The organism is Cereibacter ovatus (assembly GCF_900207575.1).
Taxonomy (GTDB): Bacteria; Pseudomonadota; Alphaproteobacteria; order Rhodobacterales; family Rhodobacteraceae; genus Cereibacter_A; species Cereibacter_A ovatus.
This window is the reverse complement of record NZ_OAOQ01000004.1, coordinates 53,614-109,918: the sequence shown is the minus strand read 5'-3', so window position 1 is coordinate 109,918 and position 56,305 is coordinate 53,614. Positions and strand designations below refer to the sequence as shown.

Here is a 56,305-nt window from a genome sequence, read left to right as displayed (position 1 = left end):
GAAGATCGGCCTGTTCATTGGCATCGGCGTGATGACCGGCATCGTCGGCATCGTCTATGCCCACGAACTGATCCACCAGAAGAACCGGCTGGAACGCTGGCTGGGCGACATCCTGCTGGCCATGGTGCTTTACAGCCACTTCCGGACCGAGCATCTGAAGGTTCACCACGTCCATGTGGGAACCGCTGCCGATCCGGTCACCGCCCGCTACGGCGAGGATTTCCACACCTATTTCCAGCGCGTGCTGGTGGAATGCCCCAAAAACGCATGGGAGACCGAGGTCGACCTGCTGAAGCGGACGGGCCGTCCGGCCCATTCGCTGAAAAACCCGTTCTGGATCTATGGCGGTTTGCAACTGTTCATGTGCGGGCTTGCGCTGGCACTGGGCGGCGCGCAGGGCCTGTTGCTGTTCCTGATCCAGGCGATCGTCGCGATCTGGCAGCTTGAGCTGACAAACTATGTCGAGCATTACGGCCTGACCCGCCGCAAGCTGGACGATGGCAGCCACGAGCCGGTGGCCCCGCATCACAGCTGGAACTCGGCGCACAAGGCGTCGAACTGGCTGCTGATCAACCTTCAGCGCCATTCGGATCACCACTACAAGCCCGACCGGCGCTATCCGCTGCTTCAGACCTATGACGCCGAAAAGGCGCCGCAGCTTCCCTATGGCTATCCGCTGATGGGGGCGATGGCGCTGGTGCCGAAGTTCTGGAAAAGCCGGATGAACCCGCGCGTGCGCGACTGGCGGAAGAAATACTATCCCGACATCACCGACTGGGCGCCCTACAATTTCGGCGCAACCCCGGTGGAAGCCGCCGCCGCCGCCGTTCCGGCCGAGACACCCCCGGCCGAGGCGCCGGTTCCGGTCAAGGAACCCGACGCCTGACATGACCGGCCTTGCCGGAGAGATCCGGCAGGGCCCCCGATGGTCCCCACACGACGCGCGGGGGCCAAGGCGAAATCACGCCGATCCAGATGGTGACGGCCCCCGATGCCCCCCCACACATGGCGCGCGCGGGGGGCACGGCGCGTTGCAAGAAGGGTCTACGAGGGCGCGCGCGCCGGGCGGCAAGGCCCCAGATGCGGGCCGCCAGTGCGGGCCGCCAGCCGCGGGTGTGGGCCCGGAAGCGAAAAAACCTCGCCGTGCGGGCACGGCGAGGGAAGTGGTGCCGTGGCAAAGCGACCAACGGCACAGGCGGAACGGGATGTTTCGTGAAGGTCAGTTCGGGCGGGGGTCTTCCATCTCTGCCCGGATCTGCTGGCGCAGGATGTCGATCGGGATCATCTTGCCCTCGCGTTTGTAGCACCAGTAGGTCCAGCCATTGCAGGACGGCGCGCCTTCCAGCGCGGCGCCGACCTGATGGATCGACCCTTTCACCTCGTGCCCGATCAGCGTGCCATCGGCGCGCACCTTGGCCTTGTGGCGCTGGTTCATCGAGTAGAGTTCCTCGCCCGGGCGCAGCATGCCGCGTTCGACCAGTTGCCCGAACGGCACCCGCGGCTCGGCCCGCTTGGACCCCGACACTTCCAGCGCCGAGGCATCGAACCGGCGCACCCGCGCCAGACGCTCGGCCGCCACCTTGCGATAGCTTTCCTCGCGCTCGATGCCGATGAAGTCGCGGCCCAGCATCTTGGCCACCGCCCCGGTGGTGCCGGTGCCGAAGAACGGGTCCAACACCACATCGCCCGGATTGGTCGTGGCCACCATCACCCGATGCAGAAGCGCCTCGGGCTTTTGCGTCGGGTGGGCCTTGTCGCCATGTTCGTCCTTCAGCCGCTCGTGCCCGGTGCAGATCGGGATCACCCAGTCCGACCGCATCTGCACGCCTTCGTTCAGCGCCTTCAGCGCCTCATAGTTGAAGGTGTATTTGCTGGCTTCCTGCTTCGAGGCCCAGATCAGCGTTTCATGCGCGTTGGTCAGCCGCTTGCCCTTGAAGTTCGGCATCGGGTTCGACTTGCGCCAGACCACATCGTTCAGGATCCAGAAGCCCTGATCCTGAAGCGCGGCGCCGACGCGGAAGATGTTGTGATAGCTGCCGATCACCCAGATCGCGCCGTTCGGCTTCAAAAGCCGGCGCGCGGCGGCCAGCCATTCGCGGGTGAACTGGTCATAGCTGGCAAAGCTGGAAAACTGGTCCCAGTGGTCGTCCACCGCATCGACGCGGGAATTGTCCGGGCGATGCAGGTCGCCGCGCAGTTGCAGGTTGTAGGGCGGGTCGGCGAAGATCAGGTCGACCGACGACGCGGGAAGGGACCGCATCACCTCGATGCAGTCGCCCGCAAGGATCTGGTTCAGCGGAAGCGTCGCCGCCTCCGTCGTCTTTGTTTTCGTCGCCATTCTCTGCCTCTGTGCCCGGCATTCATTCGCCGTTTTATGTGCGCAAAGGATGAGTCATCACCGAATCGGCGTCAAATTCTTTTTTGAATCAAGGGGTTACGGTTGCCTCTTGATACAAGATATTGTGGATGGGCTTGAACGAACGCCTATGGTGAGGGGTCGGGCCAAGATCTAGAAGCGCCCGAAGGTGATCCGGCGTGCCGTAACCTGCATTGCGCGCCCAGCCGTATCCGGGATGCTGTTGCGCCAAATCCACCATGATGCGGTCGCGCGCCACCTTGGCCACGATCGAGGCCGCGGCGATCGACAGGCAGCGCGCATCGCCCTTGACGATGGCCTGCGCCGGATGCGGCAGCCCCTTGGGAAGCCGGTTGCCGTCGATCAGCGCCAGATCGGGCGGGACGGGCAGCCCCGCCAGCGCGCGGGACATCGCCAGATGGCTGGCCTGAAGGATGTTCAGCCGGTCGATTTCCTCGACCGAGGCATGGGCGATCGACACCTCGGCCAGTGCCATGATCTCGGCCGCCAGCGCCTCGCGTCGGTGGGCGGTCAGCTTCTTGCTGTCGTTCAGACCGGCGGGAATGCGGGTGGGGTCCAGCCGCACGGCGGCGGCGGTCACAGGGCCGGCCAGCGGGCCGCGGCCGACCTCGTCCACGCCGGCGATGCGGATGAAGCCCTGCGCAAGGGCGGCGGATTCGAAGCTGAAGTCGGGGGGGGAAAGGGGGGCCATGGGCCAAAGTGATACCGCCCGGCGCCGAGGCGCGAAAGCCCCGTGCCGCGGTGGCGGAGGCTGATTTTGCCTTCCGCCACCGGGGGGCGGGCGCAGGGGGATGCGCCCGGAACGCGGTCAGTAGCGGAAGCCGTGGCGCCTCAGGCAGCGCGCGTCGTAGGCCACGCGGCCGTCGCGCGCCCGCACAAGGCATTCGCGCGGCAGTTCGCGCTGGGCCCGCGCGGGGCGGCGGTCGTGCCGGTAGCGGTCGTCGCGCCAGTTGCCCGGGTTGTGGATGCGCCCGTCGCGGTCGCGCCAGACATGCTGCGGCGGCGGATCCCAGCGGCCGTTGGCCTGCGGGCTGCGATAGACCTGCGGGCGGTAGGTGTCTTGCGTATTCCAGACCCGCCGGGACTGGTCGGGTTCGCGGTTGCGGTCGATCTGGTCTGCGATGATGGCCAGCGCCGCGATGCCCGCGACGGCCTTGGCGACATCGTTGGAATCGGCCTGCGCCGGGGTGGCGCCTATGGCAAGCCCCAGCGCCACGGCGACTGCGGCAAGGCCTGCGCTGATGCGTCTGAAAGCGGTCATGTCTGCTTCCTTGTTGCTCGCCCTGCATCGTGCCGGACGGCTTGTCCCGACCATGGCCACGCCACGGCTGGCGGCGCAATATCAGCCGGTTGATAGGCGATAACCACCGGCAAGCTTCCGCCGTGTCATTGATTATCCGGCCCGGTCTGCCCATGATCGAACGGATGAAAACCGGAGCAGTTCCATGATCTCATCCGCCCTGCCGGTTGTGCTGGCCTTGGCGATGGCGATTTCGGGCGGGCTGGCCGCACCGGCCGGGGCCGCCTGTTTCGCCGATTACAAGGCCAAGCAGGACCACCCCCTGCGGCTTCACTATGGCGTGGCCGAGGTGTCCGACAATCCCTGCAACACCCGCGCCGCCGCACGCGAACTGGCGCCCCGGCTGGCTGCGGGCGGTTGGACGCTGCTGAATGTTCTGTCGACCTTCGGGCCCGAGGGGCTGGATGAAAGGAAAGCCAGTGCCGGCCGATACTTCCTCCGCTACTGACTCGTTGCGCGCCGGAAACCGGGTGGTGGCGGGCGGGATCGCTGCCATCGTGCTGATCCTGCTGGGCGCGGCGGTGTTCCTGTTTCTGAACCTGCCCGATGCCGACGCCTTCAACGAACGGGTCGAACGCCTGTTCGTCGAGGTCGACCAGTTGCGATCCGGCCCCGAGATCCGCCTGCTTGAGATCCTTGCCCAGTCCGGCACCACCTTTTCCGAGGTGTTGGCCAGCTACCGGATGGTGATCTTCGTGCTGCTGGTGTTCTCGACCTCGCTTCTGGTGGCGGCACTGGTGCTGCTGGTGACGATCATCGCGCTGAACCGGCGGATGTCGGCGATCCAGCGGTCGGGGATTCAGGTCTCGTCGTTGATGATCAGCCGCGAAAGCCGGTCGGTCTATATCAACGACATGGAATTCACCCTGACCGAAGCCGCGATCGAGACGCTGTCGGTTCTGGCCGAGGCGCGGATGGATGACGACGTGCTGAGCGGCGCACAGCTTGAGGCGGTGATCTCGGGCAAGAACGTGGCCGACTGCGACGAGGCCGCCGGCGCCACCCGCGTCAAGCGGTTGCGCGATGCGCTGGGCAACCAGATGGTCAGCGAACTGCTGGTCAAGACCATCGCCCGGCGCGGCTACATGCTGGCGGTGGGCAAGGACACGATCCGCATGGTCTGATCGGGCGAGGCGCCCGCCCCTTTCTGTCGCGCGGATTGCCGTCATACCGGCCCCCGCGGTGCGGTTGTCATGCGCCTGCCGCAAAAGGCTTGCATCAGGGGGGGGGTGGCCCTATACGCCCCCGTCTTTCCTTCTCGTGCCCGGGGGGTTCGCATGATCCAGACGCCGTTCTACCTGATCGATTCGGCTTCGCTTGGGCGGAACATGGCGATCATCGACCGCCTGCGTGCGGCTTCGGGCGCCAAGGCGCTGCTGGCCTTGAAATGCTTTGCCACATGGCCCGCCTTCGATTTCATGCGCGATCACATGGACGGCACCACCTCGTCCTCGCTGTATGAGCTGCGGCTGGGGCGTGAGAAGTTCGGCAAGGAAACCCACGCCTATTCCGTCGCCTGGCCCGATCACGAGATCGACGAGGCGGTAAGCTATGCCGACAAGATTATCTTCAACTCGATCGGTCAGTTGCAGCGGTTCAAGGACCGCACCGGCGGCATCGCCCGCGGGCTGCGGCTGAATCCGGGCATCTCGACCTCGGGGTTCGATCTGGCCGATCCCGCGCGCCCCTTCAGCCGGCTGGGCGAGTGGAGCGCCGAGAAGATCGAGTCCGTCCTGCCCGACATTTCGGGCGTGATGATCCACTACAACTGTGAAAACGCCGATTTCGACCTGTTCAACCGGCAACTGGCCGAGATCGAGGGCCGGTTCGGCGCGATTCTGCGCCGGCTGGACTGGGTCAGCCTTGGTGGCGGCATCCATTTCACCGGCGACGGCTATCCGGTGGAAAAGCTGGCGGCGCGGCTGAAGGATTTCGCGCAGCGGATGGGCGTGCAGGTCTATCTGGAACCGGGCGAGGCCGCGATCACCCGCAGCGCCACGCTTGAGGTGACGGTGCTGGACCTGCTGGACAACGGCAAGAAGCTGGCCATCGTCGATTCGTCGGTCGAGGCGCATATGCTGGACCTGCTGATCTACCGCCAGTCCGCGAAGATCGAACCCGATACGGGCGATCATTCCTACATGATCTGCGGCAAGTCCTGCCTTGCCGGCGACATCTTCGGCGAGTTCCGATTCAAGGAACCGTTGAAGGTCGGGGATCGTCTGTCTGTCGTGGATGCCGCGGGCTACACGATGGTGAAGAAGAACTGGTTCAACGGGGTCAAGATGCCCGGCATCGTCCTGCGTGACCCCGATGGATCGCTGCGCGTCGCGCGCGAATTCGGCTATGCCGATTATGCCTCCAGCCTCGGCTGAACGAGGCGCTTCCCTCTGTCCTTGCCCGGATTTGGCCTTGAAGGAGACGGTTCGAAGTGAAGAAGAACGTGTTGATCATCGGTGCCGGTGGCGTCGCGCAGGTGGTGGCGCACAAATGCGCGCAGAACAACGATGTGCTGGGCGACCTGCATATCGCCTCGCGCACCGTCTCGAAATGTCAGGCGATCATCGCGTCGGTTCACGAGAAGGGCGCGATGAAGGTGCCGGGCGTGTTCGCGGCCCATGCCGTCGATGCGATGGACAGCGCCGCCGTGGCCGCGCTGATCCGGCAGACCAGGACGGGAATCGTGATCAATGTCGGCTCTGCCTTCGTGAACATGCCGGTGCTGGAAGCCTGCATCGAAACCGGCGTGGCCTATATGGACACCGCGATTCACGAAGATCCGAAGAAGATCTGCGAGACCCCGCCGTGGTATGGCAACTATGAATGGCAGCGCCGCGACCGCTGCGCGGCGGCCGGGGTCACGGCGATTCTGGGCGTGGGATTCGATCCCGGCGTGGTGAACGCCTATGCGCGTCTGGCCGCCGACGCCTATGTGGAAAATATCGAATCGATCGATATCGTCGACATCAACGCGGGCAGCCACGGGCGCTGGTTCTCGACCAATTTCGATCCCGAGATCAACTTCCGCGAGTTCACCGGCACTGTCTGGTCCTGGCAGAACGGCGCCTGGCAGGCGAACCGGATGTTCGAGGTCGGGCAAGAGTTCGACCTGCCGGTGGTGGGCCGTCAGAAAGCCTATATGACCGGCCATGACGAGGTTCATTCGCTGTCTGCGACCTATCCGCAGGCGGATGTCCGGTTCTGGATGGGCTTTTCCGATCACTATATCAATGTCTTCACGGTGCTGAAGAACCTTGGCCTGCTGAGTGAAAAGCCGGTGACGACCGCCGAGGGGCAAGAGGTGGTGCCGCTGAAGGTGGTGAAGGCGGTTCTGCCCGATCCGTCATCGCTGGCGCCGGACTATACCGGCAAGACCTGCATCGGCGATATCGTCAAGGGCACCACGAACGGCGAACCGGTCGAGGTCTTCATCTACAACGTCGCCGACCATGCCGAAGCCTATGCCGAGGTGGGATCCCAGGGGATCAGCTACACCGCGGGCGTGCCGCCGGTGGCGGCGGCGATTCTGGTGGCGAACGGCACCTGGGATGTGAAGAAGATGGTGAACGTCGAGGAGCTGGACCCGAGGCCGTTCCTGGGTCTGCTGAACCGGATGGGCCTGCCCAGCCGGATCAGGGATGCCGACGGTGATCGCGCATTGGAGTTCTGATCGGGGGAATTCTGATCGGGCCATGTCTGTTTGATGGACCTGCCCCCCGGCCCTGCGCGTGGCCGGGGGGTTTCTTTTCCCGCGGCGCCTGTGGCAGGCCCCGGGGCGCTGCCCCGGACCCCGGGATATTTCGGCCAGAATGAAAGCGCGGTCAGGCGGGGCTGCGTCGGCGGATCGGGTCGGTGAGAAGGCGGAGGCCGTTCAGCACCACGAGGACCGTTCCACCCTCGTGTCCGATCACGGCGAGAGGCAGCGGAAGGTCGAAGAACAGGCCTGCGGTGACCAGCGTCACCATCGCCCCCATCGCGAAGATCAGGTTCTGGCGGATGATCCGTGCGGTTCTGCGGGCGAGGCGGTGGGCGGCGGCGAGGCGGGTGATGTCTTCGGACAGCAGTGCCACATCGGCGGCTTGCAGGGCCACCTCGGAGCCGGCGGCGCCCATGGCGATGCCGACGTCGGCGCGGGCGAGGGCGGCGGCGTCGTTCACGCCGTCGCCCACGAAGGCCACGCGCGATCTTGCGGCCAGATCGGCCACGATACGCACCTTGTCCTGCGGCAGAAGTTCGGCGTGGATCTCGTCGGGGTGGATGCCGAGGTCTGTGCCGATCCGTTCGGCCACGGCGCGGCGGTCGCCGGTCAGCATCTCGATCCGGGCGATCCCGGCGCGGCGCAGGGCTTCGATTCCCGGGCCGGCGCTGTCGCGCGGGCGGTCGGCCACGGTGATTGCGCCGATCAGCCGGGCGCCGCGGCCCAGAAGCACCATCGTCTGTGCGCCCTGATGCAGGGCTGCGATCTGGTCGGGGTGGTCCACCGGGCCGCTACGGGCACCCATTCGCGCGGCAAGGCGGGCGTTGCCGGCCCAGATCATGCCCTGATCGTCGACGCCGACCATGCCTTCGCCCGGCACGGCGCGGGCCTCGCGCACGGGGGCCGGTGTCAGGCCGCGTGCCTCGGCTGCGCGGCGGATGGCGTCGGCGATGGGGTGCTCGGAGTGCGCCTCAAGGCCGGCGAGGCGGGCGAGGAAGTCGTCCGGTTCGCCTTCGCAGACGATCTCGACCATTTCCTGCCGGCCCGTGGTCAGGGTTCCGGTCTTGTCGAAGGCAAAGCTGCGGACTTTGGCCAGCGTTTCCAGCGCTGCGCCGCCCTTGAACAGCACGCCGCCGCGCGCCGAGGCGGACAGCGCCGACAGGATTGCCGCCGGGACCGAGATCACGATGGCGCAGGGGCTGGCGGCGACCAGCAGGGTGGCGGCGCGGTAAAGGGCGTCATCCCATGCCCGCCCCATCCAGAGGAACGCCAGAAGGGCCAGCACCGACCCGGCGAGAACCGCCACCGTATAGCGTTGCCCGAACCATGCGCTGAACCGTTCCGAGGGTGCGCGGGCGGCCTGCGCTTCGGTCACAAGCTGGATCATCCGCGCCACGGTGCTTTCGGCGAGCGGACGGCGGACTTCGACTTCCAGCACGCCATGGAGGTTCACCGTCGCCTCGAATACCTGCGCGCCGCGGGCTTTTTCCACCGGAACGGATTCGCCGGTGATGGTGGATTCGTCGATCTGGCCTTCGCCCTCGACCACAACGCCGTCCACCGGAACCCGTGCGCCGGGGCGCAGCACCACCACGTCGCCGGGGCGAAGATCGGCGACTGCGACCTCCTCGGTGCCGGTGGCGGTGCGGCGCAACGTTCGGTCGGGGCGCAGTTCCATCAGCGCCTCGATCGCGCGGCGGGCGCGGCCCATCGCGCGCTGTTCCAGCGTGGTCGAGAGGCTGAACAGCGTCAGCAGCACCGCCCCTTCAAGCGCCGCACCGACCGCTGCCGCCGCCAGCGCCGCAATGACCATCAACAGGTCGATGTCGAGTTCCCGTTCCTGCCACAGCGTTGTCAGCGCGCGGATCGCGGCGGGCACGCCGCCGGTGCCGAACACCACCAGTAGCGCCGCGGCCCCGACCGGGGCCCATGGGGTTGACGGCAGGGCGAAATGCACCACGCCCGCCACCACCATCGCCATCAGCGTCAGCCCTGTCAGAAGCTCGCGCAGCCGTTCTTCGCTCATCCGTCCGTCCGTCTGTCTGTGATTTTCCTAGGACATGCCGCATCGACCGCAGCCTGTCGCGCGCGAACGACTCGCATCCGGCGGGGCGCGTCAAGTTGCCCCGGCGGATGCCTTGTTGCGCGGCATTCAGGCGCGGGCGATGCCCGCAGATGCGGCCGAAAGGGCGCGGGCCTTCGGGGCCTGCCGGGTGGCCAAGGTCTGCGCGATCCGCGGCCCGGGCCTTGGCCCGCGTTGCCGCATGGCGTTGTTTTCCCTTCGGCATGTGTTACCACTTGGCCACGCGCCGCAGCCGGCGCCGATCCGCAGGAGGCACCATGACAGTATTCAAACCGGCAGGTCTTCTGGTCTGCGCCGCCCTTTTTGCCGGTGTGGCCAAGGCCGAGACCGAGGTGAAACTTGGCTATGCGCTGGCCGATACCTCGCATTACGGTGCGGGCGCGCGGGCCTGGCAGGAAGCGGTCGAGGCGGCCACCGGCGGCGCCTATGCCTTCCGCAGCTTCCCCTCGTCCGGGCTGGGCGGCGAGCGTGAGGTGATCGAGGGCCTGCAACTCGGCACGGTCGAGGCGACCATCGTCTCGTCGGGGACGCTGGCCAATTTCGTGCCTGAAACCGGCGTGTTCGACATCCCCTTCCTGTTCCGGGATTTCGACCATGCGCGCAGCGTGCTGGATGGCCCGATCGGGCAGGAAATCCTGGCGAAGTTCGAGGATGCGGGTCTGGTGGCGCTGGCCTGGGGCGAGCAGGGCTTCCGCCACATCACCAACAACCGCACGGCCATCGCGGCGCCGGCCGATCTGAAGGGGCTGAAAATCCGCACGATGGAAAATCCTGTCCATATCACCGCCTTCCAGACGCTGGGCGCCGCCCCCACGCCGATGGCCTGGCCCGAGGTGATCGGCGCGCTGGAACAGGGGACCATCGACGGGCAGGAAAACCCGCTTTCGGTCATTACTTCGGCCCATCTGTCGGAAGTGCAGACCCATCTGACGCTGTCGGGGCATGTCTATTCGCCGGCCGTGCTTCTGGTGTCCAAACCGTTCTGGGACGGCCTGTCGCCCGAGGATCAGGACGCTTTCCGCAAGGGGGCGGTCGCGGGGGCCAAGGCGATGCGGGCCTTTGTCGATGATGTAGAACAAAGCGGCGTCGACACGCTGAAAGCCGAAGGGATGCAGATCGGCACCCTGACACCCGAGCAGCGCGCGGCCTTCCGCGAGGCGCTGGCGCCCGCCTATGAGGGCTATGCCCGGCAATATGGCGAGGATCTGATCCGCCGGATCTCGGACAGCCAGTAGGCGCCGGCCCAGCCCTTGCCGCGGCCCGGCCCCGGGCTGCGGTCCTGCCTTTCCGGCCGGCCCATTCCGGGCGGCCACCGATCCCCGGACATGCCATGTTCCTGATCCTGTCCCGGCTTGACCGGGTTCTTGTCGCCGCGAACGGGCTTGTGGTTGTCGCGTTGCTGGGGGCGATGGCCTGCATCGTGTTCGCCAATGTCACGCTGCGGTTCCTGACCTCGGAGTCGTTGGTCTGGGCCGAGGAAGTGGCCCGGTATCTGATGATCTGGATGACCTTTCTTGGGGCGGGGCTTGCGCTGCGGCGGGGGTTGCATGTCGCCGTGGGCGGCGTTCAGCAGGCGTTGCCGGCCCGGGCCGGGCTGGTCCTGCGGGGGGTGGTGGTGGCGCTGATGCTGGCCTTCTTCGGTCTGATGGTCTGGACCGGCATGGACTACATGGATCGGATGGGCCGGCAGGTGACGCCCGCCACCCGGATCTCGTTCAAGTGGATCTATGCGGCGATGCCGGTGGGATTTGCGCTTCTGGTTCTGCACATGGCCTTTGCGCTGCCCGTCTGGCTGCGCACCGGCCGGTTCGAGTCGGTGTCGGCGCCGCCCGACGCCCCGCTGGCGGGGTGATCTTATGGCCCTGACGCTGTTCGCCGCCTTCTTTCTTCTTCTTGTGATCGGAATGCCGGTGGCCTTCGCGCTGGCCATCGCCGCGCTGGGTGCGGTGCTGATCGAGGGGCGCTATCCTGCGCTTGTCGTCGTGAAAGAGATGTTCGCCGGCCTCGACAGCTTTCCGCTGATGGCGGTGCCGTTCTTCATCCTTGCCGCCGAGCTGATGACCGGCGGGGCGATGACGCAGATCCTTTTGCGATTTGCCTCGCAGTTCGTGGGGCATCTGCGTGGCGGGCTTGGCTATGCCACCATCTTTTCTCAGACCCTGTTCGCGGGGATTTCAGGTTCGGCGCTGGCGGATGCGGCGGGGCCGGGGGCGGTGATGATCCGCATGATGGATCAGGGCGGCTATCACCGTGGGTATGCCGGGGCGTTGACGGCCTCGGCGGCGGTGATGGGGCCGATCATCCCGCCCTCGATCATCATGATCATTTACGCGATGCAGAACCAGTCGGTGACGGTGGGGGCGCTGTTCATGGCCGGCATCCTGCCGGGCGTGCTGATTGCCGCCGCGTTGACCGCCGTGAACTGGCACGTCAGCCGCCGACGCGGCTATCGCAGCGCCGCCCCGCGGCCCGCCGTCCGCGAGATGGTGGGCGTGACGCTGCGGGCGCTGCCGGCGCTGTTCCTGATCGTGGTGATCGTGGGCGGCATCCGCTTCGGCGTCTTTACCCCCACCGAGGCTTCGGTGATCGCGGTGTTCTATGCGCTGGCCTGCGGGATGCTGATCTATCGCTCGCTTCGGCTGCGGGATCTGCCGCGCCTGATGCTGAACGCGGCGCTGACCTCGACGGCGATCCTGCTGATTCTGGCGGGCGCGCGGGCCTTCGCCTGGGTGCTGATCGTCGAGGGCATCCCGCAGGCCATGGCCGGCGCCATCGGCGCGATGGAGCCCAGCCCCCTTCTGTTCCTGCTGGCGGTGAACCTGCTGCTGCTGCTGTTCGGGCTGTTTCTTGATCCGCTGCCGGGGGTGATGATCCTGACGCCGATCCTTGCGCCGATTGCGCACAGCCTTGGCATTGATCCGATCCATTTCGCCATCGTCACCATCGTCAACCTGACGCTGGGGATGATCACGCCGCCGGTGGGAAGCCTGTTGTTCGTCGTCTCGTCGGTTGCACGGCTGAAGGTGGGCGATCTGGTGCGAGAGATGCCGCCGTTCTACCTGGCCCATCTGGCGGTGCTGCTGCTGCTGACGCTGGTCCCCGGCCTTTCGACATGGCTGCCCCGGCTGGGCGGATTCTGATTATCGTTGTGGCGCCATGATCGCGCCTTAAATCGGACCCACTTTGTCCGTTTGAAGTCACCGGGGTAGTCCGCGCTGCGCGAGGATGACATGGCGACGATCATTGGGTGGATACTTCTCGACGACAGTCTGGTCGGGACCTCTGGCAATGATGTCATCTATGGCTATTCCGGCAATGACACGCTGATCGGCAACGCCGGCAACGACGTGCTTTATGGCGATGATGGCAACGACCTTCTGGCCGGTGGCAGTGGCGACGACTATGTCAGCGGCGGAACCGGCGATGACACGCTGCGCATTGGCGATGCCTTTGGCAATGACACGCTGATCGGCGGCGAAGGCGGCATGGTCGCGGGCGACCTGCTTTATGCCAACATGACGGTCGGCGCGACACTGACCTTCACCGCACCCGAGGCTGGCACCATCTCCAGTGGCGGCTACACCGCCATCTTCTCCGAGATCGAGCGTGTCCTGCTTGGGTCCGGCAATGACACGGTGACGGGGTCTTCTGGCGCCGACAGCATCGCCACCGGCGCCGGCGATGACAGCGTGATCGGTGGTGCGGGCAACGACACGATCGATCTGGGCGCGGGCAACGATACGTTCGGTTCCTGGACGAATGACGACGGCAACGACCGCGTGCTGGGCGGTGACGGCAACGATCTGATCGTGGGCGGGGGCGGCAACGATACGCTTTACGGCGATGCGGGCAACGACACGCTGGCAGGCGGGACGGGGAACGACCTGCTTTACGGCGGCACCGGCAACGATGTGTTCTACATCACCGACGGCCACGGCATCGACACGGTCTACGGCGAAGCCGATTACGACTTGCTTTACTTCACCAATTCCGCCGTCGCGACCGGGGTGACCGTCACCTATACCGGCACCGGCGCCGGCAGCTATGCCTTTGCGGGCACCACCGACAGCGGCACCTTCTCGTCGATCGAGGCAGTCTCGGGCACGGCCTATTCCGACACGCTGAGCGGCGCCCTGTCCGGCGCGGCGGTCAACCTTGCGGGCAATGCCGGCAACGATTCCCTGATCGGCAGCGCCGGCAATGACACGCTCGACGGTGGCGCCGGCGACGATACGTTGCGCGGCGGCGCGGGGGCGGATTCGCTTCTGGGCAGCACCGGCATGGACTATGCCGATTACAGCACCTCGGGCGCGGCGGTGCGGGTGGATCTGTCGACCGGCACCGGCACCGGCGGGGATGCGCAGGGCGATACGCTGAACGGGATCGATGGCATCATCGGCTCGGCCTACGACGACACGCTGATCGGGTTCGACGGGCAGGGCACCGTCAGCGGCGACATCTACACCAACGTCTTTTACGGCGGTGCCGGCAACGACCTGATGGACGGCCGCGGCGGCGACGACAGCCTGTATGGCGGCGACGACAGCGATACGATCTCTGGCGGCTCTGGCAGCGATCTGCTGTCGGGCGATGCGGGGGCCGACCTGCTTTACGGTGACGCTGGCAACGACACCCTGTCAGGCGGGCTGGGCGATGACACGCTGGATGGCGGTGACGGCGACGACCAGCTGGATGGCGGCGCGGGCAACGACCGGCTGTTCGGCGGCGCGGGCTCTGACACGCTGGCCGGCGGCACCGGCAGCGACACGCTCTTTGCCGGCATCGGGGATGTTGTCGTCGGCGGCGAGGATGCGGACGGAACCGACCGCGATGTGCTTGTGCTGCTGAAACAGCCGGGCTGGACCTACAAGATCGCTTATGACGAGGGCAACGCCGAGGCAGGCTGGGTCACCGTCACCACCGACACCGGCCAGACCGGAACGATCCGCTTTGACGAGATCGAGGCAATCCGCAAGGTTCTGGCCGTGCCCTGTTTCACCCCCGGCAGCCGGCTTCTGACCTTGCGCGGCGAAGTCGCGGTCGAGGATCTGGCCGTGGGCGACATGGTGCTGACCCGTGACAGCGGCTATCGCCCGGTGCGCTGGGTCGGGCGGCGGCGGCTGACCCCCGAGGCTCTTTTCCTGCATCCGGAACTGCGGCCGATCCTGATCCGCCGCGGCGCGCTGGGGCCGGACCGGCCGTCGCGCGACATGATGGTGTCGCGCCAGCATCGGATGCTGGTGTCGGACGGTCGGGCCGAGCTGCTGTTTGACGAATCCGAAGTTCTGGTGCGGGCGCTGCATCTGCTTGGCCTGCCCGGCATCGAAGAAGCGCAGGTGCCCGAGGTGACCTATCTGCACATCCTGTTCGACCGGCACGAGATCGTGATGGCCGATGGCGCCTGGACGGAAAGTTTCCAGCCCGGCGACCGCACGCTGGACGGGCTGGATCAGGATCAGTGCGCCGAACTGCTGGCGATCTTTCCCGAACTGGCCACCGAAGCAGGCGCCGACAGTTACGAACCCGCCCGCGCGACCCTGCGCGCCCACGAGGCACGGGCGCTGCTGGCGGCCTGATCGCTTATATTTTCAAGGGGGTGTCCGGGCGCAGGTCCAGCGACTTGGTCTGCCGAACAGGTGGGCGTGGCCCCGTCACAGAACCGCCTTGGCCCCGAACCGGGCCGTCGTCGGTCCGATCCGGGCCAAAGGCGACGCGCGCCCCGGCCCGGACCTTTGGGATCAGCCGCGCGGTTTCTTCGGCGGCGTGAAGCGGCGCGAGGGATCGCTGGCGTCGGCCTTGGGGGCCTTGCGCGGCGCGTCCTTCTTGAATCCGTCCTTCTTGAAGCCTCCGGCGCGGGGCGGGCGCTCGCCCCCTTCGGTCTTGGCCTTGAACGGGCGCTCGCCAGCCGGGCGGGCCGGACGGGCATCGGTCGAACGCGGCTTGAACCCTTCGCCCTGCGGACGGCTGTCGTCGCCGGTCCGGGCAGGCCGGTCCGATTTCGCGCCATGCGACTTGAACCCGGCCGAGCGCGGCGCCGCGTCGGATTTGCCGCCGTGCGACTTGAACCCAGCCGAGCGCGGGGCCGAGCGTTCGGCGCGGTCATCCGGGCTCCACCGCGGTTTGCGGCTGTCGTCGCGTGCCGGTTTGCGGTCGGCGGATGCCTCATCCGAGGCGTCGCGGCGCGGGCGCGGGGCGTCGTGCATTTCACGCTTCGCGAATGGCGCGCTGTCTTCACGGCGCGGACGGGGGGCCTTGGTCGGGCGGTCGTCCGGGGTCCAGCCCGATGCGCGCGGGGTCTCGGCGTCATCGACAAAGCGTGCGGGCTTGGGCTGATAGGCCGGCTTTTCGCGGCGCGGGGCCTCGTCGCGCGGGGCGCGCGGAGAGGTCGGCCGGCCTTCGGGGCGCGGCGCATAGGGTTTGCGGGCCGGGCGTTCGGGCCGTTCCAGCGACGGTTCGCCGTCAAGGCGCATCATGCCGACGCCGGCTTCGATTTCCAGCGCGTCGCCAAAGCGGCCGGCAGCGGCCTTGGCGATCTGGACAAAGGTGTTGTCCTGCTGGACGCGGATGGCGCCGATCTCGTTCTTGGTGATGCCGCCGGCTTCGCAGATCTTCGGCAACAGCCAGCGCGCCTCGGCCCGGCCGGTGTGGCCGACGCCGATGGAATACCAGACCGCCTCGCCGAATTCGCCGCGTTCGCGCGGGGCGCGGGTGCTGGCGTCGGGCGGGGTCAGATCCTGAAGCACCTCGGGGGCCGAGCGCCCCTCGCGCCACAGCCGGACAAAGGCCGCCGCCATCTGCTGCGGACCAAAGCGGTCCAGCAGCGCGTTGGCCAGCGGCATCTCGTCGGCCAGATCCAGCGCCAGAACCGGATGCTCCAGAAGCCGGGCGTCGTCACGTTCCTGCACCTCGTCGGCGGACGGGGGCTTGGCCCATTCCGCCACCAGCTTCGCGCCGGTCAGAAGCCGTTGGGCCTTGCGCACCTCGGACGGCGCCACGACCAGAACCGAAACCCCTTTCGAGCCCGCCCGCCCGGTCCGTCCCGACCGATGCAGCAGCGTTTCCGAATTCGACGGCAGGTCGGCATGGATCACCAGTTCCAGCCCCGGCAGGTCGATGCCGCGTGCGGCCACATCGGTTGCGATGCAGACGCGGGCGCGACCGTCGCGCAGGGCTTGCAGGGCGTGGGTGCGTTCCTGCTGGCTCAACTCGCCCGACAGCGCCACGACCTGAAAGCCGCGGTTGCCCATCCGCGCCAGCAGATGGTTCACCGCCAGCCGGGTCTTGCAGAACACGATCGCCGAGCGCGCCTCGTAGAAGCGCAGCACGTTGAAGATCGCGTGTTCGCGGTCACGGGCGGAAACCGTCAGCGCGCGGTATTCGATGTCGGCGTGCTGCTTTCTTTCGCCCGCGGTCTGGATGCGCACGGCGTCGCGCTGGAAATCCTTGGCCAGCGCCTCGATTTCCCGTGGAACGGTGGCCGAGAACATCAGCGTGCGGCGTTCTTCCGGCGCGCTGGACAGGATGAATTCCAGATCCTCGCGGAAGCCGAGGTCAAGCATCTCGTCGGCCTCGTCCAGCACCACGGCGCGCAGGCCGGTCAGATCCAGCGAGCCGCGCTCGATGTGGTCGCGCAGGCGGCCGGGGGTGCCGACGACGATATGGGCGCCGCGTTCCAGCGCGCGGCGTTCGCTGCGATAGTCCATGCCGCCGACACAGGTGGCGATCTGGGCGCCGGCCTCAGCGTAAAGCCAGGACAGTTCGCGTGCGACCTGCAACGCCAGTTCGCGGGTGGGGGCGATGGCCAGCGCGATCGGCGTGTCGGCAAACAGCAGCTTGTCGTTGCCCTGAAGGATCTGGTCGGCCACGGCGATGCCGAAGGCCACGGTCTTGCCCGATCCGGTCTGGGCCGAAACCAGCGCGTCGCGGCCGGCGATGCCTTCGGCCAGAACGGCCTCTTGCACGGGGGTGAGGGAATCGTAGCCTTTGGCGGCCAGGGCCGCGGCCAGCGGCGCGGCGATAGTCGTATGGGTCATGTATCTGCCAGAAAGGGGACGCGCGAGGCGCCCGGGTTGACGGCCAACCTGTCCCCTTCGCGGCCGGGTTGCCTGACCCGCCGCCCGAGCATTCGGGCCGTTGCAATGCCCCATACAGGATTCGCGGCCCCCTGTATAGCCGGCATGGGATGCGTCACGGGCGGGGGCTTCCTCTGGTTTGCCTCTTGGCCTTTCGCGGACCCGCGCGCATATAGAAACACCACGTCAGTCGGAGGATAAACCATGTTCGGATTCGGGGACAGGACCGCAACGGGCGCCGCTCCGCAGGGCGATCTTGTGAAGGACACGTCCGAGGCGACCTTCATGCAGGATGTGATCGACGCCAGCCGCGACGTGCCGGTGATCGTCGATTTCTGGGCGCCGTGGTGCGGCCCCTGCAAGACGCTTGGCCCCGCGCTGGAGGCCGCGGTGCTGGCCGCCAAGGGCAAGGTCCGTATGGTCAAGGTCAATGTGGACGAAAACCAGATGATCGCGGGGCAGTTGCGCATCCAGTCGATCCCGACGGTCTTCGCCTTCTTTCAGGGCCAGCCGGTCGATGCCTTTCAGGGTGCGTTGCCGCCGTCGGAAGTGAAGAAATTTGTCGACAAGATCGCCTCGCTGGGTGGCGACGGCGGTCTGGCCGAGGCGCTGGAAGCAGCCGAGCAGATGCTGGCCGAGGGCGCGGTGGTCGATGCGCTGGAAACCTTCGCCGCGATTCTGGGCGAAGAGCCGGAAAATGCCGCCGCCTATGCCGGGCTGGTGCGCTGCCATCTGGCGGCGGGTGACGTGGCACAGGCCGAGGCTTTCGCCAATGCCGCCCCGCCCGCCATTGCCAAGGCCAAAGAGCTTGAGGCCGCCAAGGCGCAGATCGAACTGGCCCGGCAGGCCGCCAAGGCCGGCCCGGTGGCCGAGTTGCAGCGCGCCGTCGAGGCCGATCCGGCCAATCCGCAGGCCCGCTTTGATCTTGCGCTGGCGCTGCATGCGGCGGGCCGCATCGACGAGGCGGTGGACGCATTGCTGGAGCTGTTCCGTCGTGACCGCGAATGGAACGACGGCGCGGCGCGGGCGCAGCTGTTCACGATCTTTGATGCGCTGAAGCCCACGGATCCGATCGTGCTGAAGGGCCGGCGCCGGTTGTCGTCAATGATATTTGCCTGACGCCGGGCGCGAACTAGGTAAGCGGGCATGATCAAGCAGGCCGACCTTCCAGACATCATTCCCGTCTTTCCGCTTCCCGGCGCGCTGCTGTTGCCGCGCGCCCGGCTGCCCCTGCACATCTTCGAGCCGCGCTACCTGCAAATGCTTGAGGATGTGCTGAAAACCCCGCAGCGGCTGATCGGCATGGTCCAGCCGCGCGAGGTGCCGGGCGGGGGCGAAAAACGGCTTCACGCCATCGGCTGCGCCGGGCGGCTGACCGGCTTTTCCGAGACCGAGGACGGGCGCTACATGGTTACGCTGTCGGGGATCTCGCGGTTCCGGGTGGTGTCCGAAGTGCAGGGCTTTTCGCCCTACCGGCGCTGCACGGTGGACTGGGCGCCGTTCGCGCGCGATCTGGGGCCGGTCGAAACCGACGGCGGCTTTCGCCGCGAGGCGTTCCTGGATCTGCTGGGCCGCTATTTCGCGGCGATGGAATTGTCGACCGACTGGGGCAGCCTGCGCGAAGCCGAGGAGGAGTTGCTGATCAACTCGCTGTCGATGCTCTGCCCCTTCGACCCCGAGGACAAGCAGGCGCTGCTTGAGGCGCCGTCGTTGGAAACCCGGCGCGAGACGCTGGTGACATTGATCGAATTCGCCCTGCGGGGCGGTAATGGTGATGAGGTGATGCAATGACCGAGGCCCCCCTGTTCGACCGCCGGATGCTGGAGGCGCTGGTCTGTCCGGTGACGCAATCCGCGCTGGGCTATGACGCCGAGCGGCAGGAACTGGTGTCGAGGGCGGCGAAGCTGGCCTTCCCGATCCGCGACGGGATTCCGATCATGCTGGTGTCCGAGGCGCGCGCCCTGTGAGGGCGCGGGCACGCGGTGATCGGTGACTGGCGGGGGATTTGCTCCGGCTGGCAGTTGGATCGGCGGGGGGCTGCCCCCCGCCGTCAGTTTGAGAAGACGGGGGGTTGAGAAGACGGGGGGCGCTGCCCCCCGCGCCCCCCGGGATATTTGCGCCAGAATGAAAGGGTAGGCCGTCAGATCGGCTTGCCTTGCAAGAGTTTTGGCAGGTCGCCGGTCAGTCCGGCCGCCTGGCGGATGAAGGTGCGGCGCAGGGCGGGGATCGCATTGACGAGGCCCATGCCGAGGTCGCGGCCCGTGCGCAGGATCGGGTTGTCATTCGAGAACAGCCGGTTCACCGTATCCATGCCAAGCGCGAGGGCGGTGGAGTCGAAGCGGCGCCATTGCTGGTAGCGGTCGAGGACGAGGGGGGAGCCGATGTCTTCGCCGCGGCGGGCGGCGAGGGTGAGGGTTTCGGCCAGGGCCGCGACGTCGCGCAGGCCGAGGTTCAGGCCCTGGCCCGCGATCGGGTGGACGCCGTGGGCGGCGTCCCCGACCAGGGCGAGGCGGGGGGCCACGAAGCTGTGGGCAAGCGAGAGGGACAGCGGATAGGTGAAGCGTCTGCCCGCCAGCGCGATGGTTCCGAGGAAGTCGCCGAAACGGGGGCGCAGGGCGGCGAGGTAGTCCGCGTCGGGCAGGGCCTGGATGGCGGCGGCATTGGCGTCGGTTTCGCTCCAGACGATGGAGGAGCGGTTGCCGGGCAGCGGCAGGATTGCGAGCGGTCCGGAGGGCAGAAAATATTGCCAGGCGGTGCCGTGGTGTGGGTGGTCGTGCTCGATCGCAGTGACGAGGGCGGTCTGGCCATAGCCCCAGCCGGTGCGGCGGATGCCGGCGCGGGCCGCGCAGCCGCTTTGGCGGCCGTCGCAGCCGACCAGCAGGCGGCCGGTCAGGTGGGTGCCGGTCGAGAGGGTGATGCTGACGCCGGTGGCGGTGATCTGTTGCGCGTCGACCGTCGCGCCAGAGATCAGGCGGATGTTGGGATGCGCCTGCATGGCCGCCAGGAAGGCTGCATAGAGGAAACGGTCTTCCAGCATGTAGCCCATCGGGCCTTCCTCGATTTCGGCATGGTCGAAGGCGAGGAAGAAGGGTGCGGGGCCGTTGGCGGTGGTTCCGTCGGCGGTGACGATCTTCAGGATCGGCTGGCTGTGGGGGGCCACGCCCTGCCACAGCCCAAGCGCGGTCAGCAGCCGTTGTGAAGCCAGCGCCAAGGCATAGGCGCGGCCATCAAAGCCGGTCTCGGCACGGGCGGGGGCGGGGCGCGCGTCCACCACCGCCACGGAAAAGCCGGACTGGGCCAGCGCAAGGGCAAGGGCGGGGCCGTTCAGGCCACCGCCTGCGATCAGGAGGTCGGCATCATGGGTCATGGGGGCCAATATGGCCGGGGTTGCGGGATTGTCCAGTGACGTCGGTGCGGCTACCGTTCCGCGGCGGAAACGGGGGCGGGCGATGGACTGGCGGTGGATGACGGCGGCGGATCTGGGGCGCGGGATCGCGGCCGGGCGGATCCATCCGGTGGAACTGGCCGAGGCGTTTCTGGACGCGGCCGAGGCGCATCCCGACAGCGCGCGCATCCATGCACGGCTGACGCCGCAGCGGGCGCGCGACGAGGCGATGGCCGCGGCGCAGCGCGCCAAGGCGGGGGTGCGGCGCGGCTCGCTGGATGGGGTTCCGGTGTCGTGGAAGGATCTGTTCGACACGGCGGGGGTCGCGACCGAAGCGGGTTCGGCTTTGCTTGCGGGGCGGGTGCCGGCGCGCGATGCCGAGGTGCTGGCCACCGCCACGGCGGGCGGGCTGGTCTGTCTGGGCAAGACCCATATGTCGGAACTGGCGTTTTCGGGGCTGGGGCTGAACCCGGTGACCGCAACGCCGCCTTGCGTGAACGATCCGGCGGCGGTGCCGGGGGGGTCGTCTTCGGGGGCGGCGGCGTCGCTGGCTTTCGGGTTGGCTGCGGGGGCGATCGGGTCGGATACCGGCGGCTCGGTCCGGATTCCGGCGGCGTGGAATGATCTGGCGGGGTTGAAGACCACGTCGGGGCGGCTGTCGCTGGCGGGGGTGGTGCCTTTGGCTTCGCGGTTCGACACTGTGGGGCCGCTGGCGCGCAGCGTCGAGGATTGCGCGCTGTTGCTGGCGGCGCTCGAGGGGCGGCGCGCGGCGGATCTGGGGGGTGCCTCGCTGGCGGGGGCGCGGTTTCTGGTGCTTGAGACGGTGGCGCTGGACAACCTGCGCGAGGCGCCGGCGCGTGGCTTTGAAGAGGCGCTGGCCCGGCTGGCGCGTGCCGGCGCGCGGATCGAGCGGCTGGCCCTGCCCGAGGTGGCCGAGGCGATGGCGTTGGCCGGGGTGCTGTTCACCGCCGAGGCCTATGCGATCTGGCGCGAGGTGATCGAGGCGGCGCCGAAGCTGATGTTTCCGCGGATTCTCGAGCGGTTCCGCTCGGGGGGCGGGGTTGCGGCGACCGACTATCTGGCGGCATGGCGCCGGTTGGAGGCGTTGCGTCAGATCTGGTTGCAGCGGACGGCCGGGTGGGATGCGGTCCTTTTGCCGACCTCGCCGATCGTGCCGCCGAACGCGCAGCGGCTGATGACGGACGAGGAGTATTACGTCACCGAGAATCTTCTGGCCTTGCGCAACACCCGGATCGGCAACCTGTTCGGGCTGTGCGCGCTGACCCTGCCGACCGGGCAGCCGTCCTGCGGGATCTCGTTGATGGGGCATCCGTTCGGGGAAGACCGCCTTCTGCGGTTGGGGATGGCCGTCGAACGGGCGCTGGGCTGACGGGCGAAAAAGCCACAACCGGGGCCAAGGCGCCAGCCTGCCGGCGTTTTTCTGGACCCTGCGGGCGGTTGTCGCTATCCTGCCGGGAAACGGGGCGATACGACCCCGATCACGAGGCAGTCCATGGCATTTCCCGAGCGGTTTTCGAACCTGCCAGAATACGCATTTCCGCGTCTGCGGACGCTGCTGGATCAGCACGCCCCGGGGGGCGATCCCATCGCCATGACCATCGGCGAGCCGAAACACCCGATGCCCGAATTCGTGGGCCCGGTGCTGGCCGAGTCGCTTCAGGGTTTCGGGGTCTATCCGCCGAACGAGGGCACGCCGGAACTGCTGGCCGCGATCGGCGGATGGATCGCGCGGCGCTATCGGGTCACGGTCGGGCCAGAGCGGCTGATGGTGCTGAACGGCACACGAGAGGGGCTGTTCAACGCGGCCCTTGCGCTGGTCCCCGAAGAAAAGCGCGGGCGTCGGCCGGTGGTGTTGATGCCGAACCCGTTCTATCAGGTCTATGCGATGGCGGCGCTCGCTTTGGGGGCCGAGCCGGTCTATGTGCCGGCGCTGGCCTCGACCGGGTTTCTGCCCGATTATGCGGGCCTGCCGGCCGAGATTCTGGAACGCACGGCGCTGGCCTATCTGTGCTCGCCTGCCAATCCGCAGGGGGCTGTGGCCTCGCGCGATTACTGGGCCGGGCTGATGGCGCTGGCCGAACAGCACGATTTCCGCATCTTCGCCGACGAGTGCTACTCCGAGATCTGGCGCACCGCGCCGCCTGTGGGCGCGCTTGAGGTGGCCGATGCCACCGGCGCCGACCCGGAACGGGTGTTTGCCTTCCATTCGCTGTCGAAGCGGTCGAACCTGCCGGGGCTGCGTTCGGGCTTTGTGGCCGGGGGGGCGGGCGGTATCGCCCGCATCCGTCAGTTGCGCGCCTTTGCCGGGGCGCCGCTGCCCCTTCCGGTGCAAAGGGTGTCGGAACGGGCATGGGCGGACGAAGCCCATGTCGAGGCCAACCGCGTGCTTTATCAGGAAAAATTTCGCATCGCCGATCAGGTTTTTTCGGGGATGCAAGGCTATATGGGCCCTGAAGGCGGGTTCTTCCTCTGGTTGCCGGTGCCGGATGGCGAAGCGGCGGCGCTGCATCTGTGGCGCACGACCGGGGTCCGGGTTCTGCCCGGCGCCTATCTTGCGCGCGATGTCGGCGGCGAGAACCCCGGCAAGGGCTATATCAGGGTCGCCATGGTGGCCCCGAAAGACGACATGCAGTGCGGGCTGATCCGGCTTCGCGACTGCCTTTACGGGTGAGGACGGTAGCATGGCATCCTATAACGCTCGGCAGCGCGATCCGCTTCTGGATCAGAACATGCAGGCGATGCTGGAACGGCGCGGGCGCGAGTTGCTGGGGATCGGCCTTCTGCTGGTCGCGCTGTGCTTTGCGGTGCTGCTTGCAACCTATTCGCCCGAAGATCCCGGCTGGATGGTCGCCACCGACGAGCCGGCACAGAACGCGCTGGGCCGGTTCGGCGCCGCGGTCGCCTCGACGCTGATGATCATTGCGGGGCAGGGGTCGTGGGGGCTGCCGATCATTGCCGCCGCGTGGGGCGGGCGCTTCCTGCTGCACCGGGGCGAGGAGCGCGCGGTGGGCCGGATCGTCTTTGCCGTGATCGCGATCGCGCTGGGGTCGGTCTATGCCGCGACCCATGTGCCGGGGGCGGACTGGACCCATTCGTTCGGGCTGGGCGGGCTGTTCGGCGATACCGTGCTGGGCGCGCTGCTGGAAATCCTGCCGCTGCCGGCGGTCTTCGGGCTGAAGGTCATGTCGCTGCTGGCGGGGGGCGGGCTGGTGGCCATGGGCCTTTACGTCTGCGGTTTTGACGCGCGCGAACTGCGTCGGATCGCCCATTTCCTGCTGGTCGGGCTGGTCGTGACCTATAATGCGGCGCTGGAACTGGCCGGTAAGGGATCGGCGCAGGCGGCGCAACTGATGCAGGACCGCATCCGCGCCCATCGCGAAGGCCGCGCCGCCGTCGATGCCGCCGCTGTCCGCGCCGAGGCGATGCCCCGCCCGCGCACCCGTTTCAGCCAGCCGGACCAAGAACCGGAACCGGAACCGGCCCCTGCGCCGAAGGCCAGCTTTCTCAGCCGGTTGCGCCCCGCAGCGCCCGTCGCCGCCGAGCCTGATCCGGTGGTCGAAGACGCATGGGGCCGCCCCGCCGTCCTGCGCGCCGAGCCGCGCCACATCGAACCCGAACCCGCCCCCCCCGTGCGCGAGCGGCAGGGCCTTCTGGCGCGGATGCCGCAGATCATCCGCCGCGTCGCCGATCCCGAATCCGAACTGGTGGAGCCGACGCTGTCGGCCAATGCCGCCGCAGCCGAAGGCCCGACCGAGGATCGGATCAAGGCGCGGATCAACGATGTGATCCGGTCGCGCGTGCGCCAGACCACGGCGCCGATGTCGCCCATCGCCGCCGCCATCGCCCGGCGAGAGCCGCCGGTGGCGCGCCGCCGCCCGGCCCAGTCGCAACTGGTGGCCAGCCGCCGCGGCCCGATGGAACTGCCGCCCGAACCGCCGCTGGTGGCGGGCGGCGACAAGATCCGTTTCGCCTCGGGGATGGTGGCCTCGCGCGGGCCGGTGGGCGCTGCCGCGGCGCAACTGGCCGTCAGCGCACTGGACGCGGCCGCCGCCTCGCTTGCCGCGCCGCGGGTCCGCATGGACCATCCCGCTGATGATTGGGACGCAGCCGACCCGGAAACCTACGGCGATGACCTGCTGGCCTACGAGGCCGCGGGCCATGACGACGACCACCCCGAATGGCGCGAACACGAGGATTTCGACGACACCCCGGACTGGGCGCTGGATCTGGCCGAGCCTGCCGCGGCACCGGTCACCCCCCGGGTGCCCGAACGCGCGGTGGCGGTGCAGATGCCCCAGACCCGGCCGCAGCCGTCGAAACAGGCGGTGGCCGAAGCCCAGCCCCGGCTGCGGTTCGAAGAGCGGGAAACGCAGTATGAACTGCCGCCGCTGTCGCTTTTGACCTGCCCCTCGACGGTGGTGCGCAACACGCTGTCGGTGGATGCGCTGAAGGAAAACGCGCGGATGCTGGAATCCGTGCTGGACGATTACGGCGTCAAGGGCGAGATCGTGGACGCGCAGGCCGGCCCCGTCGTCACGCTTTACGAACTGGAACCGGCGCCTGGGCTGAAGGCCAGCCGCGTGATCGGTCTGGCCGATGACATCGCGCGTTCGATGTCGGCGCTGTCGGCGCGGGTGTCCACCGTGCCGGGCCGGACGGTGATCGGGATCGAACTGCCCAATGCCAGCCGCGAAAAGGTGATCCTGCGCGAAATCCTTGCTTCGCGCGATTTTGGCGACAGCGCGATGCGGCTGCCGCTTGCGCTGGGCAAGGACATCGCCGGCCGCCCGGTCGTTGCGAACCTTGCCAAGATGCCCCACCTGCTGATCGCCGGGACCACGGGTTCGGGCAAGTCGGTGGCGATCAACACCATGATCCTCAGCCTGCTTTACAAGCTGACGCCCGAGGAATGCCGGCTGATCATGATTGATCCGAAGATGCTGGAACTGTCGGTCTATGACGGTATTCCGCACCTTCTTTCGCCCGTCGTGACCGACCCGAAAAAGGCGGTCGTCGCCCTGAAATGGGTCGTGGGCGAGATGGAGGAACGCTATCGCAAGATGTCGAAGCTGGGCGTGCGCAACATCGAGGGCTACAACGGCCGCGTGTCCGAGGCGCTTGAAAAAGGCGAGATGTTCAAGCGCACGATCCAGACCGGCTTTGACGAGGATACCGGAGAGCCGGTGTTCCAGACCGAAGACCTGCAACCCGTCAAGCTGCCGTTCATCGTTGTCGTGGTGGACGAGATGGCCGACCTGATGATGGTGGCGGGAAAGGAAATCGAAGCCTGCATCCAGCGCCTTGCGCAGATGGCGCGGGCCTCGGGCATCCACCTGATCATGGCGACGCAGCGGCCCTCGGTCGATGTCATCACCGGCACGATCAAGGCGAACTTCCCCACCCGGATCAGCTTTCAGGTCACCTCGAAGATCGACAGCCGCACCATTCTGGGCGAACAGGGTGCCGAGCAGCTTCTGGGCATGGGCGACATGCTGTATATGGCTGGCGGCGCCAAGATCACCCGTATCCACGGCCCCTTCGTCAGCGATGAGGAAGTGGAGGAAATCGTCAACCATCTGAAAAGCTTCGGGCCGCCGTCCTACATGTCGGGCGTGGTCGAAGGGATCGAGGACGACCGCGCCGACGATATCGACGCGGTTCTGGGCCTTGGCGGGAACACCGACGGCGAGGATGCGCTTTACGATCAGGCGGTGGCCGTGGTCGCGAAAGACCGCAAATGCTCGACCTCGTATATCCAGCGCAAGCTTGGGATCGGCTACAACAAGGCCGCCCGTCTCGTCGAGCAGATGGAGGAGAACGGCGTGGTGACCGCCGCCAACCACGTTGGCAAACGCGAAATCCTGCTGCCCGAGCAGTAAGGGTGAAATCCTCCTCGCCGCAACGTGAAGGCGGGGGGGATGTGCAACGACGGTGAAGGGATTAGCTTGACGCCATGAAACCGATGCGCCTGATCCTTGCCCCGTTCGCCCTTCTTGCCCTTGCGGTTCCCGCGGCGGCCGAGAAGATCCCGCTGTCCGCGCTGTCGGCCTATCTGAACCGGCTGACCACCGCCGAGGCCGATTTCAAACAGGTGAACGCCGATGGCTCGATCTCGAACGGGCGGGTGTTCATCCGCCGTCCGGGGCGGGCGCGGTTCGAATATGCCCCGCCGGAAAAAAGCCTTGTGATGGCAGGCGGCGGACAGGTTGCGATCTTCGACGCCAAGTCGAACCAGCCGCCCGCGCAATATCCGCTGAGCCGCACCCCGCTGGGCCTGATTCTGGCCGAAACCGTCGATCTGGGGCGGGCGCGCATGGTCGTGGCCCATCAAGAGGTGGCCAATACCACCCGCGTGGTGGCGCAAGACCCCGCAAACCCCCAATATGGCACGATCGAACTGGTGTTCACCGCCAATCCGGTGGCGCTGCGTCAATGGGTCATCACCGACGACACCGGCAGCCAGACCACGGTGATTCTGGGTCAGATGAAGCAGGGGGCGAACCTTCCTGCCTCGCTGTTCAGCATCCCTGGCGAGATGGGCAAGCGCGGCCTGTAACGGCCGCGCAGATCAGCGCCGGCACGAGTCCAGCTGCGCGCGATACCGCTGTTCGCGTTCACCCACGCGCTGCGCCACCGCCAGAAGCCACGGCTTGCCGTTGTGGCTGCCGCGGGAATAGCCGGTGCGCCCTTCGTGATAGGCAAGATACTGGTTCGCGGCGTCCCATTTCGGGATTCCAAGGCTGCGGGTCGTGCCGTCCATGTACCAGCCCATGAAATCGGTCGCGTCATCGATCCGGTCACGCCGGGCGCCCCGCTTGCCGCGCTGCTGGGTATAGTCCTTCCACGTCCCGTCCAGCGCCTGACTATAGCCATAGGCCGAACTTTGCCGCCCCATCGGAATGATCCCCAGCAGATACTGATGCGGGGTCCGGGCATTGCCGATGAACTTGGATTCCTGATGGATCGTGGCCATTTGCACTGAAACCGGCACGCCCCAGCGCCGCTCGGTCGCCTTCATGGCCCGGTAATACTGAGGCCGTTCGGCGGCGATGCTACAGGCGTTTTCCAGATCGCGCGGCGCCGAGTAACGCCCACCGCCGCAAGATGCCAGAAACACCAGCAGGATTGCCGCGCGGAGAAGTCTGCTCATCTGCCCCTCGCGTTTTCATTTTGCCTTCAGGATAAGGCATTTCCGATGGGGGGGGAATGGTCCTGCGCCCGGATCGGATCAGAAAAACGCGAGGGACCGGGAACCGGCGCCACTGTCCGGCGTTGGCATCGCGGTGCCTGCCCTTTCACTTAAGTCGGGGCGGAAGCATCGGATGGCGAATGACCACATACTGTTTCCCGTGATGCGGCGCGTCGATGTGGACAAATGGATGTCAGAGGGAATAATGGAGTCCGCGGGGGTGCGTGACATGCTCAAGTCGGAAGCAAAGTATCATCTGGGCCAGGTTCTCCGCCATCGGAAGCATCCGTTCCGGGGCGTGGTGTTCGACGTGGACGCGATGTTCTCGAACACCGAAGACTGGTATGACGCCATCCCCGAGGACAGCCGCCCGTCGCGCGACCAGCCCTTTTATCACCTGCTGGCCGAAAACGACCAGAGCTACTACGTCGCCTATGTGTCCGAACAGAACCTTGTGCCCGACGACACCGGAGAGCCGGTCGAGCATCCCGACCTGTCGGAACTGTTCGGCGAGTTCGAGGACGGCCGCTATCCGTTGCAGTTCCAACTGAACTGACCGCGAGACCACGGCCGTGCCGCGGTGCGGCCAGATCCCGCACTGGCACCCATCTTTCTTGTGGAAATGCGGGACGGCCAAGGGCATTGACCCGATCCTTCGGGCCATCCCGTTACCGGGCAGGCCATGGTCTGTTTGGAGCAAGGGGCCGCGAAAGTCGGCGTCATCCAGGGCCATGAATCGCGGCGGGATGAGAGACCTCGGCGCAGAGGCCTGGGTGGGGGCGTTCGACCGCCGCGCCGAGGGAAGCCTTATCCAGCTACAATGTCATCATCGCTGTGCTGTTCGGCAGATTCGCAGCCGGATTCTGGCGGAAATGCGGTTTCTGCCGCGGCCAGTGCCGAGTCGGCCCGGCAGGGCAATCCCTTACCCGGGTGGCCAGCATCGCCACAAGCCGCGGCCGGTGCCGAGTCGGCCCGGCAGGGCAATCCGTCGCCCGGGCGTCCAGGATCGCCGCAAGCCAAGGCCGGCGCCGAGTCGGCCCGGCAGGGCAATCCCTCGCCCGGGCGTCCAGGATCGCCGCAAGCCGAGGCCGGCGCCGAGTCGGCCCGGCAGGGCAATCCGTCGCCCGGGCGTCCAGGATCGCCGCAAGCCGAGGCCGGCGCCGAGTCGGCCCGGCAGGGCAATCCGTCGCCCGGGTGGCCAGCATCGCCGCAAGCCGAGGCCGGCGCCGAGTCGATCCGGAAACGCAACCGATTGACGCCATTGGCGCGGCGGTATTCCAGATCGTGGGCAAGAGTTCGGATCAGCGACCAGCCAAACCCGCCTTCGGGCAGAGACGTCTCGGGCGGGGGCGCAGGGTCGGCCGACAGGGTTCCGTCCGGCATCGGCGCGCCGCGATCGGTGATCTGGCAGGTCAGCCGCCCCGGGCCAAGTTCCAGGGCCAGTTCGATTTCGCCGTGACTGTTGGCATAGGCATGTTCGACGATGTTGTTCAGAACCTCGGCCAGAACGATTTCGGCGGCGCCCCGGTCATCCTCGCCCAGAGATCGCAGCAGCAGCGAATCGAACAGTTGCGCCAGCGCCTGACGGACGGCAAGCGGGTCGCTGTCGATGGTGATGCGGGTGATGCCGCCGCCCCGGCCGGTATCAGCATGCATCGGGCTGACCGTCCGGCACGCGGTCATGGATGACGAACACCCGGTCCATGCGTGTCAGGCGGAACACCTTCTGCACCACCGGCCCCAGCGCGGCGAGTTCCAGCCGCCGATCCGGGCCCAGCAGTTTCATCACCGCCACCACCGCCCCCAGCCCGCTGCTGTCAAGAAAGGTCACCCGTGACAGATCCAGCATCACCCGAGAGCCGGGCGCCTTCACCAATTCGCGCATCCGGTCCTTGAACTGGACCGCCGCCGCGGCGTCGATCCTTTCTTCTTCCACGCGCACCACCAGCAGGTCGCCGCGCGTCTCGGCTTGCAGATTCATGGCGTCTCCTTGTTTCCAAGCAGGCTAGGGCGGGTTTCTTGACATTCCGTAACCGCCGCCGCATTCGTTCGCCCGCAGGAAACGGCGCGGGGAACCATGGATTACGACCAGCTCGACGCGACCATCGATGCGCTGTGCCACTCCGAGACCGACAGCGTCGCGCTGATGGCCACCGTTGCCTGCGAACTGCACCACGCCCATCCCCTGTCAGACTGGACCGGGTTTTACCGTGTCACCGAACCCGGGGTGCTGAAGATCGGCCCCTATCAGGGCGGGCACGGCTGTCTGGTGATCCCGTTTGCGCGCGGGGTCTGCGGCGCTGCGGCGCGCAGCCGGCAGGTTCAGCTTGTGCCCGATGTCGAGGCGTTCCCGGACCACATCGCCTGTTCGTCCCTGACCCGGTCGGAACTGGTGTTGCCCGTGATGAACGGGCAGGGGCAGCTCTTGGGGGTGCTGGATCTGGACAGCAACACGCCCGCCGCGTTCACCGAAACGGATGCCACGCGGCTGGCGGCGCTGCTGGCCCGCACCTTTCGCGATGCGCGCTGAGGCGGGGCTTTGACCGACAGCTACACCCCCCCCGATGTCCCGTTGGCACTGATCCATCACGATGCGCAGATCGTGGTGGTGGACAAACCCGCGGGCCTTCTGTCGGTGCCGGGCAAGGGCGAGGACAAGGCCGATTGCCTGATCGAGCGGCTGCGCGGGATCTTTCCGGAAATCCTTCTGGTGCATCGGCTGGACCGCGATACCTCGGGGGTGATGGTCTTTGCGCTGACCCGTGCCGCGCAGGGCAACCTTGGCCAGCAGTTCGAGAAGCGCCAGACAAAAAAGCTCTATGTCGCGCGGCTTGCCGGCCATCTGGAGCCGCGCGAGGGCCGGGTGGATCTGCCGTTGATCGTGGACTGGCCGAACCGCCCGCGCCAGCATGTGAACCACGAGACCGGCCGGCCGGCACAGACCGACTGGCGGGTGGTGAAGTATCTGCCGAATGAGACGCGGGTGCGGCTGATGCCGGTCACCGGCCGCAGCCACCAGTTGCGCGTCCACATGGCAGAGACCGGCCACCCGATCCTTGGCGATCCGCTTTACGCCACGGGCGCCGCGCGCGCGTATCCGCGGCTGATGCTTCATGCCGAAAGCCTGCGCATCCGGCATCCCGATTCGGGCAAAAGCATCACCTTCAGCGCGCCCTGCCCGTTCTGACCGGGCTGGCTGCCTAACCGGCGTCCGAGGCCCAGCCCGAGATCGCCTTGACCTCAAGGAACTCCTCGATCCCCCAGATCCCGCCTTCGCGGGCGCGGCCGCTGGCACGGACCCCGCCAAAGGGCGCACCGGCGCCGCGCGGCTTGCCGTTCATCTCGACCATTCCGGACCGCAGCCGCCGCGCCAGCCGGTTGCACCGGGCGCCGTCGCCGCTTTGGACATAGTTGGTCAGGCCATAAGGGGTGTCGTTGGCGATGCGCACCGCCTCGTCCTCGGTGTCGAAGGGCAGGATCGACAGGACGGGGCCAAAGATTTCCTCGCGCTCGATGGTCATCCCGGGGGTGACATCGGCAAAGACCGTGGGGCGCACGAAGAAGCCGCGGTTCAGCCCGTCGGGCCGGCCAAGGCCCCCCGCCACCAGCCGTGCACCTTCGTCGATGCCTTTCTGGATATAAGACTGGATCTGGTCGTATTGGCGGCGGTTCACCACCGGGCCAAGATGGCTGCCGGGGTCATGCGCGGGGGCGACACGGATACGCTCGGCCACCTCGCGGGCAATCTCGACGGCGCGATCATAGATCGGACGCTCGACCAGCATCCGGGTCGGCGCGTTGCAGCTTTGCCCCGAGTTGTTGAAGCAATGCCGCACGCCCTTTTCGACCGCGCGTTCGTCGGCATCGGCAAAGATCAGGTTCGCGCCCTTGCCGCCCAGTTCCAGCGTCACCCGTTTCAGCGTTTCGGCCGCCGCCTTCGAGATCGCCCGCCCGGCCCGGGTCGAGCCGGTGAACGAGATCATCTCGACATCGGGATGCGCCGAAAGCTGGCTGCCCACCCCCGCGCCGTCGCCGTTCACAAGGTTGAACACGCCGGCCGGAAAGCCCGCGTCATGCACGAATTCGGCAAACAGCATCGAGGACAGCGGCGCTTCCTCGGACGGCTTCAGCACGCAGGTGCAGCCCGCCAGCAGCGCCGGGATCACCTTCAACGTGACCTGATTCATCGGCCAGTTCCAAGGCGTTATCAGCCCCACGACGCCAATCGGTTCCAATGCGATCCGGTCGTTCGGGGCGTGATCGCCCAAGGGGCGGACCCATTCGATCTGCTGGAAGGCGGTCAGGAAATTCGTCAGATGCCATGGCAGGCACGGGGCCTGCGCGTTGCGCGCCATGTCGATGGGCGCCCCCATTTCAAGGCTGATGGCCCGGGCCATTTCCTCTTTGCGCGCCTCGTATTGGGCAAGGATCGCCTGAACCAGCCGCGCCCGTTCCGCGGGCAGCGTCGCGGCCCAGCCTTCAAAGGCGGCTTTGGCCGCGGCCACGGCGGCGTCGGTGTCGGCCTGATCCCCCAGCGAGATCACGGCGCAGGCGTCCTCGGTCGAGGGGTCGATCACCTCGCAGTCGCGCGGTGCGGCCGGGGCTGTCCAGCGCCCGCCAATGTAGAAATCGCGTTTCTCGATCATGGCATCCCCCCTTTGGCCGCATCCAAGCCTGTCATCCCGCCGCGCCGGGGGCAAGAACGGATCGGGCGACACCCCAAGCGGGTGCGATGCTCTCTTTCGATGGGGCGGGCGCAGCCTCATTCGGGGGATGTGGCTCTGCCATGCGGGGGCTAGCGTCGCCCATCCGCAACCGTACGCTCGCCCGAGGTATCATGGCCCTTCGCATCCACGACATTGCGCCCGATTTCACCGCCGATTCGACGGCAGGTCAGATCCGCTTTCATCGCTGGATTGGCGACAGCTACGCGATTCTCATGTCGCATCCGCGGGATTTCACCCCGGTCTGCACCACCGAATTCACCGCTGTCGCCCGTATTGCGTCCGAGTTCGAGCGCCGCAACACCAAGGTCATCGGGGTTTCGGCCGACAGCGTTGACGAACACATGAAATGGAAGACTGATATCGAGACACTGGCCGGCCGGCCGGCGGATTTCCCGATCATCGACGACCGCTCGCTTGCCGTCGCGCGGGCCTACGACATGCTTCCGGCCGACGCTCCTGACGTGGGTCTGCGGACACCGGCCGCTCTTGCCTCGGTGCGGACGCTTTACATCATCGGGCCGGACAAGCGTATCCGGCTGGCCATCGCCTATCCGATGTCGGTCGGGCGCAACTTCTCCGAGGTTCTTCGCGCGCTGGATGCGGTGCAGGCGACCGATGCCGCGCCGGTGACCACGCCCGCCGACTGGATGCCGGGGCAGGACGTGATCGTGGCGCTGACGCTGAACGATGCCGCCGCGCGCGAAAAATTCGGCCAGATCGATGCGCCGCTGCCCTATCTGCGCTTTGTGAAGGCCCCTGCGTGAAATCGTGCCTTCCGAAGGAATCTTATTCTTGACTCAAATTATCGGTTAATCTACTCGCAGGGTCAGCCAGGCCTTCGTCGTCCAGCCAGATCATCACGCCTGACCAGAGGGATGACATGGCTGACACATTGCGACCCGCAAGCCTGCGGCAAGGTTTTTCCGTTGCCCCCCAGAAGGCCGCCGCGCCGTTGGCCATGATGACGGCGACGGCGCTGGGGGCGGCGATGCCCGCCCATGCGCAGGACGCCGCCTCTGGCTCGATCCTGCTGCCGACGATCAACATCGAAACCTCCGAACCTGCCGCCGTGGCGCCGCGCCGGGCACGGGCCGCTGAACCCGCCCGGCCGGCGGTGACCGCCGAGGCGCCGCCGCCCGCACCCGTGGCCGAGACCGCCCCGCCGCCCGCCGGCCCCGTTGCCGGACGCGACGGCGTCTCGCCCTATGTCGATCCGAATGCCGGCTATCGCGCGGTGTCGTCGGCCAACAGCTTGCTGGGCCAGCCGCTGCTGGACACCGCGCGCACCGTGACCGCGATCACCGGCGAGGTGCTGTCGGACAAGGACGCGACCTCGGTCCGGGAACTGGCGCGGACGACGCCCGGCCTGACCCTTGGCACCGGCGAGGGCGGCAATGCCTTTGGCGACGTGCTGTTCATCCGGGGCTTCAAGGCGTCGAACGATACCTTCATCGACGGGATGCGCGATGCGGGCGTGGCGGTGCGCGAAACCTTCATGGCCGAACAGGTCGAGGTGACCAAGGGCCCGTCAGGGTCGATTGCCGGGCGCGGCACCACCGGCGGGGCGGTGAACCTTGTGACCAAGAAGGCGCAGCCGGGCAACTTCACCCGGACCGAGACGACCCTTGGCACCGATGGCCTTCTGCGCCAGACCGTCGACTGGAACCGCGAATGGAACGAGCGTCTGCGCACCCGCGTCGGTGCGATGGCGCAGAATTCCGACGTGGCCGGGCGCGACGGCGTGTTCGACAACCGCCGCGGCCTGTCCTTTGCGACCGAATTTCAGGCGACCGAGCGTCTGCGGTTGTCGTTTGATGCCTATCATCTGGAAATGGACCAGATGCCGGACTGGGGCGTGCCGTGGGACAGCGTGAACGGCGTGCCGATGACCGAGGCCGCCGATGGGCGGGCGACGGTGGACCGCGATACCTTCTATGGCGTGACCGACCGCGATTTCCTGAACGGCACGCAGGATATCGCGACCTTCGGCGCCACCTACGAGATCGCGCCGGGGATGGAGCTGACCAACCGCCTGCGGATGGGCCGCACCGAAAACGACTATGTCCTGACCGCGCCCGAGCGCCCGAACCTTGCCCTTGGCACCGTCGTCGCCGCGCCGAAAAGTCGCCGGCAGGTCAATGATGTCGTGACCAACCAGACCGAGCTGACCTTTGCCCCGGTGATCGCCGGGCGCGAGCATCGGATGGTGGTCGGGCTTGAACTGTCAAACGAGGATGTGTCGCAGCAGGGCTATACCGGGCTTGCATCCGAGGTCGGCGGCGGCACGGCCACGAACGTGCTGACGGGCTGCACGGTCTCGATCTTCGATTCCGATACCAGCGCGTGCTGGAACGCGGATGAGGCCAGTCTTGTGCTGGGGCCGGCCACCACCACCACCGTCAAGACCCGAAGCCTGTATTTCGGCGATACCGTCGAGCTGCGCGACGACCTGATCCTGAACTTCGGCCTGCGGCTGGATGATTATTCGATCGGCAAGAAGGGCGTCACGACCAACCGGCTGACCGGCGAGACCACGCCCTTCGCCTATTCGCGCGACGACACGATGGTGAACTGGAACGCCGGGCTGACGTGGAAGCCGCAACCCAATGGCGCGGTCTATCTGGCCTTTGCCACCTCGTCGAACCCGATGGGGCAGGAACTGGATGCGGGTGGCGGCGACTATGGCGGGCTGGATGCGGCGGCCGAACTGCTGGCACCCGAAAAGAACCGCTCGATCGAGCTGGGCACCAAATGGGAACTGGGCGGGCTTCTGGTCAGCGGTGCGATCTTCGAGACCGAGAAAAGCAACGCCCGCGAGACCGTCGCCTCTGGCGTCTATGACGACACCGGCGAATACCGCGTGCGCGGTCTGGAACTGGGGGTGGCCGGCAACCTGACGGAAAAGCTGTCGCTGTTCGGCGGCGCCACCCTGCTTGATAGCGAGATCACCGAGTCCTACCTGGACAGCGGCCCCACCAGCATCATCGGCAACGACTTCGCCAACATCGCGCACAAGCAGTTCAACCTGCTTGCGAAATACGAAGTCAACGACCGCTGGACGCTGGGCGGTCAGGCGACATGGCGCGGCGAGATCAAGGGCGGCACCTTCGCCGCCGATCAGACCAATGCATCCGGTGTCACCAACGAAAACCGGCTGCCCGGCTACTGGCGCTTTGATCTGATGGCCGATTACGAGGTGGCGGACAACGCCGTTCTGTCGATGCGCGTGAACAACGTGACCGACGAACTTTACTATGATGCCTTCTATCGCTCGGCCTCGCCTTACGTCTATGTCGCGCCGGGGCGGTCGGCCTCGGTTTCCCTGCAAATGAAGTTCTGAACGCAGGTCCGGGGCGGTTGCCGCCGCCCCGGACCGGGATTCGTGCGAAAGGTCTTTCCCCATGTTGCTCTGCCTCCCCGACATCCTGTCGCCCGACGAAGTGGCCGAGATCCGCGCCATCCTTGACGCCGCCGACTGGCAGGACGGCCGCCACACCGCCGGCCCGCAATCGGCCGAGATCAAGCGCAATGCCCAGATCCCGCTGGACAGCCCGATCCTGCCCGAGGTGCAGACCCGGCTTCTGCGGGCGCTGGGGTCCAACCCCGTGTGGCTGTCGGCGGTGCTGCCGCTGCATATCCTGCCGCCGATGTTCAACCGCTACGAGGGCGGCCAGACCTTCGGCACCCATGTCGATAACGCGATCCGTGTCATCCCGGCCGAGGGCCGCCGCATTCGCACCGATGTCAGCTGCACCCTGCTCCTGTCCGATCCGGCCGATTACGACGGCGGCGAACTGGTGGTCGAAGGGCATTACGGCGCGCAGGCGGTCAAGCTGCCGGCGGGGCATTGCGTGATCTATCCCTCGACCTCGCTGCATCAGGTGACGCCGGTCACGCGGGGGGCGCGGGTGGCCTCGTTCTTCTGGATTCAGTCGATGGTGCGCGACGACGCCCGGCGCGAGATGTTGTTCGATCTTGACCAGACGATCCAAAGCCTGTCGGCCAGCCTTGGCCTGAACGCCCCCGATGCGGTGCGCCTGACCGGCATCTACCACAATCTGATCCGGCAATGGGCGGAGTGCTGATCGTGAAACATCTGCCGATTGCCGCCGCGGCCCTGCTGACGGCGGCGCTTCCCGCCGCGGCCGCCGATGTGGCCGCGACCAACGCCCGGCTGATCGGCTGGGCCGAGGCGCTGGCCGGCCCGGCGCTGGCCGCGCGGCTGGCCGCGGCCGAGACCAGCGAGACGCTGACCCCGCTGGCGATGTTCATGGATGCCGACTGGGTGGTGAAGGCGGTGATGCTGGGCCTTGCCGCGGCCTCGGTTCTGGGCTGGGCGGTCTGGGCGGGCAAGCTGGCACAGGTGGCGGTGGCCTCGCAGGGGGTGGCGCGGTCCTACCGGCAGTTGGTGCGCGCGGGGCATCTGGATGGCGCCCGCACCTTGCGCGGCCCGTTCGGGCGCATGGTGGCGGCGGCCCGGGCCGAGGCGCTGGTGTCAGAAGGGTTGAACCCCGAAGGCGTCAAGGCCCGCGTCTCGTCAGAGTTGCAGCGTATCGAGGCCGGCGCCACTCGCGGGATGCAGTCGGGGGTGATGATCCTGGGCTCGATCGGGTCGACCGCGCCGTTCATTGGCCTGTTCGGCACCGTCTGGGGCATCATGAACAGCTTTGTGGGCATTGCCGAAAGCGGCACCACCAACCTGTCCGTCGTGGCGCCCGGCATTGCCGAGGCGCTGCTGGCCACCGCCATCGGCCTTGTCGCGGCCATTCCGGCGGTGCTGCTTTACAACCACCTGACACGGGTGATCGCAGGCTATCGCGCGCGGCTGGCCGATGCGGTGGCGCTGGTCGAACGCACGCTGTCGCGCGATCTGGACCGTGCGGCGGTGCGCCCCGATCCTTGCGTGACCCCGCTGCATCTGGTGGCGGAATAACCATGGCCACCCGTCTCGCCGCGTCCGAGGACGACCTGCCCGCGAATGTCGACATCAACATCACGCCCTTCATCGACGTGATCCTTGTCCTTCTGATCATCTTCATGGTGGCGGCGCCGCTGTCGACGGTGGACGTGCCGGTGGAACTTCCGGTGGCCAGCGCCGATGCCGCCCCCCGCCCGGCCGAGCCGGTCTTCGTCACGCTGACCGCGGATCTGTCGCTGCGCGTGGGGGATCGTGCGGTGACGCTGGCCGATCTGCCGATGGAGTTGGACATCGTCACCCGGATGAAGCGCGACACCCGGCTTTACATCTCGGCCGACCGTTCGGTGCCTTATGGCGAGATGATGCTGGTGATGAACCGGATGCGCGGGGCGGGCTATCTGAAGATCGGTCTGGTCGGGATCGATGAGGCCGGAACCGAAGCCCCGACCCCGCCGGCGGTGTCGGCGCCATGAGTCTGGTCTATCGCCCGCGCGCAGGTTTCGGGCTGGCCTTCGGGCTGGGTCTGTCGGTTGCGGTGCATGGCGGGCTGGTGGCGGCGGCGCTGTCGGTCGCCCCGCCGCCCCCGCCCGACGATGCGGGGCTGAAGGGCCGCGAACTGATCGAACTGGCCGAGGTCGAGATGATCCTTGCCGCGCCGGAAACCGATCTGGCCGATGGTGCGCCCGCCGACGACAGTCAGGCCGCGATGGACAGCCCGGAACAGGCCAAACTGGCGCAGGCGTCGGATGCGCCGCTGCTGGCGCAGATCCCCTATCAGGTCGATGACCCGGAATTGCAGTTCAAGCTGGCCAACCCCGATCAACAGGTTCAGACCGAGGACGAAGCCGACGAGGTTCCGACCGAGCTGCAAGAGGAACCCCGGCAGGAAACCGCCCCCGAAAGCGTCGCCGCCGCGCCCGAAGCCTCGGCCGGGCAGGATCAGGCCAGCCAGAGCGCCGAACCCGAACAGGGCCTGTCGGACGAGGAAATGGCGCAGATCTCGGACTGGCAGAAGGCGCTGGTGCTGACGCTTGCACAGGCGAAATCCTATCCCAAGGCCGCCCGCACCCGCCGCGCCGAAGGCGAGGTGCTGCTTCGGGTGACGCTGGACCGCTATGGCCGGGTGCTGAAACGGTCGGTCGCCACAGGGTCAGGCTGGCCGGTGCTGGACGAGGCCGCGCTGCGGGTGATCGACAGCTTCGACCGCCTGCCTGCCCCGCCCGCCGCGATGGGGGCAGGGCCGTTCGACCTGTCCGTGCCGTTCAGCTACAGCTTCAAGTAGCGCGGGGGCGGCAACTTGTGCCGAAAACGGGCCAAGAGCCGTGGCCTGTCGTCCGCCCGGCCCCGTGTCACGCTTGCGGTGAAGGGGCACCCCTGTCACTGCCCCGATCACTTGCCCCCCTGTCACTGGCTGCCCGCGGGCAGGACCAGCCGATCCGGCCCGATCTCGGCCCGGGTGGCGCAACCGCACAGCGCCATCGTCACCTCGAACTCGTCGCGCAGCCGGCGCAGCACCTGCGAGGCCCCCGCAGCGCCCCCCACCGCAAGCCCCCACAGGGCGGGCCGGCCCAGCAGCACCGCATCCGCCCCCAGCGCCAGCGCCTTGAAGATGTCGCCGCCGCGCCGGATGCCGCCATCGACCAGAACCGGCCGATCCGGCAGCGCGGCGCGGATCGCGGACAGGACACTGGCCGGCGCCGGCGTGTCGTCCAGCACCCGCCCGCCGTGGTTCGACACGATCACCCCGGCGCAGCCAGCCGCCACCGCCACCTGCGCATCCGCCGGGCACAGCACGCCCTTGGCCAGAACCGGCACCGGGCTTTCGGCGCACAGGCGGGCCAGATCCTGCCAGCCCGGCGCCAGCGCCATCAGCCGGTCGAACACCAGACTTTCGCCCTCGGGCAGCGGTGGGGCCGGGGGCAGCGCATCCAGCATCACCGGCCGCACATCGGCGGGCAGGGCAAAGCCCGCGCGCTGTTCGCGATCGCGCAACCCGTTCAGCGGCGCATCCACCGTCACCACCAGAACCGATGCGCCCGCGGCCAGTGCCCGCGCCGCCAGCGCCCGTGTCTCGGACCAGTCGGGGCGCAGATACAGCTGGAACCAGCGCGGACCGGGGATGGTGGCCAGTGCCTCGGGCGCGACCGAGGTCTGGCAACTGAGAACCATGCCGATGCCCTGCGCCGCCGCTGCCCGCGCCATGCCCCGCTCGCCCTCCGGACAGGCCAGCCGCTGGAACGCCATCGGCGCCACCAGCGCGGGAAAGGCCAGCCGCTGCCCCAGCAGCGACACCGCAGCCGAGCCGCCCGCCACCGGCCGCAGGTGCCGCGGCATCAGCCCGATGCGCGCCCATGCGGCCGTGTTCGCGCGCAGGCTGCGCTCGTCTCCGGCGCCACCGGCCAGATAGGCGAAAATGGCGGGGGGAAGCCGGGCCTCGGCCTCGGTTTCGAAATCCGCAAGGGTCAGCAAAGCCACCAGAGGAACCTTTCCGCGTATCGGTATCGGTTGCCCGGGCTGGGAAGGGGGCGGCCCATCGGGGCCGCCGCCGGTCCTTGGCTGGGGACGGGTCAGATGACCCGTTCGACCATCATCTTCTTGATCTCGGCAATCGCCTTCGCCGGGTTCAGACCCTTGGGGCAGGTCTTGGCGCAGTTCATGATCGTGTGGCAGCGATACAGCTTGAAGGGGTCTTCCAGCATGTCCAGACGTTCGGGCGTCGCCTCGTCACGGCTGTCCACGATCCAGCGATAGGCATGCAGCAGCGCGGCCGGCCCAAGGTACCGATCGCCGTTCCACCAGTAGCTGGGGCACGAGGTCGAGCAGCAGGCGCACATCACGCATTCGTAAAGCCCGTCAAGCTTGGCCCGGTCCTCGACCGACTGGCGCCACTCTTTCGCGGGCTCGACCGTCTTGGTTTCAAGCCAAGGCATGATCGAGGCGTGCTGGGCGTAGAACAGCGACAGATCCGGGATCAGATCCTTGACCACCGGCATGTGCGGCAGCGGATAGATCTTCACGTCGCCCTTGATCTCGTCGAGACCATAGATGCAGGCCAGCGTGTTGATCCCGTCGATGTTCATCGCGCAGGAACCGCAGATGCCTTCGCGGCAGGACCGGCGGAAGGTCAGCGTGGGGTCGACCTCGTTCTTGATCTTGATCAGCGCGTCCAGAACCATCGGGCCGCACTTGTCCATGTCAAGGAAGTAGGTGTCCACCCGCGGGTTCTCGCCCGTGTCGGGATCCCAGCGGTAGATCTGGAATTTGCGGACATTCTTGCCGGCGGGTTTCGGCCAGGTCTTGCCGGTCCGGACCTTGGAATTCTTGGGGAGCGTGAGCTGGACCATGGTTCATCCCTTCCAGTCTGAGCGGGAATAGAGCGGCCGCGTCGGAGGCTGGCCGGATTTCTGGTAAACGCAGGTGTCATAGACCGCGGCGGGATCGCGGCCCATCAGATAGTCCGAGGTGACGGTGATGCCCACGCCGCCGATGACATGGCCGCCGCTGCCCACGCCGACCTCGGCCGTGCCGCGCGGCGCCGCCGCAAGATGGGCACGGTCGGCGCAGATCCGTTCGGCCTGATCGACCGGGATCGGCCCACAGGCCAGAAGCAGAAACGGCAGGGCAAGGGCCACGCGCATCGGTCAGACCGCCGGCAACAGCGGCAGGCCGCTGGTGCGCAGGCAGCGCACGGTTTCGGGGCGGGCCGCGATGGTCTGCACCGTCCGCACCGTCGAGGTTCCGGCCCGCACGCCGATGTCGCGGGCCAGTGCCTTCACCTCGTCGGCGGTTGCGTTCTGAACGATGCAGGTGGCAACCCCCTCGGCCGCCGCGTCCGGCAGATACATCTGCACCACCGGCACCACGACGGTGCGCGCGGCCTTCCGTCCGACGCTGTCGGCCACATCCTGCGGGTTGCAGGCCGCCAGCACGAGCGCGGAAAGAAGGACCGCGGCCCGCATCAGTAGACCCGCGCTTTCGGCGCGATCTTCTTCAGGTCGATGCCGCCTTCGGCCTGTTTCGTCAGCGGTTCAAGGTGAACCGGACGGGTGGCCAGCCGGACGTTGTTGCCTTCGACCACCGCAAGGCTGTGGACGCGCCAGTTTTCGTCGTCGCGGTTCGGCCAGTCCTCGTGCGCGTGGGCGCCGCGGCTTTCCTTGCGCGCTTCGGCGGCGACGATGGTCGCCAGCGCGTTCGGCATCAGGTTGGTCAGCTCCAGCGTCTCCATCAGGTCCGAGTTCCAGATCAGCGAACGGTCGGTCACCTTCAGGTCGCCCATCTTGCCGGCGATGCCCTTCATCTTCTCGACGCCTTCTGCCAGCGTCTTGTCGGTGCGGAACACCGCGGCATCGGCCTGCATGGTGCGCTGCATTTCCAGCCGCAGTTCGGCGGTCGGAATGGCGCCCTTGGCGTAGCGCAGGTCGTCGAACCGGCCAAGGATCGCATCGACCTTGTCCTTCGGCACATCGGAATGGAACTCGTGCGGCTTGACGATCTGGCCGGCGCGGATCGCCGCGGCACGGCCGAACACCACAAGGTCAATCAGCGAGTTCGAGCCCAGACGGTTCGCCCCGTGAACCGAGGCGCAGCCGGCCTCGCCCACGGCCATCAGGCCGGGGAACACGCGGTCGGGATCGTCGGCGGTGGGGTTCAGCACCTCGCCCCAGTAGTTGGTGGGAATGCCGCCCATGTTGTAATGGACCGTCGGCAGAACCGGGATCGGTTCCTTGTGCAGATCCACGCCCGCAAAGATCCGCGCGGATTCCGAGATGCCCGGCAGGCGCAGCGCCAGCGTTTCCGGCGGCAGGTGGTTCAGGTGCAGGTGGATGTGGTCGCCATGCTCGCCCACGCCGCGGCCCTCGCGGATCTCGAGCGTCATGCAGCGCGAGACCACATCACGACTGGCGAGATCCTTGTAGGTCGGAGCGTAACGCTCCATGAACCGCTCGCCGTTGGCGTTGGTCAGATACCCGCCCTCGCCGCGGGCGCCCTCGGTGATGAGGCAGCCCGAGCCGTAGATGCCGGTCGGGTGGAACTGGACGAACTCCATGTCCTGAAGCGGCAGGCCGGCGCGGGCCACCATGCCCCCGCCGTCGCCGGTGCAGGTATGGGCCGAAGTGGCCGAGAAATAGGCGCGGCCGTAGCCGCCGGTGGCCAGAACCGTCAACTTGGCGTTGAAGACATGGATCGTGCCGTCTTCCAGACGCCACGCCACCACGCCGGTGCAGCGGCCGTCCTGAATGATCAGGTCCAGCGCGAAATATTCGATGAAGAATTCCGCGTTGTTCTTGACCGACTGGCCGTAAAGCGTGTGCAGGATGGCGTGGCCGGTGCGGTCGGCTGCGGCGCAGGTGCGCTGCACCGGCGGGCCTTCACCGAACTGGGTGGTGTGGCCGCCGAACGGGCGCTGGTAGATCTTGCCTTCCTCGGTGCGCGAGAAGGGCACGCCATAGTGTTCCAGCTCGTAGACGGCCTTGGGCGCCTCGCGCGCAAGGTATTCCATCGCGTCGGTGTCGCCCAGCCAGTCCGACCCCTTCACGGTGTCATACATGTGCCACTGCCAGCTGTCCGGCCCCATGTTGGCAAGGCTGGCGGCGATGCCGCCCTGCGCCGCGACGGTGTGGCTGCGGGTGGGGAAAACCTTGGTGACGCAAGCGGTGCGCAGGCCCTGTTCGGCCATGCCCAGCGTCGCGCGCAGGCCGGCACCGCCGGCGCCCACCACCACGACGTCATAGTCATGCGTCTCGTAAGTATAAGCGGCCATGGTTCAAGTCCTCAGAGGGCGATCTTGGCGAGGGCGAAAAGCCCGATCGCCGCCACGCCATAGGCGAAGGATTGGGCGCAGATCACCAGCAGCCGGCGCGGCACGCCCTGCCAGTAATCCTCGATCATCATGGTCGAGCCTTCGGCGAAGTGGCGCATCCCGAAGAACAGCACAAGGCCCGAGAGGATCGCGTTGAACGGATGCGAGAAGATCTCGATCACGCGGGCATGGCCCTCGCCGATGGCGTTGCCGACGATATAGACGAAGATCGGCAGCAGGACCGCAAGGCCCACCGCGCTGACGATCATGTACCAGTGCCGGTCGGTGCCGTGATGGGCGGCGCCCATGCCCTCGGCGCGCTTGCGGGCGGTGATGTAACGCATGGGGCGCCCCTTCAGATGATGATGACGGTCAGCACGGTCAGGATCAGCGAGCCGCCGATGCAGGCCATGCCCAGCTTTTCGGCGGTCTTGATCTCAAGCCCTTTGCCGGTGTCCCAGTAAAGGTGCCGCAGACCGGCCAGATAGTGATACCAGAGCGCCCAGACCGACAGCAGCAGGACGATATCGCCGAACCACGAGGTCAGAACCCGGTCGGCGATCGCGAACTGCTCGGGTCCAAGCGCCGCGGCCAGAAGCCACCAGGTCACCAGCATGGTTCCGACGATCAGCCCGTTCCCCGTGATCCGGGTGAAGATCGATGTCGTCGAGGTCAGCTGCACCCGGTAGATCTGAAGATGGGGGGAAAGGGGCCGCTCGACCCGCTTCTGTTCAGCCATGTCGTTGCCTTTCGCTGGCCGGCCCCCGCCGGGTGGGGCGGCTGTCTCGCTGGTGACACTCAATAGCGGTTTTTTCGCCCGAGTCACGGGGGCCACGGCCCGCCGAGGCCGCAAAAGCGGGCAGCAATCGGAAAAAAATCGCTCATGTGATCACGCGACCCATCCTTGTGATCACATGTTTGCGCAATCAGGTTCCGCCGCCCGCGGCGAAGCGGGATCAGCGTGGAACCAGCGCCCAGTAATCAAGGTCGAGAAGCACGCCGGGGTTGTATTTTCCGTCTTCGCCCTTCAGCGCGAAGGGGTCGGTGCCGTGCTTCACAGCCACGAGTCGCAGCCGAAGCGCGCCGACGCCGGGGGCCGGCGTCTCGGCGCGGTCCAGCACTTCCGACCACGCCCGGACGGTATCGCCCGAGAAGCAGGGGTTGGCATGGGCGCCCGCGTTCAGCGCCACGATCATCTGCGCGTTCGCCAGCCCGTTGAACGACAGCGCCCGCGCCATCGAGATCACATGCCCGCCATAGATCAGCCGCTTGCCATCGGGGCGGTTGGTGGCATCGAAATGCACCTTGGCGGTGTTCTGCCACAGGCGCGTGGCCAGCATGTGTTCGGCTTCCTCGATGGTGACGCCATCGACATGGTCGATCCGCTCGCCCACGGCATAGTCGCCCCAGCGGTGCGGCTCGCCCGCAAGGGTAAAGTCGTAACGGGTGAAATCCAGCCCCGCCGGCACCACCAGATCGGCGGCCGCGACCGATTTCGCCAGCGTGGGCACGGTCGCTTCGGGGGCGGGCGCGGCCTCGTCGCGCTTTTTCACCATCACCCAGCGGACATATTCCAGCACAGCCTCGCCGTGCTGGTTCAGGCCACGGGTGCGGACATAGACCACGCCCGACTTGCCGTTGGAGTTTTCCTTCAACCCGATGACGGTGCTTTCCGAGCGCAGCGTGTCGCCCGGAAAGACCGGCTTCAGCCAGCGCCCTTCGGCATAGCCAAGGTTCGCTACGGCGTTCAGGCTGATGTCCGGCACGGTCTTGCCGAACACCAGATGGAAGGCCGCCAGATCGTCGACCGGCGCGGCCGGCAGGCCGCAGGCGCGGGCGAATTCATCCGAGGAATAAAGCGCATGACGCGCCGGATACAGCGCATGATACAGCGCCCTCTCACCGCCGGAAACGGTGCGGGGAACGGCATGGGCGATGGTCTCGCCCAGACGGTAATCCTCGAAGAAACGGCCCGCGTTGGTCTTCATTCAGTGGTCTCCCAGCTTGGTCTCGGGGGTGTAGGTGCCCGGAACGTCCTTCACCACCGCCTGACCGCAACGCATCACCCCCCGTGCCGCATCGAAGGCATAGGTGGGCTGGCCATGCAGGTGCCAGCCCTTGTTCAGCGCCGCCGTCACCTTGTGGCAGAAGGCCGAGGTGTCATCTTCGGTCAGCAGACGGTAAAGTTTCATGCGTAGGTTCCGGCAAAGGGGTTATGCCCCAGCCAGTAGTGGACAAGGGCGATCAGCCCATACATCACCAGCACCACGCCGATCAGCCCCAGATCGCGCTTTGGCCCGCCGGACAGCGGGCGGTCCCACGTCGTCTGCTTGTTGATCAGCACGACCTCGGCCACGGCCCACGCGCCAAGACCGCCGAACAGGATCAGCGAAGCCACATCGCCGTTCACCAGCAGATGCGCGAAGGCCCACAGCGCAAAGCCATACAGCATCGGGTGGCGGATCTTCGTCCAAAGCCAGCCCTTCGACATGCTGGCGCCAAACACGATCAGCGCAAACAGCATCAACAGGTTGTTGGCGTGCCCCATGCCTGCCGGCGGCACATAGACCGAGATGAAATCGGCCTGACGATAGCCCATCACCATCATCACCAGCGACCCGACCAGCAAAAGCGCGGCAATCCCCTTGCCGGCAATTCCCAGCGGCTGGCGAAGACCCGGGGCCACCCGTTTGAACAGATGGGCCGCGGACCACAGCGCGACCCCCAGAATCAACAGAAGCATATCGTTCCTCAGCTTGCCCTGAACGCGGCAATCGCCTCGGCCTTGGCCAGAGTTTGCCGCGCGGTCACGATATGCAGGTTCTCGACGATCTTTCCATCCACAACCGCCACGCCAAGGCCCTGACGCTCGGCTTCCTCGAAGGCGGCGATCTGGCGGTTGGCCAGATCGATCTCGGCCGCCGAAGGCGAGAACACCTCGTTTGCGATCTCAAGCTGGGCCGGATGGATCAGCGTCTTGCCGTCAAAGCCCATGTCGCGGCCCTGCGCACATTCGGCGCGCAGGCCGTCCTCGTCCTTGAAGGCGTTGTAGACGCCGTCGACGATGGTCAGCCCATGGGCGCGGGCGGCCAGCAGGCAGAGGCCCAGCCCGGTTTGCAGCGCCAGACGGTCGGGGCGGAAGCGGCTGCCCAGCTCTTTGGCCAGATCGTTGGTGCCCATGACCATCCCGGTCAGCCGCGGATGGGCGGCGATCTCGGCCGCGTTCAGCATCCCCAGCGCGGTTTCCATCATCGCCCACAGCGGCACGTCGGGGATCAGATCGGCCACCGCCTGCACATCCGCAGCACTCGACACCTTCGGGATCAGGATCACATCGGCCTTCGATCCGACAAAGGCCGCCACATCGTCGCGGCCCCATTCGGTATCCATGCCGTTCACCCGCACGATGCGGATGCGCGGGCCGTAGTCTGCGGTTTCCAGCGTCTTTTTCAGCAGGTCGCGGGCGTGGATCTTTTCGTCATGGGCCACCGCATCTTCCAGATCGAAGATGATCGCGTCGGCCGCCAGCCCCTGCGCCTTTTCCAGCGCCCGCTCTTTCGAGCCGGGGATGTACAGCACCGAACGGAACGGATGAGCCTGATGCGCCACGACGATTCTCCCCAAAAGCAACAATCTTGCGCTTGGGAGCACATTTTCGGCATATTCGGCAAGTCCTGATTTGCCGCGGCGCAGAAATTCAGCCGAAAGCCTGCCAGATCAGCCGGACCGAGATCGCCAGCAGCGCCCATGTCACGATGCGGAAGAACAGATCCTGCGGCAGCACCCTGACCAGCCTGTAGCCCGCAAACACCGACAGCGCCGCGGGCAACATCAGCCAGGCCGCGACTTTCAGGTTCGCCACCGACAATTGCCCCAGCGCGGCATAGGGGATCAGTTTCACCGCGTTGATCCAGGCAAACAGGATGGTCGAGGTTCCGGCAAACACCGTTTTCGGCATTTTCAGCGGCAAGACATAGACCTGATAGGGCGGGGCGCCGGCGTGGCTGACGAAACTGGTGAAGCCGGTGGCGGTGCCCCACAGCAGCCCCGGCGTCACCCGCGCGACCTTTGCCGGGGGATCTGTGCGGCGCAGCAGCAGGTTCAGCGCGAAGGCCCCGCCGATCAGGCCGACAAGGCCGCCCACCATCGCCTCGGACACCGCACTGGCGGTCAGCCAGCCGAAGAACACGCCCACCGCGCTGGCCGGGATCAGGATCTTCAGCACGCGGGCGTCGAACTCGCGCCGGTAGGCGTAAAGCCCGAACAGGTCCGACACGACATAAATCGGCAAGAGCAACCCCGCCGCCGTGACCGGCGAGATCACCAGCGCCAGAAGCGGCACGCTCATCATGCCGACGACGGGCAGGCCACCTTTGCTCATCCCCACCAGAACCGAGGCCATGACCGCCAGCGCCCAGAAGCCGAAGCCGTCCATTCCGTTCTCCGAATCAGTTGGGGTCGGCGGTATGCGGTTGGATACCGCGCGCACCCGTCACCCGCGCCGCCGCCCCGCCTTTAGCGCAAACATATGTCGGGAAACAGCCAATAGCGGATCGCACCCCCGCACGAGGCTTGCGCGACGATCCTCGAACGTCTACCCATCGCCGCGAATTGCTCACCCCAAATGGGAGATCCATCCATGGCCAGACCCAAGATTGCGCTGATCGGTGCGGGGCAGATCGGCGGCACGCTCGCTCATCTCGCCGCGATCAAGGAACTGGGCGACATCGTCCTGTTCGACATCGCCGAGGGCACCCCGCAGGGCAAGGCTCTGGACATCGCGCAATCGGGCCCGTCGGAAGGCTTTGACGCCGTGATGAAGGGCGCCAACAGCTATGAAGATATCGCCGGCGCCGATGTCTGCATCGTGACCGCGGGCGTTCCGCGCAAACCGGGCATGAGCCGCGACGACCTGATCGGCATCAACCTGAAGGTGATGAAATCCGTTGGCGAAGGCATCAAGGCCCATGCGCCGAACGCCTTCGTGATCTGCATCACCAACCCGCTCGATGCGATGGTCTGGGCGCTTCAGCAGTTCTCGGGGCTGCCGCCCGAGAAGGTGGTGGGCATGGCCGGCGTGCTGGATTCCGCGCGCTTCCGGCACTTCCTGTCGGTCGAGTTCAACGTCTCGATGCGCGACGTGACGGCCTTCGTGCTGGGCGGCCATGGCGACACCATGGTGCCGCTGGCGCGCTATTCGACCGTGGCGGGCATCCCGCTGCCGGATCTGGTGCAGATGGGCTGGACCACGCAAGAGAAGCTTGATGCCATCATCCAGCGCACCCGCGACGGCGGCGCCGAGATCGTCGGCCTGCTGAAGACCGGCTCGGCCTTCTATGCGCCGGCCACCTCGGCGATCGAAATGGCCGAAGCCTATCTGAAGGACCAGAAGCGCCTGCTGCCCTGCGCGGCCTGGGTCGATGGCGCCTTTGGCCTGAACGGGATGTATGTCGGCGTGCCGACCATCATCGGTGCCGGCGGCATCGAAAAGGTTGTCGACATCAAGCTGAACGCCGACGAACAGGCGATGTTCGACAAGTCGGTGGATGCGGTGAAGGGCCTTGTGGCCGCCTGCAAGGGTATCGACCCCTCGCTGGCCTGAGTCGCCACGGACAGGCCGGAAACGGGGGCGCGCCAGACCGCTGGCGCGCCCTTTTCGCTGCCGGAGGGGATGCCGCAAAGCAGCATCCCGGGCGGTTGTGATCACGCCTCTGGATGCTGTGATCACAAAGCTTTCTTTTTGCGCGGAAAACCCCTTGATGGCGCAAAACCCGTTTTGAACGCGCCCGTTTCTGTGGCATCACGCCGCAAATCATCAACGGTGGGACAGTTCAATGAACATCCATGAATACCAGGCCAAGGCGCTTCTGCGCAGCTACGGCGCGCCGGTGTCTGACGGCCGGGTCGTTCTGAAGGCGGACGAGGCGAAGTCGGCGGCGGGCGAACTGGGTGGGCCGCTCTGGGTCGTCAAGGCGCAGATCCATGCCGGCGGCCGCGGCAAGGGCAAGTTCAAAGAGCCGGAAGCCGGCGAAAAAGGCGGCGTCCGTCTGGCGAAATCGGTGGGCGAGGCCGCCGAGCTGGCGAAGCAGATGCTCGGCCGCACGCTGGTCACCCACCAGACCGGCCCGGCCGGCAAGCAGGTGAACCGGATCTACATCGAAGAAGGCTCGGACATCTCGCGCGAGCTGTATCTGGCGCTGCTGGTGGATCGTGGCACCTCGCGCATTTCCTTTGTGGTCTCGACCGAAGGCGGGATGGACATCGAGGAAGTCGCCGCCCACACCCCGGAAAAGATCGTGTCGTTCTCGGTCGATCCGGCTTCGGGGCTGTCGGATTTCCACGGCCGCCGTGTGGCCTTTGCGCTGGGTCTGGAAGGCGCGCAGGTCAAGCAGTGCGTCGCGCTGGTCAAGAACCTCTACCGTGCCTTCGTCGAGAAGGACATGGAGATGCTGGAAATCAACCCGCTGATCGTGATGACCGACGGCAACCTGAAGGTGCTGGACGCGAAGGTGGGCTTTGACAACAACGCGCTTTACCGTCAGCCCGACGTGATGGCGCTGCGCGACGAGACCGAGGAAGACCCGAAGGAACTCGCCGCGTCCAAGTTCGACCTGAACTATATCGCGCTGGATGGCGAGATCGGCTGCATGGTCAACGGCGCGGGCCTGGCCATGGCCACGATGGACATCATCAAGCTTTACGGTGCCGAACCGGCCAACTTCCTGGACGTCGGCGGCGGCGCCACCAAGGAGAAGGTGACCGAAGCCTTCAAGATCATCACCTCGGACCCGAACGTGAAGGGCATCCTGGTGAACATCTTCGGCGGCATCATGCGCTGCGACATCATCGCGGAAGGCATCCTTGCCGCGGTGAAGGAAGTGGGCCTTCAGGTTCCGCTGGTCGTGCGTCTGGAAGGCACCAACGTCGAGAAAGGCAAAGAGATCATCGCGAACTCGGGCCTGAATGTGATCGCGGGCGACAACCTGTCGGACGCCGCTCAGAAAATCGTCAAAGCGGTGAAGGGGTAATCCGATGGCCGTTCTCGTCAACAAAGATACCAAGGTCATCTGCCAGGGCATCACCGGCAGCCAGGGCACCTTCCACACCGAACAGGCGATCGCCTATGGCACGCAGATGGTCGGCGGCGTGACGCCGGGCAAGGGCGGGTCCGAGCATCTCGGCCTGCCGGTCTTCAACTCGGTCTATGAAGCGCGCGAAGTCACCGGCGCCAATGCGTCGGTGATCTATGTGCCGCCGCCCTTCGCCGCGGATTCGATTCTGGAAGCGATCGACGCCGAGATCCCGCTGATCGTCTGCATCACCGAAGGCATCCCGGTGCTGGACATGATGAAGGTGAAACGCGCCCTTCAAGGGTCGTCCTCGAAGCTGATCGGGCCGAACTGCCCCGGCATCATGACGCCGGACGAATGCAAGATCGGCATCATGCCGGGCTCGATCTTCAAGCGCGGCTCGGTCGGTGTGGTGTCGCGTTCCGGCACGCTGACCTATGAGGCGGTGAAGCAGACTTCGGACGTGGGTCTGGGCCAGTCCTCGGCCGTGGGCATCGGCGGCGACCCGATCAAGGGCATGGAGCACATCGACGTGCTGGAAATGTTCCTTGCCGACCCGGAAACCACCTCGATCATCATGATCGGCGAGATCGGCGGCTCGGCCGAAGAGGAAGCCGCGCAGTTCCTGGCCGACGAGAAGAAGCGCGGCCGTTGGAAACCGACCGCCGGCTTCATCGCCGGCCGCACCGCGCCCCCCGGCCGCCGGATGGGCCATGCCGGCGCCATCGTCTCGGGTGGCAAGGGCGATGCGGAATCGAAGATCGAAGCGATGAAAAGCGCGGGCATCATCGTCGCTGACAGCCCGGCCCATCTGGGCGAAGCCGTGATGAAAGCCATCGGCAAATAAGCGTTTCGGGCCCGCGCCGCGTTGGCGCGGGCCCTTTCAGATGTCAGGTGAAACCATGACGGAACAGTCTCCGAACGCGCAGTTCCACGCCTCGAGTTTTCTTCAGGGCCAGAACGCAGAATATATTGACCAGTTGCAGGCGCGTTATGCCGAAGATCCCGCGTCAGTGGACGCAGGCTGGGCGGAGTTGTTCCGTTCGCTGGGCGACAGCGAGATCGACGCCAAGCGTCAGGCACATGGCCCATCCTGGGCACGCGCCGACTGGCCGCCGACGCCCACCGACGATCTGACCGCGGCCCTGACCGGCCAATGGCCCGTCGCCCCCCCGCCGAAAGAGGCCAAGGGCGCTGCCGACAAGATTCAGGCCAAGGCCGCCGAAAAGGGCGTCAGCCTGTCGGATTCCCAGCTTCAGCGGGCGGTTCTCGATTCCATCCGCGCGCTGATGATCATCCGCGCCTATCGTATCCGCGGCCATCTGGCCGCCGACCTTGATCCGCTGGGGATGCGGAACACCTCGAACCACCCCGAGCTTGACCCCAAGTCCTACGGTTTCACCGATGCGGACATGGATCGGCCGATCTTCATCGACAATGTGCTCGGTCTTCAGGTCGCCTCCATGCGGCAGATCGTGGATATCGTCAAGCGCACCTACTGCGGCACTTTCGCACTGCAATACATGCACATCTCGGATCCCGAGCAGGCGGCATGGCTGAAAGAGCGCATCGAGGGCTACGGCAAAGAGATCCACTTTACCCGCGAAGGCCGTCGCGCGATCCTGAACAAGCTGGTCGAGGCCGAAGGCTTCGAGAAGTTCCTGCATGTGAAATACATGGGCACCAAGCGGTTCGGTCTGGACGGCGGCGAAAGCCTGATCCCCGCGATGGAGCAGATCATCAAGCGCGGTGGCGCGCTGGGCGTGAAAGAGATCGTGGTGGGCATGCCGCACCGCGGCCGCCTGTCGGTGCTGGCCAATGTTCTGGCCAAGCCCTACCGCGCGATCTTTCACGAATTTCAGGGCGGCAGCTTCAAGCCTGATGAGGTCGACGGCTCGGGCGATGTGAAATACCACCTCGGCGCCTCGTCGGATCGCGAGTTCGACGGCAACACCGTCCACCTGTCGCTGACGGCGAACCCCAGCCACCTTGAAGCAGTGAACCCGGTCGTTCTGGGCAAGGTCCGGGCCAAGCAGGAACAGGCGGGCGACAAGACGCGCCATACCGTGCTGCCGATCCTGCTGCACGGCGACGCGGCCTTTGCCGGGCAGGGGGTCGTCGCGGAATGTTTCGGCCTGTCGGGTCTGGTGGGGCACCGCACCGGCGGCACGATCCATATCGTCGTGAACAACCAGATCGGCTTCACCACCGCGCCGTCGTTCAGCCGATCTTCGCCTTACCCCACCGACATCGCGCTGATGGTGGAAGCGCCGATCTTCCATGTGAACGGTGACGACCCCGAAGCCGTGGTTCACGCCGCCAAGGTCGCGACCGAGTTCCGCCAGAAGTTCCACAAGGACGTGGTGATCGACATCTTCTGCTACCGCCGCTTCGGTCACAACGAAGGCGACGAGCCGATGTTCACCAACCCGGCGATGTATACCTCGATCAAGAAGCACAAGACGACGCTTCAGCTTTATACCGAGCGTCTGGTGCAGGACGGCCTGATCCCCGAAGGCGAGATCGAGGACATGAAGGCCGCCTTCCAGGCCCATCTGAACGAAGAGTTCGACGCCGGCAAGGATTACAAGCCGAACAAGGCCGACTGGTTGGATGGCCGCTGGAAGCACATCGACCGTCACGGCGCGGAATATGAACCGGGCCGCACCTCGATCTCTGCCGAGACGCTGCAAGAGATCGGTCAGGCGCTGACGCGCGTGCCCGAAGGCTTCGACCTGCACAAGACCGTCGGGCGCCAGCTGGAAGCCAAGAGGCAGATGTTCGAAACCGGAAAGGGGTTCGATTGGGCCACCGGCGAGGCGCTGGCCTTCGGTTCCTTCGTGGTCGAGGGCTATCCCGTGCGTCTGGCGGGGCAGGATTGCACCCGCGGCACCTTCAGCCAGCGCCATTCCGCCTTCATCGATCAATCGACCGAGGAACGCCATTACCCGCTGAACAACATCCGCAGCGGGCAGGCGCGGTATGATGTCATCGACTCGATGCTGTCGGAATATGCCGTGCTTGGGTTCGAGTATGGCTATTCGCTGGCGGAACCCAACGCGCTGGTGATGTGGGAAGCCCAGTTCGGCGATTTCGCCAACGGCGCGCAGATCATGTTCGACCAGTTCATCAACTCGGGCGAGTCAAAGTGGCTGCGGATGTCGGGCCTTGTGGTGCTGCTGCCGCACGGGATGGAGGGGCAGGGCCCCGAACACTCGTCGGGCCGCGTCGAACGCTTCCTTCAGATGTCGGCGAATGACAACTGGATCGTGGCGAACTGCTCGACCCCGGCCAACTACTTCCACATCCTGCGCCGGCAGATCCACCGCAACTTCCGCAAGCCGCTGATCCTGATGACGCCGAAATCGCTGCTGCGCCATCCGATGTGCATCTCGACGGCCGAGGATTTCACCACCGGATCGGGCTTCCACCGGGTGCTGTGGGACGATGCGCAAAAGGGCAATTCGAACACGGTTCTGAAGCCCGATGCCGAGATCAAGCGCGTGGTGATCTGCTCGGGCAAGGTCTATTACGACCTGCTGGCCGAACGCGACAAGCGCGGGATCGACGACATCTACCTGCTTCGGCTGGAACAGTTCTATCCCTTCCCGGCGCTGAGTCTGGTCAAAGAGCTGGCCCGCTTCAAGGAAGCCGACGTTGTCTGGTGTCAGGAAGAACCCAAGAACCAGGGCGGCTGGACCTTTGTCGAGCCGAACCTGGAATGGGTGCTGACCCGCATCGGGGCTTCGCATCACCGCGCGCATTACGTCGGGCGTGCGGCCTCGGCGGCGCCTGCCACCGGCCTTGCCAGCCGCCACAAGGCGGAACAAGAGGCGCTGGTGAATGACGCGCTGACGCTGGGGGGCTGACGATGGGAACGGAAGTCAGGGTTCCCGCGCTGGGCGAAAGCGTCTCCGAGGCGACGGTGGCCACCTGGTTCAAGAAACCGGGCGATCGCGTCGCCGCCGACGAGATGCTGTGCGAGCTGGAAACCGACAAGGTGACGGTCGAGGTGCACGCGCCGGTCGCGGGCCGTCTGGATGAGATCGTGGCACCGGAAGGCACGACCGTCGCGGTCGCGGCGCTTCTGGCGCAGATCGGCGCAGTCGAGGCCGGCGAAGCGCCGGTCGCAGAGCGGACGCAAAAAGGCGCCGAGGCAAAGGCCGGCGCGGGAGGAAGCAAGATGATCGACGTGATGGTGCCCGCGCTGGGCGAATCGGTGTCCGAAGCGACCGTCTCGACCTGGTTCAAGAAACCGGGGGATACGGTGGCGCAGGACGAGATGCTGTGCGAACTGGAAACCGACAAGGTGTCGGTCGAGGTGCCGGCCCCCGCTGCGGGCGTGCTGGCGGAAATCCTCGTGACCGAGGGCACCACCGTCGCCGCCGGCTCGCGGCTTGCGCTGATCTCGACCGATGGTGCCGCGGTGGCCGCCGCGCCCAGGGCCGAACCGGCGAAAGCCGCGCCCGCACCCGCCGCGAAGAAGGATGTCGAGGATGCGCCCGCCGCAAAGAAGGCCATGGCCGAGGCCGGCCTTGACCGCGACGCGGTCCAAGGCTCCGGTCGCGACGGCCGGGTGATGAAAGACGACGTGGCCCGCGCGCTCGCCGCCGCCAGCACCCCCGTGGCGCCCGCCGCCGCCCCGGTGCAGATCCCGCGCCAGCCTGTCCCTGCCGACGATGCCGCGCGCGAGGAACGGGTGAAGATGACCCGCCTGCGCCAGACCATCGCCCGCCGCCTGAAAGAGGCGCAGAACACCGCCGCGATGCTGACCACCTACAACGAGGTGGACATGTCCGGCGTTATGGCGCTGCGCAACGAATACAAAGACCAGTTCGAAAAGAAGCACGGCGTGAAGATGGGCTTCATGTCCTTCTTCGTGAAAGCCTGCTGCCACGCGCTGAAGGAAGTGCCCGAGGTCAACGCCGAGATCGACGGCACCGACATCGTCTACAAGAACTACGTCCACATGGGCGTGGCGGTGGGAACACCCTCGGGCCTCGTGGTGCCGGTGGTGCGCGATGCCGACCAGATGGGCTTTGCCCAGATCGAGAAGAAGATCGCCGAACTGGGCGTCCGCGCCCGTGACGGCAAACTCTCGATGGCCGAGATGCAGGGCGGCAGCTTCACGATCTCGAACGGCGGCGTCTATGGATCGCTGATGTCCTCGCCGATCCTGAATCCGCCGCAGTCCGGCATCCTGGGAATGCACAAGATCCAGGACCGCCCCGTGGTGGTGAACGGCCAGATCGTGATCCGCCCGATGATGTATCTGGCGCTCAGCTACGACCACCGCATCGTCGATGGCAAAGGCGCAGTGACCTTCCTCGTCCGGGTGAAAGAGGCGCTGGAAGATCCGCGCCGCGTCCTGCTCGACCTGTAACCGTCCCCCGCGGCCCCGGGATTGCCCCGGGGCCGCCCGACTTCCGGGAACCTCGATGACCGCCGAACTCACCGCCCTCTGCCTGGCCGGCCTGCTTCAGGCCCTGACCTTCCTGCCCTTCTCGGTGCTCGCGAACATGGAACTGGGCGCCAACTACACCACAGGCCCGCGCGACAGGGCCCCCGATCAGCCGCTATCCACCCTGACCGGCCGGCTCCAGCGGGCGCTGAACAACCATTTCGAAGGGCTGATCCTGTTCACCCTCGCCGTCACGGTCGTGACG

Annotated in this window: 53 protein-coding genes (2 of these 53 running past the window's edge); 31 read left to right on the top strand and 22 right to left on the bottom strand. The window is 66.7% G+C overall.

Translation table 11 applies throughout. The features are described from left to right. Positions 1-886 carry the 3' portion of an alkane 1-monooxygenase gene (locus tag CRO07_RS06770; protein WP_097029932.1) on the top strand. Its footprint begins 344 nt before the window's first position, so 886 of the gene's 1,230 nt are visible here — the last part of the coding sequence; its start codon lies off the left edge, out of view; its stop codon occupies positions 884-886. A gap of 333 nt (positions 887-1,219) precedes the next feature. On the opposite strand, the gene CRO07_RS06765 is transcribed toward CRO07_RS06770, so the two are convergent. The 3 genes from CRO07_RS06765 to CRO07_RS06755 all read right to left on the bottom strand — a co-directional run bounded on the left by CRO07_RS06765 (position 1,220) and on the right by CRO07_RS06755 (position 3,638). Then, positions 1,220-2,338 carry a site-specific DNA-methyltransferase gene (locus CRO07_RS06765; protein ID WP_097029931.1) on the bottom strand — a complete coding sequence of 373 codons (1,119 nt, stop codon included), beginning with the start codon at positions 2,336-2,338 and terminating at the stop codon, positions 1,220-1,222. 88 nt (positions 2,339-2,426) lie between these two features. Further along, positions 2,427-3,068 (bottom strand): ribonuclease HII, encoded by a 642-nt coding sequence (locus tag CRO07_RS06760; protein ID WP_097029930.1) that lies wholly within the window; start codon positions 3,066-3,068, stop codon positions 2,427-2,429. A 117-nt stretch (positions 3,069-3,185) separates the two neighbouring features. After that, positions 3,186-3,638 (bottom strand): hypothetical protein, encoded by a 453-nt coding sequence (locus tag CRO07_RS06755; RefSeq protein WP_097029929.1) that lies wholly within the window; start codon positions 3,636-3,638, stop codon positions 3,186-3,188. Between the two features lie 184 nt (positions 3,639-3,822). Here CRO07_RS06755 and CRO07_RS06750 point away from each other — a divergent pair, with 184 nt between their 5' ends. The 4 genes from CRO07_RS06750 to CRO07_RS06735 all read left to right on the top strand — a co-directional run bounded on the left by CRO07_RS06750 (position 3,823) and on the right by CRO07_RS06735 (position 7,347). Beyond that, the gene (locus tag CRO07_RS06750; RefSeq protein ID WP_097029928.1) at positions 3,823-4,125 is read left to right on the top strand and encodes a hypothetical protein; all 303 of its coding nucleotides are present in this window, start codon (positions 3,823-3,825) and stop codon (positions 4,123-4,125) included. Continuing rightward, positions 4,082-4,801 carry a winged helix-turn-helix domain-containing protein gene (locus CRO07_RS06745; protein WP_407919622.1) on the top strand — a complete coding sequence of 240 codons (720 nt, stop codon included), beginning with the start codon at positions 4,082-4,084 and terminating at the stop codon, positions 4,799-4,801. Before CRO07_RS06750 ends, CRO07_RS06745 begins: the two co-directional genes overlap by 44 nt. A 153-nt stretch (positions 4,802-4,954) precedes the next feature. Further along, complete coding sequence (gene nspC, locus CRO07_RS06740; RefSeq protein ID WP_097029926.1) at positions 4,955-6,052, top strand: carboxynorspermidine decarboxylase; 1,098 nt, start codon at positions 4,955-4,957, stop codon at positions 6,050-6,052. A gap of 56 nt (positions 6,053-6,108) precedes the next feature. Beyond that, a complete protein-coding gene (locus tag CRO07_RS06735; RefSeq protein ID WP_097029925.1) occupies positions 6,109-7,347 on the top strand; it encodes a saccharopine dehydrogenase family protein in 1,239 nt (412 codons plus the stop codon). A 151-nt stretch (positions 7,348-7,498) separates the two neighbouring features. Here CRO07_RS06735 and CRO07_RS06730 read toward each other — a convergent pair whose 3' ends face one another. Beyond that, on the bottom strand, positions 7,499-9,400 hold the full coding sequence (locus CRO07_RS06730; protein WP_097029924.1) for a heavy metal translocating P-type ATPase: 1,902 nt from the start codon (positions 9,398-9,400) through the stop codon (positions 7,499-7,501). A 314-nt stretch (positions 9,401-9,714) separates the two neighbouring features. Here CRO07_RS06730 and CRO07_RS06725 point away from each other — a divergent pair, with 314 nt between their 5' ends. The 4 genes from CRO07_RS06725 (at position 9,715) to CRO07_RS06710 (ending at position 15,033) form a co-directional block, all read left to right on the top strand. After that, complete coding sequence (locus CRO07_RS06725; protein ID WP_097029923.1) at positions 9,715-10,692, top strand: TRAP transporter substrate-binding protein; 978 nt, start codon at positions 9,715-9,717, stop codon at positions 10,690-10,692. Between the two features lie 95 nt (positions 10,693-10,787). Further along, positions 10,788-11,309: a TRAP transporter small permease gene (locus CRO07_RS06720; protein WP_176504504.1), complete on the top strand. Its 522-nt coding sequence runs from the start codon at positions 10,788-10,790 to the stop codon at positions 11,307-11,309. 4 nt (positions 11,310-11,313) lie between these two features. Beyond that, complete coding sequence (locus CRO07_RS06715) at positions 11,314-12,597, top strand: TRAP transporter large permease (protein WP_097029922.1); 1,284 nt, start codon at positions 11,314-11,316, stop codon at positions 12,595-12,597. A gap of 90 nt (positions 12,598-12,687) precedes the next feature. Next, positions 12,688-15,033 carry a Hint domain-containing protein gene (locus CRO07_RS06710; RefSeq protein WP_097029921.1) on the top strand — a complete coding sequence of 782 codons (2,346 nt, stop codon included), beginning with the start codon at positions 12,688-12,690 and terminating at the stop codon, positions 15,031-15,033. 162 nt (positions 15,034-15,195) lie between these two features. Here CRO07_RS06710 and CRO07_RS06705 read toward each other — a convergent pair whose 3' ends face one another. Further along, positions 15,196-17,490, bottom strand: a complete 2,295-nt coding sequence (locus CRO07_RS06705) for a DEAD/DEAH box helicase (RefSeq protein ID WP_097029920.1) — start codon at positions 17,488-17,490, stop codon at positions 15,196-15,198. Between the two features lie 243 nt (positions 17,491-17,733). Here CRO07_RS06705 and trxA point away from each other — a divergent pair, with 243 nt between their 5' ends. From trxA to CRO07_RS06690, 3 genes are read left to right on the top strand one after another with little or no spacing between them, the layout of a single operon-like run. Then, positions 17,734-18,648 carry a thioredoxin gene (gene trxA, locus CRO07_RS06700; RefSeq protein ID WP_097029919.1) on the top strand — a complete coding sequence of 305 codons (915 nt, stop codon included), beginning with the start codon at positions 17,734-17,736 and terminating at the stop codon, positions 18,646-18,648. A 27-nt stretch (positions 18,649-18,675) separates the two neighbouring features. Beyond that, positions 18,676-19,320 (top strand): LON peptidase substrate-binding domain-containing protein, encoded by a 645-nt coding sequence (locus CRO07_RS06695; RefSeq protein WP_097029918.1) that lies wholly within the window; start codon positions 18,676-18,678, stop codon positions 19,318-19,320. Then, positions 19,317-19,496: a Trm112 family protein gene (locus tag CRO07_RS06690; RefSeq protein WP_097029917.1), complete on the top strand. Its 180-nt coding sequence runs from the start codon at positions 19,317-19,319 to the stop codon at positions 19,494-19,496. The genes CRO07_RS06695 and CRO07_RS06690 overlap by 4 nt, the downstream gene beginning before the upstream one ends. Positions 19,497-19,669: 173 nt before the next feature. On the opposite strand, the gene CRO07_RS06685 is transcribed toward CRO07_RS06690, so the two are convergent. After that, positions 19,670-20,896, bottom strand: a complete 1,227-nt coding sequence (locus CRO07_RS06685; RefSeq protein WP_097029916.1) for an FAD-dependent monooxygenase — start codon at positions 20,894-20,896, stop codon at positions 19,670-19,672. An 82-nt stretch (positions 20,897-20,978) separates the two neighbouring features. Here CRO07_RS06685 and CRO07_RS06680 point away from each other — a divergent pair, with 82 nt between their 5' ends. The 4 genes from CRO07_RS06680 (at position 20,979) to CRO07_RS06665 (ending at position 27,491) form a co-directional block, all read left to right on the top strand. Then, positions 20,979-22,304, top strand: coding sequence for an amidase (locus CRO07_RS06680; protein ID WP_097029915.1), 1,326 nt, complete (start codon positions 20,979-20,981; stop codon positions 22,302-22,304). Positions 22,305-22,427: 123 nt separating this feature from the next. Beyond that, a complete protein-coding gene (locus CRO07_RS06675) occupies positions 22,428-23,606 on the top strand; it encodes an aminotransferase class I/II-fold pyridoxal phosphate-dependent enzyme (RefSeq protein WP_097029914.1) in 1,179 nt (392 codons plus the stop codon). Positions 23,607-23,616: 10 nt separating this feature from the next. After that, positions 23,617-26,814, top strand: coding sequence for a DNA translocase FtsK (locus CRO07_RS06670; protein ID WP_097029913.1), 3,198 nt, complete (start codon positions 23,617-23,619; stop codon positions 26,812-26,814). Positions 26,815-26,888: 74 nt separating this feature from the next. After that, positions 26,889-27,491: a LolA family protein gene (locus CRO07_RS06665; RefSeq protein WP_176504503.1), complete on the top strand. Its 603-nt coding sequence runs from the start codon at positions 26,889-26,891 to the stop codon at positions 27,489-27,491. Between the two features lie 12 nt (positions 27,492-27,503). Here the strand turns inward: CRO07_RS06665 and CRO07_RS06660 are convergent, their stop codons facing one another. Then, positions 27,504-28,085 carry a transglycosylase SLT domain-containing protein gene (locus tag CRO07_RS06660; protein ID WP_097029912.1) on the bottom strand — a complete coding sequence of 194 codons (582 nt, stop codon included), beginning with the start codon at positions 28,083-28,085 and terminating at the stop codon, positions 27,504-27,506. 268 nt (positions 28,086-28,353) lie between these two features. Here CRO07_RS06660 and hspQ point away from each other — a divergent pair, with 268 nt between their 5' ends. Further along, positions 28,354-28,680, top strand: a complete 327-nt coding sequence (gene hspQ / locus CRO07_RS06655) for a heat shock protein HspQ (RefSeq protein ID WP_097030084.1) — start codon at positions 28,354-28,356, stop codon at positions 28,678-28,680. A gap of 251 nt (positions 28,681-28,931) precedes the next feature. Here hspQ and CRO07_RS06650 read toward each other — a convergent pair whose 3' ends face one another. After that, on the bottom strand, positions 28,932-29,780 hold the full coding sequence (locus CRO07_RS06650; protein WP_097029911.1) for an ATP-binding protein: 849 nt from the start codon (positions 29,778-29,780) through the stop codon (positions 28,932-28,934). Continuing rightward, the gene (locus CRO07_RS06645) at positions 29,770-30,105 is read right to left on the bottom strand and encodes an STAS domain-containing protein (protein WP_097029910.1); all 336 of its coding nucleotides are present in this window, start codon (positions 30,103-30,105) and stop codon (positions 29,770-29,772) included. Before CRO07_RS06645 ends, CRO07_RS06650 begins: the two co-directional genes overlap by 11 nt. Positions 30,106-30,201: 96 nt before the next feature. Between CRO07_RS06645 and CRO07_RS06640 the strand changes: the two genes are divergently transcribed. Further along, complete coding sequence (locus CRO07_RS06640) at positions 30,202-30,654, top strand: GAF domain-containing protein (protein WP_097029909.1); 453 nt, start codon at positions 30,202-30,204, stop codon at positions 30,652-30,654. A 9-nt stretch (positions 30,655-30,663) separates the two neighbouring features. After that, complete coding sequence (locus CRO07_RS06635; RefSeq protein WP_097029908.1) at positions 30,664-31,311, top strand: RluA family pseudouridine synthase; 648 nt, start codon at positions 30,664-30,666, stop codon at positions 31,309-31,311. Between the two features lie 13 nt (positions 31,312-31,324). Here the strand turns inward: CRO07_RS06635 and CRO07_RS06630 are convergent, their stop codons facing one another. After that, entirely contained in the window at positions 31,325-32,770 is a 1,446-nt protein-coding gene (locus CRO07_RS06630) for an aldehyde dehydrogenase family protein (protein ID WP_097029907.1), read from the bottom strand. A gap of 191 nt (positions 32,771-32,961) precedes the next feature. Between CRO07_RS06630 and CRO07_RS06625 the strand changes: the two genes are divergently transcribed. The 6 genes from CRO07_RS06625 to CRO07_RS06600 all read left to right on the top strand — a co-directional run bounded on the left by CRO07_RS06625 (position 32,962) and on the right by CRO07_RS06600 (position 39,051). Beyond that, the gene (locus CRO07_RS06625; protein WP_097029906.1) at positions 32,962-33,615 is read left to right on the top strand and encodes a redoxin domain-containing protein; all 654 of its coding nucleotides are present in this window, start codon (positions 32,962-32,964) and stop codon (positions 33,613-33,615) included. A 116-nt stretch (positions 33,616-33,731) separates the two neighbouring features. After that, on the top strand, positions 33,732-36,191 hold the full coding sequence (locus CRO07_RS06620; RefSeq protein ID WP_097029905.1) for a TonB-dependent receptor: 2,460 nt from the start codon (positions 33,732-33,734) through the stop codon (positions 36,189-36,191). Positions 36,192-36,252: 61 nt separating this feature from the next. Then, positions 36,253-36,936: a Fe2+-dependent dioxygenase gene (locus CRO07_RS06615; protein ID WP_097029904.1), complete on the top strand. Its 684-nt coding sequence runs from the start codon at positions 36,253-36,255 to the stop codon at positions 36,934-36,936. Further along, positions 36,930-37,784, top strand: a complete 855-nt coding sequence (gene exbB / locus CRO07_RS06610) for a tonB-system energizer ExbB (RefSeq protein WP_235840949.1) — start codon at positions 36,930-36,932, stop codon at positions 37,782-37,784. The genes CRO07_RS06615 and exbB overlap by 7 nt, the downstream gene beginning before the upstream one ends. A gap of 2 nt (positions 37,785-37,786) precedes the next feature. Next, entirely contained in the window at positions 37,787-38,242 is a 456-nt protein-coding gene (exbD, locus tag CRO07_RS06605) for a TonB system transport protein ExbD (protein WP_097029902.1), read from the top strand. Continuing rightward, positions 38,239-39,051 (top strand): energy transducer TonB, encoded by an 813-nt coding sequence (locus CRO07_RS06600; RefSeq protein WP_097029901.1) that lies wholly within the window; start codon positions 38,239-38,241, stop codon positions 39,049-39,051. The genes exbD and CRO07_RS06600 overlap by 4 nt, the downstream gene beginning before the upstream one ends. Positions 39,052-39,173: 122 nt before the next feature. Here the strand turns inward: CRO07_RS06600 and CRO07_RS06595 are convergent, their stop codons facing one another. From CRO07_RS06595 to CRO07_RS06540, 12 genes are all read right to left on the bottom strand, one after another. Beyond that, positions 39,174-40,244, bottom strand: coding sequence for an alpha-hydroxy acid oxidase (locus CRO07_RS06595; RefSeq protein ID WP_235840948.1), 1,071 nt, complete (start codon positions 40,242-40,244; stop codon positions 39,174-39,176). Positions 40,245-40,336: 92 nt separating this feature from the next. Continuing rightward, on the bottom strand, positions 40,337-41,113 hold the full coding sequence (locus CRO07_RS06590) for a succinate dehydrogenase iron-sulfur subunit (RefSeq protein WP_097029899.1): 777 nt from the start codon (positions 41,111-41,113) through the stop codon (positions 40,337-40,339). 3 nt (positions 41,114-41,116) lie between these two features. Further along, positions 41,117-41,407, bottom strand: a complete 291-nt coding sequence (locus tag CRO07_RS06585; RefSeq protein WP_097029898.1) for a hypothetical protein — start codon at positions 41,405-41,407, stop codon at positions 41,117-41,119. Positions 41,408-41,410: 3 nt separating this feature from the next. Then, positions 41,411-41,728 carry a hypothetical protein gene (locus CRO07_RS06580; protein WP_097029897.1) on the bottom strand — a complete coding sequence of 106 codons (318 nt, stop codon included), beginning with the start codon at positions 41,726-41,728 and terminating at the stop codon, positions 41,411-41,413. Continuing rightward, positions 41,728-43,530: a succinate dehydrogenase flavoprotein subunit gene (sdhA, locus tag CRO07_RS06575; RefSeq protein ID WP_097029896.1), complete on the bottom strand. Its 1,803-nt coding sequence runs from the start codon at positions 43,528-43,530 to the stop codon at positions 41,728-41,730. Before sdhA ends, CRO07_RS06580 begins: the two co-directional genes overlap by 1 nt. An 11-nt stretch (positions 43,531-43,541) precedes the next feature. Next, entirely contained in the window at positions 43,542-43,913 is a 372-nt protein-coding gene (locus CRO07_RS06570) for a succinate dehydrogenase, hydrophobic membrane anchor protein (protein ID WP_097029895.1), read from the bottom strand. An 11-nt stretch (positions 43,914-43,924) separates the two neighbouring features. Beyond that, on the bottom strand, positions 43,925-44,308 hold the full coding sequence (gene sdhC, locus CRO07_RS06565; protein ID WP_097029894.1) for a succinate dehydrogenase, cytochrome b556 subunit: 384 nt from the start codon (positions 44,306-44,308) through the stop codon (positions 43,925-43,927). A gap of 217 nt (positions 44,309-44,525) precedes the next feature. Next, entirely contained in the window at positions 44,526-45,557 is a 1,032-nt protein-coding gene (locus CRO07_RS06560; RefSeq protein WP_097029893.1) for a MaoC family dehydratase, read from the bottom strand. Then, entirely contained in the window at positions 45,558-45,761 is a 204-nt protein-coding gene (locus CRO07_RS06555) for a DUF1737 domain-containing protein (RefSeq protein WP_097029892.1), read from the bottom strand. It abuts the gene before it with no gap. Further along, complete coding sequence (locus CRO07_RS06550) at positions 45,758-46,312, bottom strand: NnrU family protein (RefSeq protein WP_097029891.1); 555 nt, start codon at positions 46,310-46,312, stop codon at positions 45,758-45,760. Before CRO07_RS06550 ends, CRO07_RS06555 begins: the two co-directional genes overlap by 4 nt. 8 nt (positions 46,313-46,320) lie before the next feature. Then, positions 46,321-47,178 (bottom strand): (3S)-malyl-CoA thioesterase, encoded by an 858-nt coding sequence (locus CRO07_RS06545; protein WP_097029890.1) that lies wholly within the window; start codon positions 47,176-47,178, stop codon positions 46,321-46,323. Between the two features lie 88 nt (positions 47,179-47,266). Further along, complete coding sequence (locus tag CRO07_RS06540; RefSeq protein ID WP_097029889.1) at positions 47,267-48,004, bottom strand: sulfite exporter TauE/SafE family protein; 738 nt, start codon at positions 48,002-48,004, stop codon at positions 47,267-47,269. Positions 48,005-48,208: 204 nt separating this feature from the next. On the opposite strand from CRO07_RS06540, the gene mdh reads away from it, so the two are divergent. From mdh to CRO07_RS06510, 6 genes are all read left to right on the top strand, one after another. Further along, a complete protein-coding gene (mdh, locus tag CRO07_RS06535) occupies positions 48,209-49,171 on the top strand; it encodes a malate dehydrogenase (RefSeq protein ID WP_097029888.1) in 963 nt (320 codons plus the stop codon). Between the two features lie 232 nt (positions 49,172-49,403). Then, complete coding sequence (gene sucC / locus CRO07_RS06530; protein WP_097029887.1) at positions 49,404-50,597, top strand: ADP-forming succinate--CoA ligase subunit beta; 1,194 nt, start codon at positions 49,404-49,406, stop codon at positions 50,595-50,597. A gap of 4 nt (positions 50,598-50,601) precedes the next feature. Then, positions 50,602-51,486 (top strand): succinate--CoA ligase subunit alpha, encoded by an 885-nt coding sequence (gene sucD / locus CRO07_RS06525; RefSeq protein WP_097029886.1) that lies wholly within the window; start codon positions 50,602-50,604, stop codon positions 51,484-51,486. Between the two features lie 55 nt (positions 51,487-51,541). After that, positions 51,542-54,508 (top strand): 2-oxoglutarate dehydrogenase E1 component, encoded by a 2,967-nt coding sequence (locus CRO07_RS06520; protein WP_176504502.1) that lies wholly within the window; start codon positions 51,542-51,544, stop codon positions 54,506-54,508. Positions 54,509-54,510: 2 nt separating this feature from the next. After that, positions 54,511-56,022, top strand: a complete 1,512-nt coding sequence (odhB, locus tag CRO07_RS06515) for a 2-oxoglutarate dehydrogenase complex dihydrolipoyllysine-residue succinyltransferase (protein ID WP_097029884.1) — start codon at positions 54,511-54,513, stop codon at positions 56,020-56,022. 55 nt (positions 56,023-56,077) lie between these two features. Beyond that, a protein-coding gene (locus CRO07_RS06510; protein ID WP_097029883.1) for an MAPEG family protein crosses the window boundary here: on the top strand, positions 56,078-56,305 show its 5' portion. 168 nt of this gene lie beyond the right edge of the window; the window shows 228 of its 396 coding nt (coding positions 1-228); the start codon lies at positions 56,078-56,080; the stop codon falls past the right edge of the window.

Excerpts from the sequence above, each read along its gene's own strand:
- CRO07_RS06560 (WP_097029893.1), bottom strand. The coding sequence starts at position 45,557 with ATGAAGACCAACGCGGGCCGTTTCTTCGAGGATTACCGTCTGGGCGAG.
- CRO07_RS06625 (WP_097029906.1), top strand. The coding sequence starts at position 32,962 with ATGGCCCTTCGCATCCACGACATTGCGCCCGATTTCACCGCCGATTCG.
- sdhA (WP_097029896.1), bottom strand. The coding sequence starts at position 43,530 with ATGGCCGCTTATACTTACGAGACGCATGACTATGACGTCGTGGTGGTG.
- CRO07_RS06590 (WP_097029899.1), bottom strand. The coding sequence starts at position 41,113 with ATGGTCCAGCTCACGCTCCCCAAGAATTCCAAGGTCCGGACCGGCAAG.
- CRO07_RS06640 (WP_097029909.1), top strand. The coding sequence starts at position 30,202 with ATGGATTACGACCAGCTCGACGCGACCATCGATGCGCTGTGCCACTCC.
- CRO07_RS06720 (WP_176504504.1), top strand. The coding sequence starts at position 10,788 with ATGTTCCTGATCCTGTCCCGGCTTGACCGGGTTCTTGTCGCCGCGAAC.
- hspQ (WP_097030084.1), top strand. The coding sequence starts at position 28,354 with ATGCTCAAGTCGGAAGCAAAGTATCATCTGGGCCAGGTTCTCCGCCAT.
- CRO07_RS06685 (WP_097029916.1), bottom strand. The coding sequence starts at position 20,896 with ATGACCCATGATGCCGACCTCCTGATCGCAGGCGGTGGCCTGAACGGC.
- CRO07_RS06730 (WP_097029924.1), bottom strand. The coding sequence starts at position 9,400 with ATGAGCGAAGAACGGCTGCGCGAGCTTCTGACAGGGCTGACGCTGATG.
- CRO07_RS06765 (WP_097029931.1), bottom strand. The coding sequence starts at position 2,338 with ATGGCGACGAAAACAAAGACGACGGAGGCGGCGACGCTTCCGCTGAAC.
- sucC (WP_097029887.1), top strand. The coding sequence starts at position 49,404 with ATGAACATCCATGAATACCAGGCCAAGGCGCTTCTGCGCAGCTACGGC.
- CRO07_RS06680 (WP_097029915.1), top strand. The coding sequence starts at position 20,979 with ATGGACTGGCGGTGGATGACGGCGGCGGATCTGGGGCGCGGGATCGCG.
- CRO07_RS06750 (WP_097029928.1), top strand. The coding sequence starts at position 3,823 with ATGATCTCATCCGCCCTGCCGGTTGTGCTGGCCTTGGCGATGGCGATT.
- CRO07_RS06555 (WP_097029892.1), bottom strand. The coding sequence starts at position 45,761 with ATGAAACTTTACCGTCTGCTGACCGAAGATGACACCTCGGCCTTCTGC.
- sdhC (WP_097029894.1), bottom strand. The coding sequence starts at position 44,308 with ATGGCTGAACAGAAGCGGGTCGAGCGGCCCCTTTCCCCCCATCTTCAG.
- CRO07_RS06755 (WP_097029929.1), bottom strand. The coding sequence starts at position 3,638 with ATGACCGCTTTCAGACGCATCAGCGCAGGCCTTGCCGCAGTCGCCGTG.
- CRO07_RS06705 (WP_097029920.1), bottom strand. The coding sequence starts at position 17,490 with ATGACCCATACGACTATCGCCGCGCCGCTGGCCGCGGCCCTGGCCGCC.
- CRO07_RS06580 (WP_097029897.1), bottom strand. The coding sequence starts at position 41,728 with ATGCGGGCCGCGGTCCTTCTTTCCGCGCTCGTGCTGGCGGCCTGCAAC.
- CRO07_RS06675 (WP_097029914.1), top strand. The coding sequence starts at position 22,428 with ATGGCATTTCCCGAGCGGTTTTCGAACCTGCCAGAATACGCATTTCCG.
- CRO07_RS06540 (WP_097029889.1), bottom strand. The coding sequence starts at position 48,004 with ATGGACGGCTTCGGCTTCTGGGCGCTGGCGGTCATGGCCTCGGTTCTG.
- CRO07_RS06715 (WP_097029922.1), top strand. The coding sequence starts at position 11,314 with ATGGCCCTGACGCTGTTCGCCGCCTTCTTTCTTCTTCTTGTGATCGGA.
- CRO07_RS06585 (WP_097029898.1), bottom strand. The coding sequence starts at position 41,407 with ATGCGCGTGGCCCTTGCCCTGCCGTTTCTGCTTCTGGCCTGTGGGCCG.
- nspC (WP_097029926.1), top strand. The coding sequence starts at position 4,955 with ATGATCCAGACGCCGTTCTACCTGATCGATTCGGCTTCGCTTGGGCGG.
- CRO07_RS06745 (WP_407919622.1), top strand. The coding sequence starts at position 4,082 with ATGAAAGGAAAGCCAGTGCCGGCCGATACTTCCTCCGCTACTGACTCG.
- CRO07_RS06725 (WP_097029923.1), top strand. The coding sequence starts at position 9,715 with ATGACAGTATTCAAACCGGCAGGTCTTCTGGTCTGCGCCGCCCTTTTT.
- CRO07_RS06630 (WP_097029907.1), bottom strand. The coding sequence starts at position 32,770 with ATGATCGAGAAACGCGATTTCTACATTGGCGGGCGCTGGACAGCCCCG.
- CRO07_RS06695 (WP_097029918.1), top strand. The coding sequence starts at position 18,676 with ATGATCAAGCAGGCCGACCTTCCAGACATCATTCCCGTCTTTCCGCTT.
- CRO07_RS06665 (WP_176504503.1), top strand. The coding sequence starts at position 26,889 with ATGAAACCGATGCGCCTGATCCTTGCCCCGTTCGCCCTTCTTGCCCTT.
- CRO07_RS06570 (WP_097029895.1), bottom strand. The coding sequence starts at position 43,913 with ATGCGTTACATCACCGCCCGCAAGCGCGCCGAGGGCATGGGCGCCGCC.
- trxA (WP_097029919.1), top strand. The coding sequence starts at position 17,734 with ATGTTCGGATTCGGGGACAGGACCGCAACGGGCGCCGCTCCGCAGGGC.
- CRO07_RS06645 (WP_097029910.1), bottom strand. The coding sequence starts at position 30,105 with ATGAATCTGCAAGCCGAGACGCGCGGCGACCTGCTGGTGGTGCGCGTG.
- CRO07_RS06600 (WP_097029901.1), top strand. The coding sequence starts at position 38,239 with ATGAGTCTGGTCTATCGCCCGCGCGCAGGTTTCGGGCTGGCCTTCGGG.
- CRO07_RS06620 (WP_097029905.1), top strand. The coding sequence starts at position 33,732 with ATGGCTGACACATTGCGACCCGCAAGCCTGCGGCAAGGTTTTTCCGTT.
- CRO07_RS06615 (WP_097029904.1), top strand. The coding sequence starts at position 36,253 with ATGTTGCTCTGCCTCCCCGACATCCTGTCGCCCGACGAAGTGGCCGAG.
- odhB (WP_097029884.1), top strand. The coding sequence starts at position 54,511 with ATGGGAACGGAAGTCAGGGTTCCCGCGCTGGGCGAAAGCGTCTCCGAG.
- sucD (WP_097029886.1), top strand. The coding sequence starts at position 50,602 with ATGGCCGTTCTCGTCAACAAAGATACCAAGGTCATCTGCCAGGGCATC.
- CRO07_RS06690 (WP_097029917.1), top strand. The coding sequence starts at position 19,317 with ATGACCGAGGCCCCCCTGTTCGACCGCCGGATGCTGGAGGCGCTGGTC.
- CRO07_RS06660 (WP_097029912.1), bottom strand. The coding sequence starts at position 28,085 with ATGAGCAGACTTCTCCGCGCGGCAATCCTGCTGGTGTTTCTGGCATCT.
- CRO07_RS06520 (WP_176504502.1), top strand. The coding sequence starts at position 51,542 with ATGACGGAACAGTCTCCGAACGCGCAGTTCCACGCCTCGAGTTTTCTT.
- CRO07_RS06760 (WP_097029930.1), bottom strand. The coding sequence starts at position 3,068 with ATGGCCCCCCTTTCCCCCCCCGACTTCAGCTTCGAATCCGCCGCCCTT.
- CRO07_RS06670 (WP_097029913.1), top strand. The coding sequence starts at position 23,617 with ATGGCATCCTATAACGCTCGGCAGCGCGATCCGCTTCTGGATCAGAAC.
- CRO07_RS06650 (WP_097029911.1), bottom strand. The coding sequence starts at position 29,780 with ATGCATGCTGATACCGGCCGGGGCGGCGGCATCACCCGCATCACCATC.
- mdh (WP_097029888.1), top strand. The coding sequence starts at position 48,209 with ATGGCCAGACCCAAGATTGCGCTGATCGGTGCGGGGCAGATCGGCGGC.
- CRO07_RS06710 (WP_097029921.1), top strand. The coding sequence starts at position 12,688 with ATGGCGACGATCATTGGGTGGATACTTCTCGACGACAGTCTGGTCGGG.
- exbD (WP_097029902.1), top strand. The coding sequence starts at position 37,787 with ATGGCCACCCGTCTCGCCGCGTCCGAGGACGACCTGCCCGCGAATGTC.
- CRO07_RS06550 (WP_097029891.1), bottom strand. The coding sequence starts at position 46,312 with ATGCTTCTGTTGATTCTGGGGGTCGCGCTGTGGTCCGCGGCCCATCTG.